At 64.0% G+C, this 56,474-nt stretch carries 53 protein-coding genes, 1 tRNA gene and 1 riboswitch (2 of these 55 only partly in view); of the genes, 30 read left to right on the top strand and 24 right to left on the bottom strand.

Annotated elements, in window-relative coordinates; genetic code table 11:
• From nuoN to NKI15_RS04750, 9 genes are all read left to right on the top strand, one after another.
• Window positions 1-405, top strand: the 3' portion of a protein-coding gene (nuoN, locus tag NKI15_RS04790; protein WP_023706136.1) for an NADH-quinone oxidoreductase subunit NuoN. Its footprint begins 1,032 nt before the window's first position; 405 of the gene's 1,437 nt are visible here — the last part of the coding sequence; its start codon lies beyond the left edge, outside the window; it ends in the stop codon at window positions 403-405.
• Between the two features lie 4 nt (window positions 406-409).
• The gene (locus NKI15_RS04785) at window positions 410-1,231 is read left to right on the top strand and encodes a biotin--[acetyl-CoA-carboxylase] ligase (RefSeq protein WP_023709242.1); all 822 of its coding nucleotides are present in this window, start codon (window positions 410-412) and stop codon (window positions 1,229-1,231) included.
• Window positions 1,232-1,264: 33 nt separating this feature from the next.
• Window positions 1,265-2,938: a ribonuclease J gene (locus tag NKI15_RS04780; protein WP_352885794.1), complete on the top strand. Its 1,674-nt coding sequence runs from the start codon at window positions 1,265-1,267 to the stop codon at window positions 2,936-2,938.
• Window positions 2,939-3,035: 97 nt separating this feature from the next.
• A complete protein-coding gene (gene mce / locus NKI15_RS04775) occupies window positions 3,036-3,440 on the top strand; it encodes a methylmalonyl-CoA epimerase (protein ID WP_023698333.1) in 405 nt (134 codons plus the stop codon).
• Window positions 3,437-3,721 (top strand): DUF1467 family protein, encoded by a 285-nt coding sequence (locus NKI15_RS04770; RefSeq protein ID WP_023670803.1) that lies wholly within the window; start codon window positions 3,437-3,439, stop codon window positions 3,719-3,721. Before mce ends, NKI15_RS04770 begins: the two co-directional genes overlap by 4 nt.
• Before the next feature lie 729 nt (window positions 3,722-4,450).
• Window positions 4,451-5,779: a proline--tRNA ligase gene (proS, locus tag NKI15_RS04765; protein ID WP_023750163.1), complete on the top strand. Its 1,329-nt coding sequence runs from the start codon at window positions 4,451-4,453 to the stop codon at window positions 5,777-5,779.
• Complete coding sequence (locus NKI15_RS04760) at window positions 5,776-7,107, top strand: lipoprotein-releasing ABC transporter permease subunit (protein WP_023750164.1); 1,332 nt, start codon at window positions 5,776-5,778, stop codon at window positions 7,105-7,107. Before proS ends, NKI15_RS04760 begins: the two co-directional genes overlap by 4 nt.
• Window positions 7,104-7,787 (top strand): ABC transporter ATP-binding protein, encoded by a 684-nt coding sequence (locus NKI15_RS04755; protein WP_023670800.1) that lies wholly within the window; start codon window positions 7,104-7,106, stop codon window positions 7,785-7,787. The genes NKI15_RS04760 and NKI15_RS04755 overlap by 4 nt, the downstream gene beginning before the upstream one ends.
• 463 nt (window positions 7,788-8,250) lie before the next feature.
• Window positions 8,251-9,501 carry a peptidase M50 gene (locus tag NKI15_RS04750; RefSeq protein ID WP_023741629.1) on the top strand — a complete coding sequence of 417 codons (1,251 nt, stop codon included), beginning with the start codon at window positions 8,251-8,253 and terminating at the stop codon, window positions 9,499-9,501.
• 19 nt (window positions 9,502-9,520) lie between these two features.
• Here the strand turns inward: NKI15_RS04750 and lipB are convergent, their stop codons facing one another.
• Complete coding sequence (lipB, locus tag NKI15_RS04745; protein ID WP_023690297.1) at window positions 9,521-10,264, bottom strand: lipoyl(octanoyl) transferase LipB; 744 nt, start codon at window positions 10,262-10,264, stop codon at window positions 9,521-9,523.
• Between the two features lie 338 nt (window positions 10,265-10,602).
• Here lipB and NKI15_RS04740 point away from each other — a divergent pair.
• Window positions 10,603-10,687: transfer RNA gene (locus NKI15_RS04740), tRNA-Leu, on the top strand.
• Between the two features lie 200 nt (window positions 10,688-10,887).
• On the opposite strand, the gene NKI15_RS04735 is transcribed toward NKI15_RS04740, so the two are convergent.
• Both NKI15_RS04735 and NKI15_RS04730 read right to left on the bottom strand, forming a co-directional pair.
• Window positions 10,888-11,121, bottom strand: coding sequence for a GcrA family cell cycle regulator (locus NKI15_RS04735; RefSeq protein WP_081726058.1), 234 nt, complete (start codon window positions 11,119-11,121; stop codon window positions 10,888-10,890).
• Between the two features lie 235 nt (window positions 11,122-11,356).
• On the bottom strand, window positions 11,357-12,436 hold the full coding sequence (locus NKI15_RS04730) for a sensor histidine kinase (RefSeq protein WP_023685214.1): 1,080 nt from the start codon (window positions 12,434-12,436) through the stop codon (window positions 11,357-11,359).
• Between the two features lie 399 nt (window positions 12,437-12,835).
• On the opposite strand from NKI15_RS04730, the gene NKI15_RS04725 reads away from it, so the two are divergent.
• Entirely contained in the window at window positions 12,836-13,768 is a 933-nt protein-coding gene (locus NKI15_RS04725) for a TauD/TfdA dioxygenase family protein (RefSeq protein WP_023739133.1), read from the top strand.
• A gap of 27 nt (window positions 13,769-13,795) precedes the next feature.
• Here the strand turns inward: NKI15_RS04725 and sucD are convergent, their stop codons facing one another.
• From sucD to NKI15_RS04700, 5 genes are all read right to left on the bottom strand, one after another.
• Window positions 13,796-14,695 carry a succinate--CoA ligase subunit alpha gene (gene sucD / locus NKI15_RS04720; protein ID WP_023670795.1) on the bottom strand — a complete coding sequence of 300 codons (900 nt, stop codon included), beginning with the start codon at window positions 14,693-14,695 and terminating at the stop codon, window positions 13,796-13,798.
• 128 nt (window positions 14,696-14,823) lie between these two features.
• Window positions 14,824-16,008, bottom strand: coding sequence for a malate--CoA ligase subunit beta (locus NKI15_RS04715; protein ID WP_023746860.1), 1,185 nt, complete (start codon window positions 16,006-16,008; stop codon window positions 14,824-14,826).
• Window positions 16,009-16,026: 18 nt separating this feature from the next.
• Window positions 16,027-17,001, bottom strand: a complete 975-nt coding sequence (locus tag NKI15_RS04710; protein WP_023746859.1) for an HpcH/HpaI aldolase/citrate lyase family protein — start codon at window positions 16,999-17,001, stop codon at window positions 16,027-16,029.
• A gap of 11 nt (window positions 17,002-17,012) precedes the next feature.
• The gene (locus tag NKI15_RS04705) at window positions 17,013-18,203 is read right to left on the bottom strand and encodes an aminotransferase class V-fold PLP-dependent enzyme (protein ID WP_023746858.1); all 1,191 of its coding nucleotides are present in this window, start codon (window positions 18,201-18,203) and stop codon (window positions 17,013-17,015) included.
• A gap of 145 nt (window positions 18,204-18,348) precedes the next feature.
• The gene (locus NKI15_RS04700; RefSeq protein ID WP_031203282.1) at window positions 18,349-18,969 is read right to left on the bottom strand and encodes a response regulator transcription factor; all 621 of its coding nucleotides are present in this window, start codon (window positions 18,967-18,969) and stop codon (window positions 18,349-18,351) included.
• A gap of 312 nt (window positions 18,970-19,281) precedes the next feature.
• On the opposite strand from NKI15_RS04700, the gene mgtE reads away from it, so the two are divergent.
• A complete protein-coding gene (gene mgtE / locus NKI15_RS04695; protein ID WP_023690975.1) occupies window positions 19,282-20,700 on the top strand; it encodes a magnesium transporter in 1,419 nt (472 codons plus the stop codon).
• A gap of 158 nt (window positions 20,701-20,858) precedes the next feature.
• Complete coding sequence (locus NKI15_RS04690) at window positions 20,859-21,245, top strand: MerR family transcriptional regulator (protein ID WP_023685221.1); 387 nt, start codon at window positions 20,859-20,861, stop codon at window positions 21,243-21,245.
• Between the two features lie 308 nt (window positions 21,246-21,553).
• On the opposite strand, the gene NKI15_RS04685 is transcribed toward NKI15_RS04690, so the two are convergent.
• Both NKI15_RS04685 and NKI15_RS04680 read right to left on the bottom strand, forming a co-directional pair.
• On the bottom strand, window positions 21,554-22,060 hold the full coding sequence (locus tag NKI15_RS04685) for a methyltransferase family protein (RefSeq protein WP_352514984.1): 507 nt from the start codon (window positions 22,058-22,060) through the stop codon (window positions 21,554-21,556).
• A complete protein-coding gene (locus NKI15_RS04680; protein ID WP_352514983.1) occupies window positions 22,057-23,067 on the bottom strand; it encodes an acetyltransferase domain-containing protein in 1,011 nt (336 codons plus the stop codon). The genes NKI15_RS04685 and NKI15_RS04680 overlap by 4 nt, the downstream gene beginning before the upstream one ends.
• A gap of 233 nt (window positions 23,068-23,300) precedes the next feature.
• Between NKI15_RS04680 and NKI15_RS04675 the strand changes: the two genes are divergently transcribed.
• Window positions 23,301-24,500, top strand: coding sequence for an MFS transporter (locus tag NKI15_RS04675; protein ID WP_352514982.1), 1,200 nt, complete (start codon window positions 23,301-23,303; stop codon window positions 24,498-24,500).
• A gap of 7 nt (window positions 24,501-24,507) precedes the next feature.
• Here the strand turns inward: NKI15_RS04675 and NKI15_RS04670 are convergent, their stop codons facing one another.
• Window positions 24,508-25,683 (bottom strand): aromatic ring-hydroxylating oxygenase subunit alpha, encoded by a 1,176-nt coding sequence (locus NKI15_RS04670; protein WP_023685225.1) that lies wholly within the window; start codon window positions 25,681-25,683, stop codon window positions 24,508-24,510.
• A gap of 135 nt (window positions 25,684-25,818) precedes the next feature.
• On the opposite strand from NKI15_RS04670, the gene NKI15_RS04665 reads away from it, so the two are divergent.
• From NKI15_RS04665 to cobO, 5 genes are all read left to right on the top strand, one after another.
• Window positions 25,819-26,511 carry a gamma-glutamylcyclotransferase gene (locus tag NKI15_RS04665; protein WP_352514981.1) on the top strand — a complete coding sequence of 231 codons (693 nt, stop codon included), beginning with the start codon at window positions 25,819-25,821 and terminating at the stop codon, window positions 26,509-26,511.
• A gap of 67 nt (window positions 26,512-26,578) precedes the next feature.
• Window positions 26,579-26,775, top strand: a riboswitch (cobalamin riboswitch).
• Window positions 26,776-26,811: 36 nt separating this feature from the next.
• Entirely contained in the window at window positions 26,812-26,991 is a 180-nt protein-coding gene (locus tag NKI15_RS04660; RefSeq protein ID WP_023670784.1) for a CbtB domain-containing protein, read from the top strand.
• 15 nt (window positions 26,992-27,006) lie between these two features.
• Window positions 27,007-27,810, top strand: coding sequence for a CbtA family protein (locus NKI15_RS04655; protein ID WP_352514980.1), 804 nt, complete (start codon window positions 27,007-27,009; stop codon window positions 27,808-27,810).
• The gene (gene cobU, locus NKI15_RS04650) at window positions 27,803-28,315 is read left to right on the top strand and encodes a bifunctional adenosylcobinamide kinase/adenosylcobinamide-phosphate guanylyltransferase (protein WP_352514979.1); all 513 of its coding nucleotides are present in this window, start codon (window positions 27,803-27,805) and stop codon (window positions 28,313-28,315) included. The genes NKI15_RS04655 and cobU overlap by 8 nt, the downstream gene beginning before the upstream one ends.
• A 1-nt stretch (window position 28,316) precedes the next feature.
• A complete protein-coding gene (gene cobO, locus NKI15_RS04645; protein WP_023741616.1) occupies window positions 28,317-28,931 on the top strand; it encodes a cob(I)yrinic acid a,c-diamide adenosyltransferase in 615 nt (204 codons plus the stop codon).
• 148 nt (window positions 28,932-29,079) lie between these two features.
• Here cobO and cbiB read toward each other — a convergent pair whose 3' ends face one another.
• On the bottom strand, window positions 29,080-30,057 hold the full coding sequence (gene cbiB, locus NKI15_RS04640) for an adenosylcobinamide-phosphate synthase CbiB (RefSeq protein ID WP_352514133.1): 978 nt from the start codon (window positions 30,055-30,057) through the stop codon (window positions 29,080-29,082).
• Between cbiB and cobD the strand changes: the two genes are divergently transcribed.
• Both cobD and NKI15_RS04630 read left to right on the top strand, forming a co-directional pair.
• Window positions 30,056-31,111, top strand: a complete 1,056-nt coding sequence (gene cobD, locus NKI15_RS04635) for a threonine-phosphate decarboxylase CobD (RefSeq protein ID WP_352514138.1) — start codon at window positions 30,056-30,058, stop codon at window positions 31,109-31,111. The two genes, cbiB and cobD, sit on opposite strands and share 2 nt — an antisense overlap.
• Window positions 31,108-31,617: a tyrosine phosphatase family protein gene (locus NKI15_RS04630; RefSeq protein ID WP_023690280.1), complete on the top strand. Its 510-nt coding sequence runs from the start codon at window positions 31,108-31,110 to the stop codon at window positions 31,615-31,617. The genes cobD and NKI15_RS04630 overlap by 4 nt, the downstream gene beginning before the upstream one ends.
• 9 nt (window positions 31,618-31,626) lie before the next feature.
• On the opposite strand, the gene NKI15_RS04625 is transcribed toward NKI15_RS04630, so the two are convergent.
• Together NKI15_RS04625 and NKI15_RS04620 are read right to left on the bottom strand one after the other, a co-directional pair.
• The gene (locus NKI15_RS04625) at window positions 31,627-32,430 is read right to left on the bottom strand and encodes a creatininase family protein (protein ID WP_023670776.1); all 804 of its coding nucleotides are present in this window, start codon (window positions 32,428-32,430) and stop codon (window positions 31,627-31,629) included.
• 53 nt (window positions 32,431-32,483) lie between these two features.
• Entirely contained in the window at window positions 32,484-32,867 is a 384-nt protein-coding gene (locus NKI15_RS04620; RefSeq protein WP_352514132.1) for a RidA family protein, read from the bottom strand.
• 255 nt (window positions 32,868-33,122) lie between these two features.
• On the opposite strand from NKI15_RS04620, the gene NKI15_RS04615 reads away from it, so the two are divergent.
• From NKI15_RS04615 to NKI15_RS04585, 7 genes are all read left to right on the top strand, one after another.
• Complete coding sequence (locus tag NKI15_RS04615; RefSeq protein ID WP_352514131.1) at window positions 33,123-34,127, top strand: ABC transporter substrate-binding protein; 1,005 nt, start codon at window positions 33,123-33,125, stop codon at window positions 34,125-34,127.
• A 2-nt stretch (window positions 34,128-34,129) separates the two neighbouring features.
• Window positions 34,130-34,954, top strand: a complete 825-nt coding sequence (locus tag NKI15_RS04610; RefSeq protein ID WP_352514130.1) for an ABC transporter ATP-binding protein — start codon at window positions 34,130-34,132, stop codon at window positions 34,952-34,954.
• On the top strand, window positions 34,941-35,792 hold the full coding sequence (locus tag NKI15_RS04605; protein WP_023753453.1) for an ABC transporter permease: 852 nt from the start codon (window positions 34,941-34,943) through the stop codon (window positions 35,790-35,792). Before NKI15_RS04610 ends, NKI15_RS04605 begins: the two co-directional genes overlap by 14 nt.
• A gap of 198 nt (window positions 35,793-35,990) precedes the next feature.
• Window positions 35,991-37,292, top strand: coding sequence for a cytosine deaminase (locus tag NKI15_RS04600; RefSeq protein ID WP_023706112.1), 1,302 nt, complete (start codon window positions 35,991-35,993; stop codon window positions 37,290-37,292).
• Window positions 37,292-38,695, top strand: a complete 1,404-nt coding sequence (locus tag NKI15_RS04595; RefSeq protein WP_031196359.1) for an FAD-binding oxidoreductase — start codon at window positions 37,292-37,294, stop codon at window positions 38,693-38,695. Before NKI15_RS04600 ends, NKI15_RS04595 begins: the two co-directional genes overlap by 1 nt.
• Window positions 38,696-38,978: 283 nt before the next feature.
• Window positions 38,979-39,560: an NAD(P)H-dependent oxidoreductase gene (locus tag NKI15_RS04590; protein WP_023700354.1), complete on the top strand. Its 582-nt coding sequence runs from the start codon at window positions 38,979-38,981 to the stop codon at window positions 39,558-39,560.
• On the top strand, window positions 39,560-40,141 hold the full coding sequence (locus tag NKI15_RS04585; protein WP_023690990.1) for an NAD(P)H-dependent oxidoreductase: 582 nt from the start codon (window positions 39,560-39,562) through the stop codon (window positions 40,139-40,141). The genes NKI15_RS04590 and NKI15_RS04585 overlap by 1 nt, the downstream gene beginning before the upstream one ends.
• Window positions 40,142-40,311: 170 nt before the next feature.
• Here the strand turns inward: NKI15_RS04585 and NKI15_RS04580 are convergent, their stop codons facing one another.
• The 5 genes from NKI15_RS04580 to NKI15_RS04560 form a co-directional block, all read right to left on the bottom strand.
• Window positions 40,312-42,759, bottom strand: coding sequence for a GcvT family protein (locus NKI15_RS04580; protein WP_023750166.1), 2,448 nt, complete (start codon window positions 42,757-42,759; stop codon window positions 40,312-40,314).
• Complete coding sequence (locus NKI15_RS04575) at window positions 42,756-43,937, bottom strand: pyridoxal phosphate-dependent aminotransferase (RefSeq protein ID WP_023688085.1); 1,182 nt, start codon at window positions 43,935-43,937, stop codon at window positions 42,756-42,758. The genes NKI15_RS04580 and NKI15_RS04575 overlap by 4 nt, the downstream gene beginning before the upstream one ends.
• Window positions 43,937-44,836, bottom strand: coding sequence for a homocysteine S-methyltransferase family protein (locus NKI15_RS04570; RefSeq protein ID WP_023690993.1), 900 nt, complete (start codon window positions 44,834-44,836; stop codon window positions 43,937-43,939). Before NKI15_RS04570 ends, NKI15_RS04575 begins: the two co-directional genes overlap by 1 nt.
• A complete protein-coding gene (locus tag NKI15_RS04565) occupies window positions 44,833-47,286 on the bottom strand; it encodes a GcvT family protein (protein ID WP_023750167.1) in 2,454 nt (817 codons plus the stop codon). Before NKI15_RS04565 ends, NKI15_RS04570 begins: the two co-directional genes overlap by 4 nt.
• Window positions 47,287-47,380: 94 nt before the next feature.
• Window positions 47,381-47,923: a helix-turn-helix domain-containing protein gene (locus tag NKI15_RS04560; protein ID WP_023746844.1), complete on the bottom strand. Its 543-nt coding sequence runs from the start codon at window positions 47,921-47,923 to the stop codon at window positions 47,381-47,383.
• A 282-nt stretch (window positions 47,924-48,205) separates the two neighbouring features.
• Between NKI15_RS04560 and NKI15_RS04555 the strand changes: the two genes are divergently transcribed.
• On the top strand, window positions 48,206-48,910 hold the full coding sequence (locus NKI15_RS04555) for a nitroreductase (RefSeq protein ID WP_023746843.1): 705 nt from the start codon (window positions 48,206-48,208) through the stop codon (window positions 48,908-48,910).
• Between the two features lie 18 nt (window positions 48,911-48,928).
• Here NKI15_RS04555 and NKI15_RS04550 read toward each other — a convergent pair whose 3' ends face one another.
• From NKI15_RS04550 to NKI15_RS04530, 5 genes are all read right to left on the bottom strand, one after another.
• Window positions 48,929-50,371, bottom strand: a complete 1,443-nt coding sequence (locus NKI15_RS04550; protein WP_023746842.1) for an MFS transporter — start codon at window positions 50,369-50,371, stop codon at window positions 48,929-48,931.
• 153 nt (window positions 50,372-50,524) lie between these two features.
• The gene (gene soxG / locus NKI15_RS04545; protein WP_352514128.1) at window positions 50,525-51,127 is read right to left on the bottom strand and encodes a sarcosine oxidase subunit gamma family protein; all 603 of its coding nucleotides are present in this window, start codon (window positions 51,125-51,127) and stop codon (window positions 50,525-50,527) included.
• Complete coding sequence (locus NKI15_RS04540; protein ID WP_352885793.1) at window positions 51,120-54,131, bottom strand: sarcosine oxidase subunit alpha; 3,012 nt, start codon at window positions 54,129-54,131, stop codon at window positions 51,120-51,122. The genes soxG and NKI15_RS04540 overlap by 8 nt, the downstream gene beginning before the upstream one ends.
• Window positions 54,128-54,424: a sarcosine oxidase subunit delta gene (locus tag NKI15_RS04535; RefSeq protein ID WP_023670367.1), complete on the bottom strand. Its 297-nt coding sequence runs from the start codon at window positions 54,422-54,424 to the stop codon at window positions 54,128-54,130. Before NKI15_RS04535 ends, NKI15_RS04540 begins: the two co-directional genes overlap by 4 nt.
• Before the next feature lie 11 nt (window positions 54,425-54,435).
• Entirely contained in the window at window positions 54,436-55,695 is a 1,260-nt protein-coding gene (locus NKI15_RS04530) for a sarcosine oxidase subunit beta family protein (protein WP_023733777.1), read from the bottom strand.
• A 319-nt stretch (window positions 55,696-56,014) separates the two neighbouring features.
• On the opposite strand from NKI15_RS04530, the gene NKI15_RS04525 reads away from it, so the two are divergent.
• Window positions 56,015-56,474: the start of a mechanosensitive ion channel family protein gene (locus tag NKI15_RS04525; protein WP_023733776.1), read on the top strand. Its footprint extends 2,030 nt past the window's final position; only the first 460 of its 2,490 coding nucleotides appear in the window; it begins with the start codon at window positions 56,015-56,017; its stop codon lies beyond the right edge, outside the window.

Raw genomic sequence — 56,474 nt, 5'->3', positions numbered from 1 at the left:
GCCATGCGGCGCAAGGAAGGCAATGTCGAGCAGATCAGCGATCTCGCCGGTCTGTCGTCGACCAACCCGATCATGGCGACGATCCTGACCATCCTGATGTTCTCGCTGGCCGGCATCCCGCCGCTCGCCGGTTTCTGGGGGAAATGGTACGTGTTCCTCGCCGCCATCAACGCCAATCTCTATGCGCTGGCGATCATCGGCGTGCTGGCCTCTGTGGTGGGCGCTTTCTACTATCTGCGGATCATCAAGATCATGTGGTTCGACGAACCGGCCGGCGGCTTCGTGCCGATGGCGGTTGAGCTGCGCCTCGTGCTTGGTGTCTCCGGCGCTTTCGTGCTGTTCTATGTGCTGATCGGCGGGCCGATCGCGACCTACGCCGAAGCCGCCGCCAAGACATTTTTCTGAACGGATGGCATTTCGGCTGGCTCCGACCTCTGAGACGGAAGGGTTCCGGCTCGAGGCCCATGACAGCGTGGGTTCCACCAACACACTGGCGCTGGACCATGCAAGGGCAGGCGATCCCGGCAAATTGTGGGTCGTTTCCAAGAAGCAGGAAAGCGGCCGTGGCCGCCGCGGCAGGGCCTGGGTATCGCCCGAGGGCAATCTGGCGGCGACATTGCTGGTCATCACCGGCGGTGAGTTGCGTCTGGCGGCGACGCTGGGCTTCGTCGCCGGCCTGTCGCTGGCCGATGCGCTCGACGCCGTGGTGCCGAAGGGCAGGATCGCTATCGGCCTCGACGGCGCCAGCCAGGGGCAGAATCGCTTCGAGCTGAAATGGCCGAACGATGTGCTGGCCTCCGGCGCCAAGCTGGCCGGCATCCTGCTGGAATCGGCCATTCTCGATGGCGGCCGTTTCGCGGTGGCGGTGGGCATCGGCGTCAATGTGGTGGCGCATCCGCCGGATTTGCCGTATCCGGCGACATCGCTTCAGGCGCTGGGCGCGACATGCGACGCCGAAACGCTGTTCTTGGCGCTGTCTGATGCCTGGACCGACAATGCCCGGCTGTGGGATGACGGACGCGGGCTCGACGCCATCCGGCGTCGCTGGCTATCGCGCGCGGCGGGGCTTGGCGGCGAGGTTGCTGTCAGGATTGACGGGAATGTGGTGCGCGGTACCTTCGAAACCATTGACGCGGACTGCCGTTTCGTGATCCGCGATGATGAGGGGTCGGTCGTGACGGTAGCCGCCGGCGACGTGCATTTCGGCGCCGTCGCGTCGGCAAAGATTTAGGGGCTGGCCGCAAGGGCCGGGAAGGGAAAATTGATGGCGAAAGCGCAAAACGCCGAACTCGTCTTCGTGCCGCTCGGCGGCGTCGGCGAGATCGGCATGAACTTCGCCCTTTACGGCTATGGGCCGCCTAGCGCGCGCGAGTGGATCGTCGTCGATGTCGGCGTGACTTTTCCCGATGCGGCGCATCCTGGCGTCGACCTGATCCTGCCCGATACGCGCTTCATCGAGGAGAACCTCGCCGGCCTGCGCGGCATCATCATCACCCACGCGCATGAAGACCATTACGGGGCGCTGCTCGACATCTGGCCGAAGCTGAAGGCGCCGGTGTGGATGACACCGTTCAGCGCCGGACTGCTGGACGCCAAGCGCCAGGGCGAGCAGGGCGCGCCGAAGAAAATTCCGGTGACGATCTACCGGGCAGGCGAAACATTCACTGTCGGCCCGTTCTCGATCGAGGCCATTCCGGTGGCGCACTCGATCCCCGAGCCGATGTCGCTGGCGATCACCTCGCCGGCCGGCACCGTCATCCATACCGGCGACTGGAAGATCGATCCGGAACCGACGATCGGTCCGAAAACCGACGAGGCGCGGTTTCGCGCCTATGGCGACAAGGGCGTTCTGGCGCTGGTCTGCGATTCCACCAATGCGCTGCGCGAAGGCGAATCGCCGTCGGAAGTGGCGGTGGGCGAAGGCCTCAGGGGCGTCATCCAGAGCGCTGTCGGCCGTGTCGCCGTCACCACCTTCTCTTCCAATGTCGGGCGCATCGTCTCGATCGCCAAGGCGGCGCGCGATGCCGGCCGCCAGTGCCTGGTGCTGGGCCGCTCGCTGAAGCGGGTCATCGATGTCGCCGGCGAGCTCGGCTACATGGACGGGCTGCCGGAGTTCATCGCCGAAGAGGATTTCGGCTTCATCCCGCGCGAGAACCTCGTCATCATCTGCACCGGCAGCCAGGGCGAGGCGCTGGCGGCACTGGCAAAACTTTCGCGCGACGAGATGAAATCGGTGTCGCTGACGGCCGGCGACACGGTGGTGTTTTCCTCACGCACCATTCCCGGCAACGAGAAGGCGATCCTCGAGATCAAGAACCGCCTCATCGACCTCGGCATCAAGATCATCGAGGATGGCGACGCGCTTGTGCATGTCTCCGGCCATCCCCGCCGCAGCGAATTGCGCAGGATGTATGAATGGGTGCGGCCGCAGATCGGCGTTCCCGTGCACGGCGAAGCCGCGCATCTGGTGGCGCAGGGGTCGCTGATGTCGACGTCGGGCATCGGCCAGGTGGCGCAAGTGCGCGACGGCGACATGCTGCGGCTGGCGCCGGGTCCGGCCACGATCATCGACCAGGTGCCGTTCGGCCGCATCTACAAGGACGGCAGGCTGATCGGCACCGACCAGGCGATGGGCATACGCGACCGGCGCAAGCTATCCTTTGCCGGCCATGTCGCGGTCAATGTCGTGCTCGACGACAAATATGAGCTCGCCGGCGATCCCGATCTGGTCGCCATCGGCGTCGCCGAGGCCGATGCCCGTGGCGAAAACATGGAAGATCTGATGCTCGACGCGGCCGTCGGCGCGGTCGACTCGATCCCTCGCCAGCGCCGCAAGGACCTCGATCTGGTGCAGGAAGCGGTGCGCCGGGCGGGGCGGGCCCCCGCCAACGAGGCCTGGGGCAAGAAGCCGCTGGTGACGGTGTTTGTGACGAGGTGAGGGAATAGGCAGTAGGCGGTAGGCAGTGGAGAAAAATGCAGATGTATCACTACTGCCTACTGCCCATTCCCTACTCTCTTAACTTGTGGAGCACTTCATGCTCGGACGCCTGAACCATATAGCGCTTGCCGTGCCGGACCTGGCCGCGGCGATTGCGGCCTATCGCGATACGCTTGGCGCGAAGGTCACCGCGCCGCAAGCGCTGCCCGAGCATGGCGTTACCGTGGTGTTCGTCGATGTCGGCAACACCAAGATCGAACTCCTGGAGCCGCTGGGCGAGGGGTCGCCGATCGCGGCCTTTCTGGACAAGAACCCCTCGGGTGGCATGCATCATGTCTGCTACGAGGTCGACGACATCCTTGCCGCGCGCGATCACCTCAAAGCGAGCGGCGCCCGCGTGCTGGGCGACGGCAATCCCAAAACCGGCGCCCACGGCAAGCCGGTGCTGTTCCTGCATCCCAAGGATTTCTTCGGCACGCTGGTCGAACTGGAGCAGGCATGAGCTGGATTTCGTTTGCCGCGCTGTTCTTCATCACCTGGTGGCTGATGCTGTTCATCGTGCTGCCGTTCAGCGTCAAGACGCAGGATGACGACCAGGACGTGACGCTGGGCACGGTTGCGAGTGCGCCGCGCGGGCCGCATATGCTGCGCGCCGTGATCCGCACCACCATCGTCACGGCTGTCGTCATGGGGGTTTTCTATAGCCTGACGCACGGGCTGGGCTACAGCCTCGACGAAGTCCCGCACATCATCCCCGAAGCCAGCCAGGCACCGGCTAACTAACCACTTTCCCGCCGGCAGATCGGCTGGGATGTTTGTGTCTGTTTCGGAGCGCCAAACTCAGATTTTGTCTCGCCAGCCTGCGATGCGCAATAGGCGGCCAGGCATGGCCCACCCGCATTAGAATCACGCCTTGGTGTCAGGCTGACGCAAGCTCACGTGATTTGGGAACAGGTTGATCTAACCAGATGATCGGGCAAAAAAAATGCAAGGCACAAGGCCTTGCAATTTAAACGCGTTCCGATCTGTTTTCCGGTTTCCGGCGGCAGCGGGTAACCGCGCCTAGATCGCATCCTCCCAAGACTTTGACCGCGTAGGAGAGCAGATTTTTCTCCACCCTCTCGGTTATCGGGGCACACTAGCCTAACCCTGATGAAATTGTCACGCAGAATTTTGCCCGCAATCGGGCAATCTGTGCTGCAGTGCACAATAGTGCGGCAGGCTTTGCTTGCGAAACGAACAACACCGGGGCTGCCGCCTTAATCTGGTCAGGTGTGCCGCGTCGCCCGGACGCGCAAAGCGTGTGTGAGGACTTTGCAGTCAGGCGATCACTTTGCGTCAGAAGCATTATCGTTTTCGGTGCGAAGGTCTTTGGAAGAAGAATCGATTTTTGCGATTTCGGGCCGATACGGCCGGTCGGGTTTCCATTCCGTCACGAAATAGCTATGAAGCCGGGGCAAGCAAGCCAGCCGCGCCGATTCCGGCGCAGCCTCCTCTCTCACGGACCTGTCCATGCGTTTGTCGCAGTTTTTCCTGCCCATTCTGAAAGAAAATCCGCGCGAGGCCGAGATCGTCTCGCACCGGCTGATGCTGCGTGCCGGCATGATCCGCCAGCAGGGGCAGGGCAGCTTTTCCTGGCTGCCGCTGGGCAAGCTGGTGCTGGACAAGGTCTGCCGCATCATCCGCGAGGAGCAGAACCGCGCCGGCGCTCTGGAAATCCTGATGCCGACCATCCAGTCGGCCGATCTGTGGCGCGAAAGCGGCCGCTATGACGATTACGGCAAGGAGATGTTGCGCATCAAGGACCGGCAGGACCGCGACATGCTCTACGGTCCGACCAATGAGGAAGTGGTCACCGAAATCGTGCGCGCCTACGTCAAGTCCTACAAGGATTTGCCGCTCAACCTCTACCACATCCAGTGGAAGTTCCGCGACGAGGTGCGGCCGCGGTTCGGCGTCATGCGTTCACGCGAATTCCTGATGAAGGACGCCTATTCCTTCGACCTCGATTTCGAGGGAGCCAAAGCCGCCTATAACCGCATGTTCGTATCCTATCTCCGAACGTTCACGCGCATGGGGCTGCAGGCCATTCCGATGCGAGCCGACACCGGGCCGATCGGCGGCGATCTCAGCCATGAATTCATCATCCTGGCCGACACCGGCGAGAGCCAGGTCTATTGCGACCGCGAATATCTGTCGCTCCAGGTGCCCGGCGAGAAAACCGACTTCGGCAATGACGTTGAGATCGCCGACATCGTCAAGACGTGGACGACGCCTTACGCCGCCACCGACGAGATGCATGACGAGGCGGCCTGGGACAAGCTTGGCGAAGCCGACCGGGTCTCGGCACGCGGCATCGAGGTCGGCCACATCTTCCATTTCGGCGACAAATATTCCAAGCCCATGGGCGCCAAGGTGACCGGGCCCGACGGCAAGGATCATTTCGTTTCCGGCGGCTCCTACGGTATCGGTCCGTCGCGGCTGGTGGCGGCGATCATCGAGGCCAGCCATGACGACAACGGCATCATCTGGCCGGAAGCGGTGACGCCGTTCGACATCGGCCTGATCAACATGAAGGCCGGCGACGCCGAGTGCGACCGCGTTTGCGGCGAGCTCTACGCCGCCTTCACCAGCGCCGGCAAGGATGTGCTTTACGACGACACCGACCAGCGGCCGGGCGGCAAGTTCGCCACCGCCGACCTGATCGGCCTGCCCTGGCAGGTGATCGTCGGGCCGCGCGGCGTGGCCGCCGGAGAGATCGAGATCAAGAACCGCCGGACCGGCGAGCGCGAGACGCTGCCGGTCGCGGAGGCCAGGAAACGCTTCGGTGCAACCGCATGAGCGAAGCCGCGGCAGCGAAGTCTTCGGTAGCCCAGTCTCCGGTTGGCAAGTCTCCGGTCGCCAAATCTCCGGTCGCCGGCCCGTTCTCCATGTTCGAACGCATGGTCGCCTGGCGTTATTTGCGGTCGCGCCGCAAGGAGACGGTGATCTCGGTCATCGCCTCGATCTCCTTCCTCGGCATCATGCTGGGCGTCGCCACGCTGATCGTCGTCATGGCTGTCATGAACGGGTTTCGAGCCGAACTTCTGACCCGCATCCTCGGCGTCAACGGCCATCTGATCGTGCAGCCGCTGGATTCGCCGCTTGAGGATTATGCGCAGGTCGCAGCCCGCATCAACGGCGTGGCCGGCGTCAAATACGCGATCCCGCTGATCGACGGCCAGGTGCTGGCGCAAGGCAATGTCGGCGGCGGCATGGGCGCGCTGGTGCGCGGTATCAGGGCCGAAGACCTCGGCAAGATCGCCATCGTCGCCCAAAACGTCAAGCAAGGCACGCTTGACGGCTTCGACTCCGGCGAGGGCGTCGCCATCGGCAAGCGCATGGCGGAGAATCTCGGCCTTGTGCTCGGCGACACCATCACGCTGATCTCGCCGGAGGGCGACGTCACGCCGATGGGCACGACGCCGCGGCTGAAGGGCTACAAGGTGGCGGCGATCTTCGAGGTCGGCATGTCGGAATATGACAGCTCCATCGTCTACATGCCGTTTTCCGAAGCGCAGCTCTATTTCAACATGGACGGCAGGGCGCAGACGATCGAGATCTATGTCGACAATCCCGATAATGTCGACGCGCTGAAACCGCTGGTCGATGCGGCGGCGCAACGGCCGATCGACATGGTCGACTGGCGCCAGCGCAACGAGACGTTCTTTTCAGCACTGCAGGTCGAGCGCAACGTCATGTTCATGATCCTGACGCTGATCGTGCTGGTGGCGGCGCTCAACATCATCTCCGGCCTGATCATGCTGGTGAAGGACAAGGGCCACGATATCGCCATCCTGCGCACAATGGGCGCCTCGCGCGGCGCCATCCTGCGCATCTTCCTGATGACGGGTGCTGCGATCGGCGTCACCGGCACGCTGGCCGGCGTGCTGCTCGGGGTGCTCATCTGCACCAACATCGAATCCATCCGCCAGTTCTTCTCCTGGATGACCGGCAAGGTGCTGTTCAACCCGGAGCTCTATTTCCTCAGCCAGCTGCCGGCAAAGATGGACCCGCGCGAGACCACCTATGTCATCCTGATGGCGCTCGGCCTGTCCTTCCTAGCAACGGTGTTTCCGGCATGGCGCGCCGCACGGCTCGATCCGGTCGAGGCCTTGAGATACGAATGAAGTCCGAGATCATTATCGAGCTGAAGAGCGTCGAGCGGCACTATGTCCAGGGGCCGCGCAAGCTCACCATTTTGAACGGCGCCGACTTTTCGCTGAAGCGCGGCGAGATGGTGGCGCTGGTGGCGCCGTCGGGCACCGGCAAGTCGACGCTGCTCCATACGGCGGGCCTGCTCGAGCGCCCCGACGCCGGTGACGTCATTCTGGCCGGCCGCGCCTGCGGACGGCTCTCCGACGACGAACGCACGGCGATCCGCCGCAACGATGTCGGCTTCGTCTATCAGTTCCATCATCTGCTGCCGGAGTTTTCGGCGCTCGAAAACATCATGATGCCGCAGCTGATCAAAGGGCTTTCGCGCAAGGAGTCGTCGGAGCGCGCAGCACAGCTGCTCGACTATATGCAGATCGGCAAGCGCGCGTCGCACCGTCCGTCGGAGCTGTCCGGCGGCGAACAGCAGCGCGTCGCCATCGCCCGTGCCGTCGCCAATGCGCCCTTGCTGCTTTTGGCAGACGAGCCGACCGGCAATCTCGACCCGGTCACCGCGTCCTATGTCTTCGACGCGCTTGGCGCGCTGGTCAAGCAGTCCGGCCTTGCCGCGCTGATCGCCACCCACAATCACGAGCTCGCCTCGCGCATGGACCGCCGGGTGACGCTGGCGGACGGCAAGGTCGTTCCGTTGTAGGCCCCAACTTCGTCATCCTAGCGTCTGCGCCGCGTCGCTGCGCTCCTTGCTCCGCCCTAGGATGACGAAGTGATTGGTGCGTCTCGGCCGATCGCAAAGGCATGCGATGCGCCCTGCGTCAGCACTGCCGTCACCCCGTCAACCTTTCGTTAACCCTGCCCAAACCGGCTGTCAGGATTCGTCGGCATGCCGCTTTCCGCTCATTGACTTTCGAACAAAGTTAGAACAAAATACGAACATAGCAACAACAGGAGAGAGTTATGAGCGATCTTGTTCAGGACGTCGTTTCGTTGGTGTGCATGAGTGCGTTTCTGGTTTCCATGGCCGTCTGGATCGGCGCCATGTGATGCAACTGCTGTTCGCCGCAGTGTTTTAGGCGGGCAGGAGGGGCGTTGTGCCGTTAAGCCTTTCTTGCCGCCGTGCCGCTAGGGTGCCCTGCCAAATACAGGGAGCAAAACCTCAGGTGTCGCCGATCGTGACGGCCCTTCTCGTGGCCGGTAATCTCGGATTGATTTTCCTTTTGATGACCGCGCCGCTCGGTTTGCGCACGGTGAGGCTCAGCCGCGTGGTCGCAATGGACCGGCAGCGCCTCTGGCAGGCGCTGTGGCCGCTCGGCAGCGATGCCGGCTGGTCCGGCGAGATACTCTCGGCCCAGCCGCTGGACGGGCAGGGCACGGCCCGCATCCTGCTGTCGTGGGAAGGCCGGGACGGCCAGCCGATCGAGCGCAGGTCGCGCTTCGAGGACGTCGTCGAAGGCAGTCGTTTTTCGATGCGGGTCATCGAGGATACCGCGCTCGACGCGTCGTTCTGGAAGGATTTTTATGAGACCACCGAACTCACCTCGGAAGGTGCCGGCACGCGGGTGACGCTCAGTCAGACCGATCGCTATCGCGGCGTCGCCTTCCTGGTGTTCCGCTACTTCGCCATGCGCCGCGAGCTCGGCAAGCTGGAGATCTGGGCGAGGACCGGACAGTATCGCAAGGGCGGCTGGTTCGAGCATCCGCTGAGCCAGGTCGGTTTCGCCGTTCTGTCGGCTTTCATCCTTTGGCCGTTCTTCGGGCTCAATCTTGGCGGCCTGGCGCTGGCCGCGATCCTGACCTCGGTGGTCGCCCTGCATGAGCTCGGCCACATGGCGGCCTTCCGGCTGACCGGTCATCGCAAGGCGCGGATGATCTTTATCCCGCTGCTCGGCGGCATCGCCATTGGTGGCCGGCCTTATGACAGCCGCTTCGAGGTCGCCTTCGTGGCGCTGATGGGCGCCGGCTTTTCCGCGTTCCTGGTTCCGCTGCTGATCGTCGCCAGCGGGCTCGCGTCCGGCGAGGGACATCGGCTCGCCGCGGCCCTTCTGGCGACGCTTGCCGGCTTTGCCGCGCTGTTCAACATCGCCAATCTGGTGCCGGTGTGGAAATTCGACGGCGGCCAGGTGCTGCGCCAGATCTGCCCGGGGCCGGTCGCCCTGGCGCTCGCCTCGTTTTCCCTGCTCTCGGCCTTGCTGTGGCTTGGCTGGCTGGCCGGCTTTTCCCAAAGCTTTCTGCTGGTGGCGGGCGCCGTCTTTGCCATCCTCAGCCTGATGACAGTGGGTAGCGGGGTAAAACCGCGCCACGAATTGAAGCCGATCCGCATCTTCGATCGTTTCGCCATGGCCGGCGCGCTGCTGGCCGTCTTCGCCATTCACGGTTTCGGGCTGTTGTGGGCCTCGGCGCGGTTGCTTTGAGCGTTGGTCGAGGCGAGACTCAGCCGGCCTTGCGAGCCGGTTCTGCAGAAGTTGACTTCGCTGCCCCGAAAACATCCTCGAAGGCGGATTTCAGCGCCAGGTCGAAATCGCCCATGGTCACGGGCAGGCCGAGGTCGACGAGGCTGGTGACGCCGTGATCCGGCACGCCGCATGGCACGATGCCGCTGAAATGGCTGAGATCCGGCTCGACATTGACGGCAATGCCATGAAAGCTCACCCAGCGCCGCAGCCGGATGCCGATGGCCGCGATCTTGTCTTCAGCCGGCGAGCCGTCGGGCAGGGACGGGCGCTCGGGCCGCACCACCCAGACTCCGACGCGGTCCTCGCGGCGTTCGCCGCGCACATTGAAGGCGGCAAGCGTGCCGATGATCCACTGCTCGAGCGCGGCGACGAAGGCGCGCACATCCTCGCGCCGGCGCTTCAGGTCAAGCATGACATAGGCAACCCGCTGCCCCGGCCCGTGATAGGTGTATTCGCCGCCGCGCCCCGCGGCAAAGACCGGGAAACGGTCGGGGTCGATCAGGTCCTCGATGCGGGCGCTGGTCCCGGCGGTGTAAAGCGGCGGATGCTCGACCAGCCAGACCATCTCGGCGGCTGCACCCGCGCGGATCGCCTCGGCGCGCGCTTCCATCAGGGCCAGCGCATCGGTGTAGCCGGTCAGGCCGGGCTCGATGCGCCATTCGACCGGCGCCGAACCCGGCAAGGGCAGGAACGACGTGGCGATCTGGCTGCGTTCGGTCATGGCTTTTTCGTTTTTCGCGTGATGCACGCCGGCTTGGCGAAACCGCCTTGCGCTCTGGGGCCAAATGCATTTGCCCTTCATATGGCGGTATCCGGCTGAAACGTCCAGTTCGCCACGCATTTCGGCCTTCGCGCACGACCCCGAAGATAGGAACGATCTTCGGAAAGGATCATGCGCCAAATCAAAGTGCTGCAGCGTCCTTTGCGCGTCCCACAGGACGCGCGGCGCTGTAGAGGCCGATATGCCAATTCGCGGCGATTATTGCGCGCCGCGCCCTTGTTTCGCAGGAAACGATTTGCTACACGCCGCGAGCCGGTTCGTTCCGGCTCCTACCACGGGCGGTCGTGGCGGAATTGGTAGACGCGCAGCGTTGAGGTCGCTGTGGGGCAACCCGTGGAAGTTCGAGTCTTCTCGACCGCACCATAATTTTTCGGCCATTGAAATCATTGCGGCTTCTCAGGCCGTCGACGCCAAATCATCGCCTTTGGCGCTTGAACCGGCCGCAGCAGAGTTGCAACAAGAGGTCGCAGAGCCGCACGCGAACGCCGCTTGGCTCGCACCGGCCAGCCTCCTGCACCTGAGTCCCCGGCTTTGCCGGTGGCGGGGCAGGGGATGTGGTTGACCTAAGCGGCGCGTCGTTGCGGGAAATGGAGACCCGGACGGGCTCGACGAGGGTCAACGGCCGTCACGACGGTGTGGTGGTGATCGCAGTAGACGCGATCCGGCGACGTCGGCCCGGCACAAAACCGGTAACCACCGGGTACCGACCGGTCTTCGCTCACCGGGAAGCGGCACTGGTGCAGGCCTAGCTGAATGAGGGGGACGTCTCTCGACGCTGGTCTGATATTTTCACGCATGATGGTTTTCAGTTTCCTGGTTCATAGCCATTGCCGGCTGACGGCCGCGATGCGACCGGTCGGAGCGAGCTTCTCTCGTTTTGGAGGGCTGTGGACCACATATGGTGCTGATAGCACCGTCAAAGAAGCCCGGCGCCCCGCTTCTGCAGCCAAATCGTTTGCGACTTAAGGCCACACCCGCGAGCGCCCGAAGCACCTGTCCGGCCGGGATTTGCCGGCGCGCCGTTGCATAGCCTCAGTCCGTCGCCGCCGATCGCTTGAAGACGATGGTGACCCTGGTTCCCTCGCCGGCACTCGACTTGACGTCGAATTGCGCCTTGGCATTTTCGGTCAGCGACCGCGCGATCAAGGAGCCGAGCTTGCCGGGCCTGGGCCAGGTCTCACCCGTCGGCAGACCGATCCCATCATCGGCGACAGTCACCCGGCAACCATCGCCGCTGACGACGCTGTGCAGCGTGATCGTGCCGCCATCGCGCCCGACGAATGCATGTTTGAGAGCGTTGGTCAGCAACTCATTGACGACCAGGCCTGTCGGCATGGCAACGTTGATGGATACCGGATAGGTATCCACCTTAAGGTCGAGGCGGATACCTTCGACTGCGTGCGACGCCATGACGGCGGACGCGATCTGGCTAAGGTACACGCCAAGATCCACCTCATCCTTCTGCTGGTCAGCCGACAATGTCTGGTAGAGGATTGCCAATGCGTCTACCCGGCCGGCAAGCCTTTCGAAACGCTTCTGGTCCGGTTCGGTGGCGTTGCGGGTTTCCATCCGGATCAAAGCGGTGATCATCTGCAGATTGTTTTTCACCCGATGCTGCAGTTCGCGCAACAGGGTGTCCTTCTCCCGGATGAGCTCCTCCGCGGGTCGCGCGTCCTCGGTCTCACCGTGTGCCGTGACGTCGACAAGCGCCACCAGCCGGAAGCAGAGCTTGCCGTTGTCGTCCTCGATAACGTTGGAATAAACGTCGACGATTGCCGGCTTGTCCTCGCCGCGCTCGAGGCGAAACGTGCCGACGAAATCGGTGTCTTCAACGACAGCCTCGGCGAGCGGCCTGTCCTTCTGCCGATGAAGCCCCCTGCCGGAAAGGGCCGCCCAGTTTTCCCGCGCAAGCTTCGGCGCCTTGAGGTCCGAGAGCTTCTCGAATTCGGGATTGGCGTAGACGACACGTTCCTTCGCGATCAATTCCGAGACGGCGATCGCGATCGGCATCTGGTCGAGAAATTTCTTGAACTGGTCGCTTTCCAGCGCGGTGGCGAGGTCAGGCGTATCGAGCAATTGCTCGACAGCGTCAGCCTTATCGGAGTCTGTCATCTCGGCGCCTGCGTGATGCGTGGAAGCCATCAATATCAGGCATGCAATTCACCCGCCATCTCCAATATCGAAGGGGATACGACAGCGTCACTACTGGTGCGGGCCGCGTCGCGCAGCGCTCCACCGCCTGCCGCTCACGAACGAATTGGACAGAAGGCATTTTTCTCAGGGCCGCCGAACTTTGAAAAGAAATGTCTATGGAATTTGTAGAATTACGCTTTGAATGGGATCTCGGTACTGCTCGCAAGCCTTGGCGGCCTTCGCCTCCTGAGTTGAGATCAGTGCTCTCGTTGCCAAGCAAGTCGGCTCCCGATGAGGGAGTTGCTCCGCCGATCGCTATGCGGCCGGCAGACGGCGGAGCATTGCCACCAGCCCGCGGCTTTAGAGGAAGAGGTTCCCATGACCAGACTTACCCCCGTAGAGCAGATCATCCCGGATGCCGATATTGTCCCGCTTACCGGACGCGTCGGCGCAGAGATCAGGAACATTCGGCTCTCCGGCGACCTGCCGCAGCAGACGGTCGCGGCGATCAACCAGATCCTGTTGCGGCACAAGGTGGTGTTCTTCCGCGACCAGGCGCATCTCGACGATGCCGAGCAGGAGCGCTTTGCCCAGCGTCTCGGCGACCTCGTCCCGCATCCGACCCAAGGTCCCGTCAAGGGAACGGCGTCCATTCTCGAACTCGATTCCAGCCGTGGCGGCGGTCGCGCCGACCAATGGCATACCGATGTCACCTTCGTCGACGCCTATCCGAAATTCTCCGTTCTTCGCGGCGTCGTCATACCGCCGGCCGGCGGCGACACCATCTGGTCGAACACCGCGGCCGCCTATCAGGACCTGCCCGAGCCGTTGAAGCTGCTGGCCGACAATCTCTGGGCGGTGCACAGCAACGCCTACGATTACGCCGCGGTGCGGCCGCGTGCGAGCGCCGCGGAAAAGAAGCACTTCGAGGAAATCTTCACCTCGACGATCTACGAGACCGAGCATCCCGTTGTCCGCGTCCATCCCGAAACAGGCGAGCGCTCGCTGCTGCTCGGCAATTTCGTGCAACGGCTGATCGGTCTTTCCAAAAGCGATTCGGCGAAGCTCTACGAGGTGTTCCAGTCCTATGTCACGGCGCCGGAGAACACCGTGCGCTGGCGCTGGAAGGCCGGCGATGTGGCGATCTGGGATAACCGCGCGACGCAGCACTACGCCGTCAACGATTACGGCGACCAGCACCGGGTGGTGCGTCGCGCCACGGTCGACGGCGACGTTCCGGTCAGCGTCGACGGCCGCCGCAGCGCCACCCGCACCAAGGTCGCGAAGCCGGCAGCCGACAAGGCTGCCTGAGGCGCGGTCGAACGCGAAGGCCGCTGTTCAGGCGGCCTTCTTCATACGTGACAGCGTATCGGCGACCACCTCACCAAACGAGGACGGCGTCGGCACGATGATCACACCGGCCTCCTTCAGGATTTCGACCTTTTCCTGCGCCGACTCGCCGAAGGCCGAGATGATGGCGCCGGCGTGGCCCATGCGGCGGCCTTTGGGGGCGGAGAGGCCGGCGATGTAGGCGATCAGGGGCTTGCGCATATTATCGCGCGCCCAGATCGCGGCTTCGGCTTCCTGCGGTCCGCCGATCTCGCCGATCATCACCACCGCGTCGGTGTCGTCATCCTGTTCGAACAGTTTCAGCATGTCCTTGAAGGACGAGCCGTTGATCGGGTCGCCGCCAATGCCGACGCTGGTCGAGACGCCGATGCCGAGCGACTTCATCTGCGACGCCGCCTCGTAGCCCAGGGTTCCCGAGCGGCCGACAATGCCGACGCGGCCAGGCAGATAGATGCTGCCGGGCATGATGCCCATCAGCGCCTGTCCGGGCGTGATGACGCCGGCGCAGTTCGGCCCGATCAGCCGCATGCGGTCCTCGTAGCGGTAGCGCAGCATGTAGCGCTTGACCTGCATCATGTCCTGCGACGGGATGCCGTCGGTGATGCAGACGCAGAGTTTTATGCCGGCGTCGGCCGCTTCCATGATCGAATCGGCGGCAAAAGGCGGCGGCACGAAGACGATGCTGGCCTCCGCGCGGGTCTCGCGCACCGCGCCCTTGACCGTGTTGAAGACGGGCAGGCCAAGATGCTTCTGGCCGCCTTTGCCGGGCGTAACGCCGCCGACCAGCTTGGTGCCGTAGCGCTTCATGTCCTCGGCATGGAAGCTGCCGATCTTGCCGGTGAACCCCTGGACGATGACGCGGGTGCTGCGGTTGAGCAGGATTGCCATTTTCTCGACCTCCCTAGAGCATGATGCCGAAAAGTGTGAAGCGGTTTTCGGACGACATCATGCTCCATCTGTTTGATTTTAGAGACGGATTCAGATTTCAGGTCGATTCGACCTGAAATCATCCGGCTCTAGGCTGCTTTTTTCTTGGTGGCCGCGCGCCAGGCAGCGACGGCTTTTTCGGCGGCTTCGGCCAGCGTGTCGGCAACGATTACCGCCTCGCCGGAATCGGCCAGGATGCGGCGGCCTTCCTCGGCCTTGGTGCCGGAGAGACGGACCACCAGCGGCACGTTGACGCCGACCTCGCGTATCGCCTTGATGATGCCTTCGGCGACCCAGTCGCAGCGGTTGATGCCGGCGAAGATGTTGACCAGGATGGTCTCGACATTCTTGTCGCCGAGCACGGCGCGGAAGGATTTCGCCACCCGCTCGGGCGAGGCGCCGCCACCGATATCGAGGAAGTTGGCCGGTTCGCCGCCGGCGATCTTGATCATGTCCATGGTCGCCATGGCGAGGCCGGCGCCATTGATGATGCAGCCGATATTGCCGTCGAGGCCGACATAGGAGAGGCCACGGTCGCTGGCGAAGGTTTCGCGCGGATCTTCCTGGCTCTTGTCGCGCAGCTCGGAGATTTCCGGCCGTCGGAACAGCGCGTTCTCGTCGAACGACATTTTGGCGTCGAGCGCGATCAGATTGCCGTCGCGGGTCACCACCAGCGGATTGATCTCCAGCATCGAGGCGTCGTAGTCGCGGAACACCCGGTAGCAGCTGAAGATGGTCTCGGTCGCCTTGCCGATCAGATTGTGGTCGAGGCCGAGCCCGAAGGCGATCTCGCGCGCCTGGAAACGCTGCATGCCGACGCCGGGATCGACCGATGTGCGCAGGATGGAGTTCGGCGCCTTTTCGACGATGTCCTCGATCTCCATGCCGCCGGCAGCCGAAGCCACGATCATGACGCGCTCTTCCTTGCGGTCGAGGACGAAGCCGACATAGAGCTCCTGCGCTATGTCGACGGCTTCCTCGAGATAGAGGCGCGAAATCAGCTTGCCGCGCGGGCCGGTCTGCTGTGTCACCAGCTTGCGGCCGAGCATGGCTTCGGCGGCGTCGGAGATCTCCTCGTCATTGGCGCAGAGCTTGATGCCGCCGGCCTTGCCGCGGGCGCCGGAATGCACCTGCGCCTTCAAGACCCATTTGGCGCCGCCGATCTCGCGCGCCCTGTAGGTCGCCTGCTCGGGGCTGTAGGCCAGCCCGCCGCGCGGCACATGCACGCCGTGGCGTGCCAGCAGTTCCTTGGCCTGATATTCGTGGATGTCCATTTTGTCCTCCCTGAACGGTCAATGCGCGGCGACGCGCGGCTCACTCGAGAATTGACCGGCGCGTTCGATTGCCTCGTTGACCACCAGAACATTGCGCGCCATGCGTTCCGACGCGGCGTCGATCATCTTGCCGTCGAGGGCGGCTGCTCCCTTGCCCTGCGCCTCCGCCTCCTTCAGCACTTCGAGGATGCGCCGGGCGCGGGTGACCTCTTTTTCCGGTGGAGAGAAGACGTCGTTGGCGAGCGCGATCTGCGAGGGATGGATTGCCCATTTGCCTTCGATACCCAGCGCCGCCGCGCGTCTGGCGCCGGCGACGTAGCCCTCCGGATCGGAGAAGTCGCCGAAAGGCCCGTCAATCGCGCGCAGGCCATAGGCCCGGCAGGCGACGGTCATCCGCGACAGAGCGAAATGCCACTGATCGCCGGGATAGTCGGGGTTGAGGCCGCCGATGTTGACCGTGCGCGCCTTGCAGCTTGCCGCATAATCGGCGACGCCGAAATGCATGGCTTCCAGCCGGCCGGGTGTCGCGGCAATCGCCTCGACATTGGCCATGCCGAGCGCGGTCTCGATCAGCGCTTCGAGGCCGACGCGGGTCCTGAAACCCTTTGCCATCTCGATCTGGTTGACCATGGCCTCGACCATGTAGAGGTCGGCCGGCACGCCGACCTTCGGCACCAAAATGGTGTCCAGCCGGTCGCCGGCCTGCTCCATGACGTCGACCACGTCGCGGTACATGTAATGGGTGTCGAGCCCGTTGATGCGCACCGAGACGGTCTTGCCCTTGGCGCGCCAGTCGATGTCGTTGAGCGCCTGGATGATGTTCTTGCGGGCGCGCTCCTTGTCGGGCGGGGCGACGGCGTCCTCGATGTCGAGGAAGATGAAGTCGGCGGCGCTGTTGGCCGCCTTGTCGATCATTTCCGGACTGGAGCCGGGAACCGCCAGTTCGCTGCGCTGCAGGCGGAGTTTCTTCAGATGGTTGATGGTGTGGCTCATCGTTGGCTCCCTCAGGCGGCTTCGGCGACCGGCACGGCGGCCGAGGCGCGGAAGTGCTGGATGGCGGCGCCGACGCCGGAGCCGGGCGCCAGCCGTACGCCGCAGTCGAGCAGCGCCATTTCGGCGGCCGAGAGCGAGGCCAGCACCATCACCTCGTTCACCCAGCCGAGATGGCCGATGCGGAAGACCTTGCCGATCACCTTGTTGAGGCCGCCGCCGAGCGAGGTCTGGTATTTCTGGTAGGCGCGCTTGACCACATCGCCGCTGTCGACGCCGTCCGGCACCAGGATGGCGCTGACGGTGTCGGAGTGCCATTTAGGCGTCTTGGCGCAGAGCTTCAGGCCCCAGGCGTCGACCGCCTTGCGCACGCCTTCGGCGAGGCGATGGTGGCGGGCGAAGATGTTTTCCAGCCCTTCCTCGGCGATCAGGTCGAGCGAGGCGCGCAGGCCGCGCAGCAGCTGCGTAGCCGGCGTATAGGGGAAATAGCCGGCGTCGTTGGCGCGGATCATATCTTCGAAGGAGAAGAAACAGCGGCGGTGGGTGGCGCTCCGCGAGGCCACCAGCGCCTTCTTGCTGACGGAGAGGAAACCGAGGCCGGCGGGCAGCATGAAACCCTTCTGCGAGCCGCTGACCGCGCAATCGACGCCCCATTCCTCCTGGCGAAAGTCGATCGAGCCGATCGACGAGACGCCGTCGACGAAGAGCAAAGCAGGGTGGTTGGCGTCATCGAGCGCGGCGCGGCAGCCGGCGACGTCGCTGGTCACGCCGGTCGCGGTCTCGTTCTGCGTGCAGAAGACTGCCTTGATGCGGTGCGCCTTGTCGGCCCTGAGCCGCTCCGCATAGAGCTCGAGCGGCACGCCGGTTCCCCATTCGCAGTCGATGACATCGACCTCGAAGCCGAGGCGCTCGGCCATGTCGACCCACAGATGCGAGAACTGGCCGAAGCGCGACATCAGCACGCGGTCACCGGGGCTGAGCACATTGGTCATCGCCGCTTCCCACGCGCCGGTGCCGGAGGAGGGGTAGATGAAGACGCGGCCGGTCTCGTTCTTGAACACCGTCTTGATGTCTTCGAACAGCGGCAGCGTGAGATCGGGGAAGGATGCTGCACGCATGTCTTCCATCGGCAGGTTCATCGCCTGCCGGACCTGTTCGGGGATGTTGGTCGGTCCGGGAATGAAAAGATGGATGAAACCGGCCATGTCGCGAACTCCTCCTGATCCAGCAAAGCGGTGAGGGGAGTTTCGTCTCGACGGCTAATGGCAACAACACCTCAAGGGGTAACATCTTGCCGCGCGCGGGTGGGGGTTGCCTACCCGGGTGACCTACCCGCGGCCAGTCGCTCGCCTACCCCAACGGCTGCTTCTGGGTACGCCTCTCCCGCGCGTAGAGCGCGACTGCCATCGCCCGGTTGCGGACGTCGAGCTTGTCGTAGAGATTCTTGAGGTGGTATTTCACCGTGTTCTCCGAAATCCCGGTGCGCGTCGCGATCTGCAGATTGGTCCAGCCGTCGGACAGCACGGCCAGCAGCTCGCGCTCGCGCACGGTGAGCAGCGACAAGGGTGTGTCGTTGACCTTGTTGATGTCGATGTAGGGGATGCAGATGCGGCCATGCGCGACGGCCAGGATGGTCTCGAAGATGATCGCCGGATCGTCGAACTGGAAGCAGTAGCCCTGGGCGCCGAGCCGCACGCACTGCTTCAGGATGCCGATGTCGTGGTCGTTGGAAAACACCGCGATGCGCACGCCCAGCTTGCGGCTGTGAACCTCGGCCAGCACATCGGCGCCGTCCATGTCGGAGAGCTTCCAGCCGATAACGGCGACGTCGAATTCCGCTTCGGCTGCCAATTCCAGAAAATGCCTGCCGCTTTGCACGCAGGCCCTGAGATCGAAGCGCCCGTCGCAGTCCAGCATGTCGCGCAGCGCCGATATGACGAGCGGATTGCGTTCGGCGACGACCACGCGCACGCGCCGTTCCTCGATTGCCTTCTGCGTCTGTGACCTGATCTTCAAGGGCTTCCGGCTGTTCTGGTTCCTGGCCTGGGCGGGTCCGGCAGATGGCAGGACCTGCATCATGACAATTCTGCCCCAACCGTGCTCGGGTGCTCTTTCCCCAGCGACATGTGCTGTCGCGCCGCCTGAATCCTGGGCGGCGTCATATCCTGATGAAATCACTCTCGCCCATATGCAGGGCGGGGCGCATTTCGTTTGATATTCCCGTGCGTTGCGCGCTAGACCTGACAGGCACCTTTTCCGAAATTCCCATGGCGGGAGCCGCTGGTGGAACGCCAGGACGACCACACGACCGGCGCCAAAGCCGCTGACGATGCCCACGCCGACATCTATGGCGAGGACGGCGCCGTCCTGTCATCATTCCTAGCCCAGATCGGGGCGGCGATCGCCGATCGCGATACGCTGACGCTGAAGCGCGAAGTCGACGACCTGCACCAGTCGGAACTTGGCGATCTGCTCGAGGCACTGCACCCCGAACAGCGTCGCGCCCTTGTCGAACTGCTCGGCGCCGACTTCGACTTCTCGTCGCTGACTGAGGTCGACGAGGCGATCCGCCGCGATATCGTCGACAATATGCCCAATGAGCAAATTGCCCAGGGCATGCAGGACCTCGATTCCGACGACGCGGTCTACATTCTCGAAGACCTTGAAAAGGAAGACCAGGACGAGATCCTGTCGCAGCTGCCGTTCACCGAGCGGATCAGGCTGCGCCGCTCGCTCGACTACCCGGAAGAGACCGCCGGTCGCCGCATGCAGACCGAATTTGTCGCCGTGCCGCCGTTCTGGACCATAGGCCAGACCATCGACTACATGCGCGAAGACAAGAACCTGCCCGAGCGCTTCAGCCAGATCTTCGTCATCGATCCAAGCTTCAAGTTGCTCGGCGCCATCGACCTCGACCAGATCCTGCGCACCAAGCGCACGACCAAGGTCGGAGACGTGATGCACGAGACGAGGCACGCCATTCCGGCCACCATGGACCAGGAAGAGGCGGCGCGGGACTTCGAGCAATATGATCTTCTGTCCGCCGCCGTCGTCGACGAGAACGAGCGGCTGGTCGGCGTGCTGACCATCGACGACGTCGTCGACGTCATCCAGCAGGAGGCCGAGGAAGATCTGCTGCGCATGGGCGGCGTCGGCGACGAAGAGTTGTCCGACAGCATTCTTTCGACCTCGCGCTCGCGCGTTCCCTGGCTGCTGGTCAACCTGTTGACGGCGTTCCTGGCGGCATCGGTGATCGGCTTGTTCGACCGCACCATCGAGCATATCGTGGCACTGGCCGTGCTGATGCCGATCGTGGCCGGCATGGGCGGCAATGCCGGTTCGCAGACCATGACCGTCACCGTGCGCGCGCTGGCGACCAGGGATCTCGACATCTACAATGCCGGCCGCATCATCCGCCGCGAAATGGGCGTGGGTTCCATCAACGGCATCATCTTCGCCGTGCTGATCGGCATCGTCGCGGCCGTCTGGTTCCGCGATCCCAATCTGGGCGGCATCATAGCGGCGGCGATGATCATCAACATGTTCGTGGCAGCCCTTGCCGGTATCCTGATCCCGCTATTACTCGACCGGTTCAAGATCGACCCGGCGGTGGCGTCGGCGGTTTTCGTCACTACGGTCACCGACGTCGTTGGCTTCTTTGCCTTCCTGGGGCTGGCCACCTGGTGGTTCGCTATCCCTTGAGAAAGAGGCGTTGCGGGCTCAATTGACTTTTACGTAAATGTGGTGCGAGGCTTGCGCGGGGTTCCATGCCGAGTCCGGCTTGGAACGGGGTTGATCGGAATGCGTTGGAAATCCCGGGCGACCGGGAGTTTTCCGATGTTCCGACATTTGGAGCAAAGATGCGGGAATATTATTCGATCACCGAACTGACCCGCGAATTCGACGTGTCGACGCGGACGCTGCGCTTCTATGAGGACGAGGGGCTGGTGCAACCGGTCCGGCGGGGCCGCACAAGGCTGTTTCGCCCATCTGACCGGCATCTGATCCGTCAGATCATGCGCGGAAAACGGCTCGGCTTCTCGATCAACGAGATCCGCGAAATCATCCAGATGTACAAGGAACCGCCCGGCGAGGTCGGTCAACTCAACCTGATGATCAAGCGCATCGAGGAAAAGCGCGAGGATTTGCGCCAGAAGCGCCGCGATCTCGAGGAGACGCTGGCGGAGCTCGACCAGGCGGAGGAGTCTTGCGTCGAGCGGCTGGTGGAGTTGGGGGTAAATACCTGAGCGGATCGTCGAGCGTTTGCGCGCCCGTCGCAAACGTTCGCGATTAGCGGAGCCCTTCCACACTTCGTCATTCTAGGGCGAAGCAGGAGCGAGGCTCCGTCGCGGAGACCCTAGAATCCATTCCGTGACATTGGCCGTGGAGTGCAGCGGTGCAGAATTCTGGACGTGGCAACGCCTGTACGTCGCGGCATGGATCCTCGGGTCTGCGCTGCGCCGCTACGCTCCTTGCTTCGCCCGTGGATGACGAAGAGATGGGCGTTTCGGCTAGTCGCCAAGGCATGCGAACCCTGCCAGCGATCACACCCGCCTCAGATCCAGCGCCTGACCCGCTTCGCATAGTCGCGGTACTTCTTGCCGAATTTGGCGAACAGCACCTTCTCCTCGCTCTCGATGGCGACCTTCTGCGTTGCAAAAGCCGCGATCAGGGCCAGCGGCAGGAACCATACGATCCCCGAGACGAAGGCGACGCCGATCAAAAGCAGCGTGTTGGCCAGATACATCGGGTTGCGCGTGATGCCGAACGGGCCAGACGTCACCAGATGCTCCGGCACGCCATTGGGGTTCATCGTCGTTTTGGCCCGGATCATGGTGCGGATAGCGGTGAACCAGAGGGCTGCGACGGCAAACAGCACCACAAAGCCGGCGGCAAACAAAAGGTCGCCCAAGAGGTCGCCGATCCAGGGCAGGGGATAGAACAGGCCGAGCACGATGCTGATGGCGATGGCGGCGATGTAGATCAGTGGCGGCCACGGGATCAGCCGTGGTCTCGATAGATCGGGTTTTGCCAGCCCGGGTTTTGTGAGCTTGTCGGTCATTGTTGCCCTCCCTGCGTCATCGGGCTCTCCTCCGTCCTGGCGGTGCAGATGCCGGCGAGTTCACCGAGATGCGCTTTGAACTCCGGGGTCTGGTCGCCATTGTAGAGCCGGTCGAATGCCGCTTCGCTTTGCAGCGTGTCCAGCATGCACACACAATAGCTGGTGCAGAACTCCGTGTCGCGCTGCTGTTCGCAAGATACCTGGCATTCCTTGAGGAAGATCACTTCCCTTGTTTCGACGGGCGCCGGCGCAATCTGCGAGAACAGCCAGACGCAGCCGAACAGCAGCGGCTGGTGGATCAGGTAGAAAGCCAGGCTGTGGCGGCCGATGAAGGTGAGCGGCCTGGTCCAGCTTCCTGATCCCAGCGTGGCCAGCCGCGCCAGCAGGCCGGTGGTGGACGCAAACTTTGCCGCGGCGATGCCGAGAAGCACGGCGCCGAACCAGGGAAACAGCGGCACGTAATCGTTGGAGCGCGGGTTGATCGCCGACAGGCCGACCCACCACAGCGCCGGATGATCGAAGGCTTCGGATCGGAGATACAGGGGGACTGCGATCACCAAAGCTGCCACGAAAAGCGTCAGCAAGGACGGCAGCCGCAAGAACAAAAGGCCGAGCAGGCTGGCCAGCGCGATCTGATGCAGGATGCCGAAGAAGATGAAGCTGTCCGGCGTGATGAAGTACGTGACCGCCGATATAGCGGCGGCCGCGACGGCGACCATGGCAAAGCGTTTCCAGAAGCCGGTCCAGCGGATCTGCCTGCCATGAGCGAGAAACAGGCTGACGCCGACCAGGAACAGGAAGGTCGAGGCGATGCAGCGCGCATAGATCTTCCACCAGCCGACGGCGGTGAGGCCGGGATCGGTGTAGTGGAAATTTTCGAGATCCCAGGTGAAGTGGTAGCTCGCCATGGCGATCAGCGCGATGCCGCGTACGACATCGATGGCGACGATGCGCTTCGGTTGATCTCGCTTCAGTTGATCTCCAGGGGGTGCGGTATGGATGCTCATGGTCTCGCGATCTGATTCAGCCCCAAAGACGACTATCACGGTTGCACCGGACAAAAGAAGGCCGCCCTCTACGCTCCGGGTCGCGCCGTGCGGCTGCATCGGGCGGCGCTTTAGGCCAGAGCCGGAAAGCCTTTGGCCGAATTCGCTTTTTGCCGGGAAGGGGTCGGTTTCCTGTTACCGGCGGAGGAAGCGCCAGCGCAGATTTGACGCCGCGAGTCTGATTTGGGGATCAAATGTCCACCCATGTGCGCCATCCGATCTGGCTTCCGGCCCTGCGTCCGGCGGATGCCCGCACCTTTGCCTCGCTCTATGCGGTCGAATCCTTCGCCCGCGCCACGGTATCGAGCGTCATCCCGATCCAGGCCTATGAGATTCTGCACAACGAGCAGATCGTCTCGATCCTATACACCATCGTGGCGCTGCTCGGCCTGTCGGTGACCTTGTTCATGCCGATGCTGATCCGCAGGTTTGCCCGGCGCTGGGTCTATACCGCCGGCGCCTGCCTGCTGGCGATGGGCTCGCTGTTCTTCGTCACCCACACGCTTGCCGGGCAACTGGCAGGCATGCTGTGCCGCGTCATGGGGGCGAGCGCCCTGTCGATCACGCTCAACCTCTACATCATGGATCACATCCGCAAGACCGATTTCATGCAGGCCGAATCGCTGCGCATGGCGTGGTCGATGCTTGCCTGGACCGGCGGGCCGACACTCGGCATCTTCCTCTACACACGCTACGGCATCTATGCCGCGCATGGCGCGGTGGCGGTGTTTGCGTTGGCCTTGCTGGCGCTGTTCTGGACCTACAGGCTGGGCGACAACCGGTCGATCCGGCCTGGCAAGACGCGGCCGGCCAATCCGCTGGCCAATATCGGCCGCTTCGTAGCACAACCCAGGCTCAGGCTGGCTTGGCTGATCGCCTTCGGCCGCTCCTGCTTCTGGACGACGTTCTTCGTCTATGGGCCGCTGTTCATGGTGATTACCGGCGAGGGCGAGCTTGCCGGCGGCCTGCTGGTTTCGGCCGGCAATGCGCTGTTGTTCATGGCGATCTTCTGGGGCAAGGCTGGAAAACGCTTCGGCGGCCGGCGCACCATGACCTTTGCCTATTTCGCGATGTCGGCGACGCTGCTTGCGGCGGGCGCGGTCGGCACTACCGCGCCGCTGCTTACGGGCTTTTTCCTGCTCTGCGGCGCCTTCTTCACCATCGCGCTCGATGCACTGGGCTCGACCGCCTTCATGCGCTCGGTGCGGTCCTATGAGCGGGCGCAGATGGCCGCGGTCTACCGCACCTATCTCGACTTTTCCGAGCTGACGCCGCCGCTGGTCTATTCGGTGGTGCTGGCGTTTTTCGGCCTCGGCTCGGTGTTCGTGACGCTGGGCATTCTGGCCGCTGTTTGCGGCTTTATCACCTGGCGCTATCTGCCGAAGTCGCTTTAGTCGCCGATCAGGCGGTTGCCTCAAGCGCTGCATGCCGCTCGCGCACCCAGTTGTGGAAGCGGTGCAGATCGTACTCCTCCGGCATCAGCACGCCGGCCGCGTGACGCATGGAGCGCAGGCCTTTCTGATTGATCTCGCAGATCGCGGCATCCTCCTCCAGCACCTGGGTGCCGAAGGCGACGACATTGTCGATGTCCGTCTCAGCCAGCGCCTCGGGCGCGAACAGCCATTCGGCGGTGAGTTCGGTCTGTTCGGGACCGAGCGGCATCAGTCGCACCGTCCTGACATAATCGACATGGCCGACGATGAACATCGAGGGCAGGCTGGTGGCATAGGTCTGTCCGGCCGCACGCTCGGCTGGCGTCAGGCCCGGGAAGACCGGGCCATGGGCATGTCCGTCGCGCGACCAGGTCTCGGCGCCGGCGCGCAGGCCACCCGAAAACTCCGGCGCGTCATTGTCGGCATGGCGGACCCAGTCGGGGTCGTCGTGCCGGCTCATCAGGCCGCGGCCGTATATCGGCACCAGCCGAGACAGGTCCTTGTGGACGCCTGGGCAATGCAGGCACTCGTTGAAGTTCTCCCAGAAGATCTTCCAGTTGCAGTTCATCACCTTGCGCAGGACATGGCCTGATACCAGCGTTTCCAGCGGCCAGTTGGCGAGGTCGCCGGATGCGGGATCGAAGGAGGTCCCGGCGGAGCCGGCCGCAGCCTGCTGAAGGTTCACAAAGACAAAACCGCGCCACACCGACAGCGCCACCCGGTAGAGCGGATGATCGGCCTTGTCGAAACCATCTGGCAGCGATTTCGAGGGAACGCGCACGAGATCGCCGCGCAGCGAGTAGGACCAGGCGTGGTAGGGGCAAGTGATGAGCCGCGCTTTCAGCCGGCCCTCGCTTTCCTGGCAAAGCTGCGAGCCGCGATGCCGGCAGGTGTTGTGGAAGGCGCGCAACTCGCCGGTCTCGTCCCGCAGAATGACGATTTCCTGCGTGCCGACGCGGAATGTCCTGAACGCCAGCGGCTGGGCGAGGTCGGCCTCGCGGCAGACGAGCAGCCAGCTTTTGTGCCAGATGGCGTCGAGATCGCGCTGGTAAGCCTCGCTATCCCAATAGGCCGATGACGGTAGCGTCGGTTCGGCCCGGCTCAGGCCGTTATAGGGGTCGCGCTCGCTCGGGCTGGGATGCATGGCTGGCTTCCTATGAAGCGTCAGCCGACACCCCGGCAAATCGTTTGTCAATCAGAGTGCCGCATTGCCGGTTGCAGGCGCGGCGCATAATCATGTCGTGGACACGGGACATTCGGAAATTGGGGGCATTCGGAAGTGGCCGCACGACAGATGTCGCTTACGCCGGAGCTGGTCGCGCGCTGCTGGCGCGAGATCAGAGACCCCGGGCCGGATCCGGACGCGATGCATCTCGATGACGCCGACTATGACGCGCTGCTGGATGAATTGCAGGTCGAACTCCCGGACAGCGAACCGCTATGGCTGTTCGGCTATGGATCGCTGATCTGGAAACCGGAAATAGATTATGTCGAGGACCGCGTTGCGCTGGCGCGCGGCTGGCATCGGTCCTTTTGCATGAACATCACGCGCTGGCGCGGCACCAAGGACAGCCCCGGCCTGATGATGGCGCTGGACCGTGGCGGACAATGCAAGGGCGTCGCCTTTCGGCTGACCGGCAATAACCGGCGCGAGCAGTTGGGCCGGCTTTTCCGGCGCGAAGTCACGCTGAAGCCGACAAGCTACCGGCCGCGCATGCTCAAGCTTGCAAGCGAGGCCGGACCGCTCAGGGCATTGGCCTTCGTCATCAACCGCAACGGCCTGACCTATTCAGGACCGCTCGACGAGGGCAAGGTCGTCGAAAGGCTGGCAACGTCCTGCGGGCACTGGGGGTCGGGCGCCGACTATCTCTACAACACGGTGAAAAACCTTGAAGAGCGCGGCATTCACGATCGCCATCTGTGGCGGCTGCAGCGGCTGGTTGCCGAGCGGATCACCGCGTTGAACCCGTAACGCCGCATGGCGCATTCGCGCTGTTGGCCGGCGGAATTTGGTTTGCCGGATGCGGCCGTTTCAGCCTATAGTCATGCATGTCGTCGGTTCCGTTAGGGACCAAGAGGGAATGCGGTGAGGGCTGACTTGTTGGCCCAATGCCGTGGCTGCCCCCGCAACTGTGTGCGGTAGTCCTCTCCAAGCCACTGAGGATTTTTTCTTCGGGAAGGTGGGGAAGGGCGCTGATCCGCGAGCCAGGAGACCTGCCGGCGACAGGGAACTGACTTCGATGCCCTCGGGTGGAGGGCGAAAGGACAAGATATGAATACCGCTTCCGTCTCCCTCGGCGCTTCCGTCTCCTCGCAGTCGCGCTTCATGCAGCTCGTGCTTAGCGCGTTTCTGGGGATTTTCGTCGTCGGCGTTGTCGGTTTCTCGCACATCGATGCGGTCCACAATGCGGCGCACGACTATCGCCATTCGATGGCGTTTCCCTGCCACTGACGAGGATCTGACATCATGAACCTGTTTCGCAACGTCGTGTTCATCGCGGCGATCGCAGGGCTCGTGGCCGGTGTCGCTCTCGCCTGCATGCAGGCCTACGCCACCGTGCCGCTGATCCTCAAGGCGGAGGTCTACGAAAAGGCTGGTGGCGGCCATGAGCATGAGCATGCCGCGGCGCCCGCCGCCAACGCTGCGGACACCAATGCCATGAGCACCGCCGCGCCGGCGGAAAATGCCGTGAGCAGCGCAGCCCCGGCTGAAGCAGCCGCGCCGGCGGAGGACGAAGGCTGGGCGCCGGCCGACGGCTTCGAGCGTTTCGCCTTCAGTGTCGTCGCCAATATCGTCACCGGCATCGGCTTCGCGCTGGTCCTGGTGGCGGTTTCCGAGTTCGCCGGCGGCATCGGCAGCTGGCGCCAGGGCGTGTTCTGGGGTCTGGCGGGCTTTGCCGTGTTCACGCTGGCGCCGGGACTCGGCCTGCCGCCGGAACTGCCGGCAATGCCGGCGGCCGATCTCATACAGCGCCAGATCTGGTGGTGGGCAACGGTGATGGCAACCGCGATCGGCCTTGCCCTTATCACCTTCCGCACGTCGGCGCCCCTGACCGTGCTCGCCGTCGTCCTGATCGTCGCCCCGCATATTGTCGGCGCGCCGCAGCCTGACAGTTTCGTAACGCCGATCCCGGAGGGCCTGCATCATCAGTTCGTGGTGGCGGTGACGCTGACCAATCTGGTGTTCTGGCTGGTGCTCGGCGCAGTTGTCGGCATAGTGCACTCGCGCTTCACCGGCACCGCGACCAGCCTGCGCGACAGCTTTGCCTGATCGCAGTTTGACCTTCATCATCGGCGGTGCGCGCTCCGGCAAGAGCGCGCATGCCGAAACTTTGGCGACGGCGTTGCCGCCGCCATGGGCCTATATCGCCACAGCGCAAGCCTATGACGGCGAAATGCGCGAGCGCATCGCGCAACACCGCTCGCGCCGCGGCGAGGGATGGGCGACCATCGATGCTCCGCTTGATCTTGCAGGTGCGCTCGAGGCATTGCCGGACAACCAGCCGGTGCTTGTCGACTGCCTGACGCTTTGGCTGACCAATCATATGCTGGCCGATCATGATCTAGAGGGGGAGTGCCGACGGCTGGCCGATGTGCTTTCGTGGCCGCGCGGGCCGTGGTTCGTGGTCTCCAACGAAGTCGGACAAGGCATCGTGCCCGACAATGCGCTGGCACGCCGGTTCCGCGATGCCGCCGGCAGGCTCAACCAGCAGATCGCGGTGGTAGCTGATATGGTGCTTCTGATGGTGGCGGGGCTGCCGCTCAAGGTGAAATGAGATGACCGATATCGACGCAAAAGACGAAGAGCGCCATCGCGCCAAGATGGCCAAGCGCAAGGCGGTGCAGGACGCCGAGGTCGCGGAAAAGACGGTCGAGAAGGGGCTGCTGATCGTCAACACCGGACCCGGCAAGGGCAAGACCACGGCTGCCTTCGGGCTGGCGCTACGCATGCTCGGCTATGGCAAGCGCGTCGGAATCGTCCAGTTCATCAAGGGCAAATGGCACACCGGCGAGAAGGATGCCTTCGCGGCGTTTGGCGGCCGCGTCGTCTGGCACACGATGGGCGAGGGTTTCACCTGGGAGACGCAGGATCTGAAGCGCGACATTAAGGCGGCCGAAGCCGCCTGGGCCAAGGCGCTGGAGCTGATCGCCGATCCCTCGATCAGCCTCGTCGTGCTGGACGAACTGAACATCGCGCTGCGCTACGACTATCTCGATCTCGACCGAGTGGTGGCGGCGCTGAAAGCGCGGCGCGAAGGTCTGCATGTCGTCGTCACCGGCCGCAACGCCAAGCCGGCGCTGGTCGAGGCGGCGGATCTGGTGACGGAGATGGGCGTGACGAAGCATCATTTTTCGGCCGGCGTGAAGGCACAGCAGGGGATCGAGTTTTGAGGGGTTTCGTACCCTCCCCCTTGTGGGGAGGGTCGATCCGCGAAGCGGATCGGGGTGGGGGTCCTCGTAGGTCGCAGTCCCCCACCCCGGCGCTTCGCGCCGACCCTCCCCACAAGGGAGAGGGTAAAGGAAGGGCGACGGTACGCTCTCAGAACGTCACCGCGATAAGCACCGCCGACAGCAACCCGAACAGCCCAATCAGCAGATAGTCCGCCACCTGGTACAATTTCAGCGCCTGCCTGATGTCCTGGCTTTCCGCCGCGCGCCTACCGCCTTCGCCCATATAGGCGTCCTCGACGATGACGCCGCCATAGCTGCGCGGGCCGGCGAGCGCCAGGCCGAGTGCGCCGGCCATTGCCGCTTCCGGCCAGCCGGCATTGGGCGAGCGGTGCTTTTTGGCGTCGCGCCGCATTGCCTGCCATGCATTGCGGGGGTCGGCATCCTTGACGCCGAAGGCCGCCAGCACGATCAGCAGGCCGGTCAGGCGCGAAGCCGGCAAATTGATCCAGTCGTCGAAAAGTGCCGCCGCCCGGCCGAAGGCTTCGTGGTGTGGCGAGCGGTGGCCGATCATCGAATCGGCGGTGTTGGCGGCCTTGTAGGCGACGCCGCCGGCCAGACCGCAGACACCTGTCCAGAAGGCGGGCGCAACGATGCCGTCGGAGAAATTCTCGGCCAGGCTTTCGATGGCGGCGCGGCTGACGCCGGCGTGGTCGAGCTTCTCGGGATCGCGGCCGACGATGCGCGCAACCGCAATGCGGCCGAGCGGCAGCCCGCCGGTATCCAGCGAATCGGCCACCGCCTCGACATGTTCGGTAAGGCTCTTTTGCGACAGCAGCGACGAGGCCAGGATTGCCGTGATGATCATGCCGGCAGGAAAGAGCTGCCAGAGCAGGATTTGCACGATGAAGGCGATTGCCGCCGGCACCAGCACGATCACCAGCAGCGCCTGCACGCCGCGGCGGCGACGCAGCGCGTCGGAATCAGTGTCGCGGTTGAGCCTGTGGTCGAGAAAGGCTATCAGCCTGCCGAACCAGGTGACGGGATGGCCGACGGCACGGAACAGCCAGTCCGGGTAACCCAGGATGCGTTCGATGGCCAGCGACAGGAAAGCGATCAGGATCGACATGAAGCTTTCTGATGGAGCGATTACTGTGGTGGATCACGGTGGATCCCTTGGCCGGGCGAAGGCGCTCTTCCCTCACGCGCCACAACCTTTCGTCGATCTCTCGACAGGTATCAATCCGCACTCCTACCCGCTTTTCGAGCTGCCCGCCACCGCCCTGTCACGATTGCCGGAGGCCGCGCGCCTGCGTGAGCTGGCCAGGGTCGCGGCCGGCACCTATGGCGCGCCTTCGGCCGAGAATGTGGCGGTCGCCCCGGGCACGCAGATCCTGCTGCCGCGCGTCGCCTCGCTGGTCAGCCCCGGCAAGGCGCTGGTGCTCGGGCCGACCTATGCCGAGCATGCCAGGGCCGCCGCGATTGCCGGCCATGCGGTGGCGGAGGTCGACGATTTCGAGGCGCTTGCGGGAGCCGAAATTGCCATCGTCGTCAATCCCAACAATCCCGACGGGCGCGTCGTGTCGCGGGAGAGGCTGCTTCGGCTTGCCGAGACATTGCGCGCCATAGGCGGTCTGCTGGTCGTCGACGAAGCCTTCATGGATGTCGGCCCGCACGCGGAAAGCCTGGCCGGCGATGTCGGGCGGGGCGGCATCGTCGTGCTGCGCTCGTTTGGCAAGTTCTTCGGTCTCGCCGGCCTGCGGCTCGGCTTCGCACTTTCCGATGCGGTGACGGTCGAAAGGCTTGAAACGCAATTCGGCCCTTGGGCGGTCGCCGGCCCAGCGCTCGAATACGGCATCCGCGCGCTTGCCGACAGCGGCTGGCAGGCCGACATGCGGCGGCGGCTGGCGCAGGATGCGGCGCGGCTCGATGCGCTGCTTTCGCGCTTTGGCGTTGCTGTCGCCGGCGGCACGACGCTGTTTCGCTATCTCCGGCTTGCCGATGCACCGGGGCTGTTTTCGACGCTCGGTGAGCGCGGCATATTGCTCAGGCATTTTTCCGAGCGTCCCCAGGTGCTCCGCGCGGGGCTGCCTGGAAGTCAGGAGGAATGGCAGCGGCTCGAATCGGCGCTTGCCGACTGGCACGCACGGCGCGACGATGGGTCGAAGGAGATCGCGCCATGATCCATATCTGTTCGCTGGCAAAGCTTGAGGAGACGGTGGCCAAAAGCGGCGCCGAGCGCGTGCTGTCGCTGCTCGCTGCCGGCACCGAGGTGACGCGGCCGGCCTCAATCGCGAGGGAAAACCACCTGCATCTGGTCATGCACGACATCGCGGTGGCGCAGGACGGCATGACCATGCCCGGCGAAGGCCATGTGCGCAATCTGCTCGATTTCGCCCGGAAATGGGACCGCGCCAAACCCATGGTCGTCCATTGCTATGCCGGCATCAGCCGCTCGACCGCCTCGGCCTATATCATTGCGGCGGCGCTCGCCCCGAAGCGCGACGAAGTCGAACTTGCGCAGACATTGCGGAAGCTTTCGCCCTCGGCGACACCCAATCCACGGTTGATCGCCGTCGCGGATGCTCTGCTCTCACGACAAGGCCGCATGATCGAAGCGATCGAGGCGATCGGACGCGGCGCCGATGCTTTTGAGGGTACGCCTTTCGTGTTGAAGATCGACGGCTAAGGCGGCCCGCTATGCCAGCCAGTCGGCAAGCTTCGCCTTGCGCACATCCTTCAACAGGGTGATGAAGCCGTCGGCCTGATGCTCCGCCGTCAGTCGGCCTTTCTCGGCCGTGGCAATGCTGGCATCGCCGACCACGCCGTTGGGGTTGAGATCCCCAGCGATCCAGGCGAAAGCGTGCGTTCCGGTGTGGCGCAGCAGCGCAAATTCGGTTTCGGCGCGGGCGACCTTGGAGGCGAAATTGTCGGCCTTGGCCATGTCGACTAACTCCGGGCGAAAATGCAGCATCAACGAGGTCTCGACGTCGCCGCCATGGATGCCATGGCGGTCTTCCAGCTCGGTGTACATGCCGGCGGGGCGGCCGAAGCGCTGCCAGCTGGTCTTCACCGCCAGCATCCTCTCACGCACGCGCAGCTCGCGCGTGACGATGCCCATGATCTCTTCATTGCCGCCATGCGAGTTGACGACGATCAGTTTCCTTACGCCTGCGCGGGCAACGGACAGGCCAAGCTCGGTCCAGGCATCGACCAGGGTGGCCGCCGGCAGGGTGAGCGTGCCCGGCGCCTGCAGATGCTCGTTCGACTTGCCGACCGTTTGGACCGGCAGGATGCGGATGTCGAGATCGCCGGGCAGGCGGGCGATGACCGTCTCCAGCATGCCGTTCATGATCGAGGTGTCGGTTGATACAGGCAGATGCGGGCCGTGCTGCTCGATCGCCGCCACCGGCAGCACGGCAATCGTCGCCTCCGGATCGATCGCGGCGTATTCGGTGGTCCGGTAGTCGCCCCACCAAACGCGTCTGTTTGCAACGGTCATGTCATGCCTCTTGACTGTGAGGGAGACCTAGCGCGCCAAACGTCGCCTGTCGATCACCCGGCAGCAATCGCCTCGACCTCGACCTTGAATTCCGGCCGCGCAAAGCCTGACACGATCATCAGCGTCGAGGCGGGCGCGGGGCTGGCAAACAAGCGGTCGCGGACGTCCATATAGGGCCGCAGAAAGGAGCGGTCGGTGACGTAGGCGTTTATGCGCGCGATGTCGCCTAGCCCCAGCCCGGCTTCAGCCAGAATCGCCGCTATGTTTTGAAAGCAGAGCTCGGCCTGCGCGCCGGCATCCTCGGGGATCTGGTCGTCCGCCGTGATGGCGACCTGGCCGGAGCACAGAACCAGCCGCTTGCCTGGCGGCACCTCGACGCCGTGGCTGTAGCGGGCGAAAGGCGGCTTGATCGACTTCGGCGCGAGGTATCTGAACATGGCAATCTCCTGTCTGCGAGACCAGCCTAAGACGTGACCGATAGTACGTTCAAGATGTGGTGCATGGCACAAGGGCGATTGTGGACAGGCGTCCAAAAAATAGGCACGATGCCTCCCGCACAGCATGACCCGTCCGGTGTTGGCAGTGACTGCCGCGCAAGCAGGCGGCCCGGGCGGTGGCATGTGTCTTGCTTCTTGGGTCAATGGTGTCGAGCCCGGCGCGTGACGCTCCGGAGCCAACAAAGGGTGGTGTCGATGTACGGAAAACAGAAGATTTCAGCGCTTGCGGTCGCGCTGCTTGGAGCCGGCACGTTCGGCGCGGCAGCAAACGAGAAGGTCACCTTCGGCACCAACTGGCTGGCCGAGCCCGAGCATGGCGGCTACTACCAGGCCGTCGCCGACGGCACCTACGCTGCATGTGGCCTCGACGTGACGATTTCGCAGGGAGGTCCGCAGGTCAGCGGGCGGCCGCTGCTGCTGGCCGGCAAGCTCGATTTCTACATGGGCGGCAATCTGCTGTCGGCCTTCGACGCCGTCCAGCAGGGCATCCCGATGCGCGTCGTCGCCGCCGATTTCCAGAAGGACCCTCAAGTCATCATGTCCCACCCGGGGCAGGGGCTGGACAAGTGGGAGGATTTGAAGAACGCCGACCAGTACATTCTCGGCGACGAGGGCGTCCAGACCTTCTTCCAGTGGATGGTCATCGAACTCGGTTTCGATGCCGGCAAGCGCGTGCCCTACACCTACAACACCGCTCCATTCCTGGCCAACAAGAAGTCGATCCAGCAGGGTTACGTCACCTCGGAGCCTTTTGCGGTCAAGAAGGAAGGCGGCTTCGTGCCCAACCAGTTCCTGCTCGCCGACTATGGCTGGGACACCTATTCGACGACGATCGAGGTGATGCAGGACACGATCGACAAGCGGCCGGAGGTGGTCCAGTGCTTCGTCGATGGCTCGGCCAAGGGCTGGTACAACTACCTCTACGGCGACAACAAGGCTGCCAACGAGATGATCAAGAAAGACAATCCCGACATGAGCGACGAACAGATTGCCTTCTCGATCGAGCAGATGAAGAAGTTCGGCCTGGCCGATTCCGGCGACACCGAAAAGCTCGGCATCGGCGCCATGAACGAAGACCGGATCAAGAGCTTCTATGACAAGATGGTCAAGGCCAAGGTCACGCCCGAGGGCATCGACATCAAGAAGGCCTATACGCTGGCCTTCATCAACAAGGGTGTCGGGCTCGAACTGAAGAAGTAGTCGTGAAGCTGGAAAAGATGGCGCAGGCGCCCATGACGGCATCGAGTGAAGGCCCGATGCTGCTGACGCTGCGCCATGTCGGCAAGGTGTTTTCCAATGGCGTGACTGCATTGAGCGACGTCGATCTCGCCATCCGCGAGGGCGATTTTGTCAGCCTGCTCGGGCCGTCCGGCTGCGGCAAGTCGACGGCGTTGAGGCTGATCGCGGGCCTGTCGACGCCGACATCCGGTCAACTCGACTGGGGCGGTTCGATCGACCGCGCCAAGATCGGCTTCGTCTTCCAGGAACCGACGCTGCTGCCCTGGGCCGATGTCTTCGACAATGTCTGGTTGCCGCTCAGGCTGAAAGGCGTGTCGCGCGCCAAGGCTGCGCCGGCGGTGACGGAGATGCTGGAGCGGGTGCACCTGACCGGTTTCGAAAACGCCGTGCCGCGCGAGCTTTCCGGCGGCATGAAGATGCGCGTCTCGATCGCACGCGCGATGGTGACGAAGCCGCGCATTCTGTTGATGGACGAGCCGTTCGCCGCCCTCGACGAGATCACCCGCTTCAAGCTCAACAACGACCTTCTGGAGCTGTGGCAGGACGAGCGCTTCACCGTCGTCTTCGTCACCCACAGCGTCTTCGAAAGCGTGTTCCTGTCAAACCGCGTCGTCGTCATGGCGGCGCGGCCGGGCCGCGTCCATGCCGAGTTGGCAATCGATGCCGCCTATCCACGCGACGAGGTGTTCCGCACTTCGCCCGACTATGCCGCGCTCTGCCGCCAGGCCTCGGACATCCTGGTCAACGCCATCAACACATCAGCCGGACCGCACCATGACGGCCATTGACCAGAATGCCGCAACGCTCGACGCGGAAGAGGCCGGCCGCGTACGCCAGGAGCGGCTGGAGCGGATCGGCCGGTGGGTCTTGCCTTTGGCGATCATGATCCTGGCGATCTGGCTGTGGGACCGCATCTGCGTGTGGAACGCGATCCCGCAATATATTCTGCCGCGCCCCGGCGTGGTGCTGTGGACGCTCTATAGCGATGCCGGGCTCCTGTTCTCCGCGCTGCTGGTCACGTTGCGCATAACCTTTCTCAGCCTGCTGCTCGCGGTCGTCGGCGGCGTCGGACTGGCGGTGCTGTTTGCGCAATCGAAATGGGTGGAGATGTCGTTCTTTCCCTTCGCCATCGTGCTGCAGGTAACGCCGATCGTGGCGGTCTTCCCGCTCATCAACATCTATGTGGACAACCAGACGGTGAAGCTTTTGCTTTGCGCCTGGATCGTTGCGTTCTTCCCGATCCTGTCCAACACCACGCTCGGCCTCAATTCGGTCGACCGCAATCTGCGCGACATGTTCAAGCTCAACGGCGCGACGCGCTGGCAGCAATTGCGCTATCTCAGACTGCCGGCGGCCATGCCGTATTTTCTAGGAGGCTTGAAGATAGCCGGCGGCCTGTCGCTGATCGGCGCCGTGGTGGCCGAGTTCGTCGCGGGCGCGCAGGGGCAGTCGTCGGGGCTGGCGTCGCGCATCATCGAGGCCGGCTACCGCCTCAACGCGCCAAGGCTGTTCGCGGCGCTGATCCTGATCTCGCTCACCGGCATATTGATCTTCCTGGTGCTGTCGCTGATATCGCATCTCATCCTGCGCCGCTGGCACGAGAGCGCGCTGAAGCAGGAGCGGTAGGGGGTTGGGTGACGTGATTGAGATGCTGGCGCGAAACACCCCCCTCTGGCCTGCCGGCCATCTCCCCCTCAAGGGGGGAGATTGGACGTCATCCGGGATTTCGCCAATTATCGACGTTGGAAGACGGGTGCTGTCGGAAAAGCTGCCAATCTCCCCCCTTGAGGGGGAGATGCCCGGCAGGGCAGAGGGGGGCGGTCCTTGATACCGACCTCTGGCTCGTACCATCTCACAAACGTCCGCCTTCACCGGTCGCTGACATCAGGCCTTGCCGCCACTTACGACAGCGACGGCTTCGCCCTGGCCGACATAACGGTCGCCGATGGCAAGACCTCAGCCATCGCCGCGCACAAGAAATCAAAAGCGCCAGCCACCGCCATCGACCTTGCCGGCCGCATCGTGCTGCCGTGCTTCGTCGACTGCCACACCCACATCGACAAGGGCCATATCTGGCCGCGCAAACCCAATCCCGACGGCAGTTTCATGGGCGCGCTCAATGCCACCGGCGCCGACCGTGCAGCGCGCTGGAGCGCCGAGGACGTGGCGCGGCGCATGGATTTCTCGCTGCGCTCGGCCTACGCGCACGGCACCAAGGCGCTGCGCACGCATCTCGACAGCGTGCCGCCACAGGAGGAAATCTCCTGGCCGGTGTTCGAGGCGATGCGGGAGAAATGGCGCGGCCGCATCGAATTGCAGGCAGCCTGCCTGCTCGGCATCGAAGGCGTGCGCGACAGAAAGTGGTTCGAGAGGCTGGCCAAGCGCGTGGCTGCGGCCAAGGGCGTGCTCGGCGTCGTCACCTATATGGTGCCGGATCTCGAAGAGCTTCTCGACAAGGTGTTCGCCGAGGCGAACAGGCACGGGCTCGATCTCGATTTCCACGCCGACGAGACCGACGACATCGCGGCGATATCGCTGAAGAAGATCGCCGAGGCGGCACTGTGGAACGGTTTTGAGGGCAACATGCTGGTGGGACATTGCTGCTCGCTGGCGCGCCAGCCGGATCTCGACGTGCTGGATACACTCGACAAGGTGGCCAAGGCGCGGCTGGCGGTGGTGTCGCTGCCAATGTGCAATCTCTATCTGCAGGACCGGCGTGCCGACCAGACCACGCCACGCTGGCGCGGCGTGACGCTGCTGCACGAGATGAAGGCGAGGGGCATCCCGGTCGCGGTCGCCTCCGACAACACCCGCGATCCGTTCTATGCCTATGGCGATCTCGACATGCTGGAGGTCTACCGCATGGCGACGCGCATCCTGCATTTCGATCATCCGGTCGGCGACTGGCCGCAGACGGTGGCGGCGACGCCGGCCAAGGTGATGCGGCTCGACGGTGTCGGGACACTGGCAGCAGGTGGCAGCGCCGATTTCATCGTCTTCAAAGGGCGGAGCTGGACGGAATTGCTGTCGCGGCCCGAATCGGATCGCATCGTCGTGCGCAACGGCCGAGCGATCGACAGGCAATTGCCCGACTATGCCGAGCTCGACGAACTGATGGTGGAATGATGGATGTTTCGGCGCTCAAACGCGATCTCGACGGGATAAAGCTCGACGACAATCCGGCCATCGTCCAGCAGAAGAGCCGCGACTTCTACTGGTACAGCCCGGTGCTGAAGCAGCAGCTCGACCACGTCACCGGCGACCTGATCGTGACGCCCAGGAACGAGGCCGAACTGATCCGCGTGCTTGCCGCTTGCCACCGTCATGGCGTTCCGGTGACGCCGCGCGGCAGCGGCACCGGCAATTACGGCCAGGCGATGCCGCTGTCGGGCGGCGTGGTTTTGAACCTCGCCGAGATGAACGAGATCAAGGCCATAGCGCCGGGCCGCGTCGTCACCGGGCCGGGCGCGATCCTCGCCGACATCGACAGAGCGACGCGCGCGCATTCCGGGCAGGAACTGCGGCTGTCGCCGTCGACCTACAACACCGCCTCGATCGGCGGCTTCATCGCCGGCGGCTCGGGCGGCGTTGGCTCGATCAATTTCGGCGGTCTGCGTGATTTCGGCAATGTGCTGCGCCTGCGCGTCGTCACTATGGAGGCGGAGCCGAAGGCGCTCGAACTCGCCGGCGAGGACCTGCACAAGGTCACCCACGCCTATGGCACCAACGGCATCATCACCGAGGTCGAGATGCCGCTGACTGCAGCCTATGAATGGACCGACGTGATCGTCGGCTTCGACGCTTTCATGCCGGCAGCCCGCTACGGCAACGCGCTGGCACGCCAGGACGGCATCCTGACCAAGCTGATCACGCCGATCGCCGCGCCCGTGCCGCAGCTCTATTTCAAGCGCCACCAGAAGTTCTTCCGGGACGGGCAAAGCATCTGCGTCGTCATGGTTGCCCGGCATGGGCTAGACGCGTTCCTCGCCTTCACCCGCCGCGCCGGCGGCGAAGTCATCTTCAATGCGGCGACGGCAACGGACGAAGAGAAAAAGGGCCTGCCGCCGGGCTTCGAACTGGCGTGGAACCACACCACGCTCAGGGCACTGCGGGTCGATCCCGCGATCACCTATCTGCAATCGCTCTATCCGTTTCCCAACCAGCTGGCGCTGGTGGAGAAGATGGACGCGATGTTTCCGAACGAGGTCTTTTCGCATCTCGAATTCGTGCGCCTCGACGGCAACATCACCTGCTTCGGCCTGCCGCTGGTGAAATTCACCACCGAGGCGCGGCTCAACGAAATCATCCGGCTGCATGAGGAGAATGGCTGCCCGATCTTCAACCCGCACCGCTACACGCTGGAAGAGGGCGGCATGAAGCAGACGGATGAAATCCAGCTCGCCTTCAAGCGCGAGACCGATCCGCAAGGCCTGCTCAATCCCGGCAAGATGATCGCCTGGGAAAATCCGGATTACGACTATCGCTCGGGCCGGACTTTTTTGTTCAAGGGGTTGCAGAAAGCAGAATGAGCAGAGGTTTGAGCTTGAGCACCCCCCTCTGTCCTGCCGGCGCAGGCCCTACGCTGCCGCTTCGGGCGTTCGTCGTTTGGAAAGCCAAGCAATTGGCTTCCCATCGGCTTCGCCGACCACTTCTCACCCCCCTCAAGGGGGGAGATTATTCGCTCCGCCGCTTTAGCCTATCTACAACGTCGAAAGGAAAGGCGCGGCGCAGAAGCTGCCAATCTCCCCCCTTGAGGGGGAGATGCCCGGCAGGGCAGAGGGGGGTGCCTCGCGCCGACCCCAGCAATTTCCCATGAAAGTCCTCGTCCTCTACGCACACCCGGTGGAGACCAGCTTCAATGCAGGTCTGCACCGCACGATCGTCGAGCGGCTGACGGCCGCCGGCCATGAGGTCGACGATTGCGATCTCTATGCAGAGGATTTCGACCCCAGGCTGACGCGCGGGGAGAGGCTGGATTATCATAACCAACGCAGCCCTGCGGACCCGGCCGCGCCCTATGTCGAGCGGCTGCTCAAGGCCGAGGCGCTGGTGCTGTCATATCCCGTCTGGAACTACGGCTTCCCGGCCATCCTGAAAGGCTTTTTCGACCGCGTGTTTCTGCCCGGCGTGTCGTTCAAATTGGTCGACGGCAAGGCGCAGCCTTCGCTCCACAACATCCGCAAGCTGACCGCCGTCACCACCTATGGCGGCAGCCGCTTCCGCGCCATGCTGATGGGCGATCCGCCACGCAGATTGGTCAAGCGGATGCTGCGCGCGACGATCAGGCCCGGCGCCTCGGTGTCCTACCTCGCGCATTATTCGATGAACCTGTCGACCGACGAGACGCGGGCAGCCTTCATGGCCAAGGTCGCGGCCGGGATGGATGAATTCTGATGCGCGTGCTGGTGGTCTATTGCCATCCGGTGCCCGAAAGCTTTTGCGCCGCCATCAGAGATGCCGCAGTCGATGTGCTGAAGGCACGCGGCTGGGAGGTGCGGCTGCTCGACCTCTATGCGGAGAAATTCGATCCGGTGATGGGCTGCGAAGAGCGACGCGCCTACAATGAGCGGGCGCCGGAGGATCCGGCCCTAAAACCGCATTTCGAGCATCTCGCCTGGGCTGAGGCGATCCTGTTCATCTATCCGACCTGGTGGTACGGGCTGCCGGCCATGCTGAAGGGCTGGCTCGACCGGGTCTGGGCGACCGATGTCGCCTTCAAGCTGGGCAAGGGGCGCATCACGTCGCTGATGACACATGTCACCAGGGTCGGCGTCATTACCACCTGCGGCGCGCCGACCTGGTGGAGCGTCGTCGTCGGCCAGCCCGGCCGCAAGACCTTGCTGCGCGGTATGCGCGCGCTGTGCGCCCGCCGCTGTCGGACGTTTTTCCTGGCGCACTACCTGATGGACGCCTCCACGCCAAGGACGAGGGCGGCGTTTCTGGTGAAGGTGCGGGCGAAGCTGGAGCGGTTTTGAGCTTCTTTACCCTCCCCTTGTGGGGAGGGTCGCGCAGCAAATGCCGCAAGGCGGCTTTTCCGAAGCGGGGTGGGGGGTCTCGTAGGGCGCACCCCCCCACCCCGTCTCGCAATCGCCGCTTCGCTCCGACTGCGAGCCGACCCTCCCCACAAGGGGAGGGTAAAAAGGTGCTACATCCTCGTCCGTTCCGCCTTGGGATCGTACATCGGCTTCAGCGATGCTTCCGCCGCAAAACGCTCGCCGGCGATCTCGATCTCATAGGACGAGGCCAGCACATCCGCCTCGCTCTCGCCCTGGCAGGGCACATAGCCCAGCCCGATCGCGCCGCCGAGATGGTGGCCGTAATTCCCCGATGTGATCGGGCCGACGATCTTGCCGTCGCGAAGGATCGCCTCGTTGTGGAAGAGCAGAGGCTGCGGGTCCTTCAGCCGGAACTGCACCAGCCGGCGCGACAGGCCGGCTTCTTTTTTCTTCAGCACCGCATCGCGGCCGATGAACTCGCCATTGGCGGTTTTGACCGCAAAGCCGAGGCCGGCCTCCAGCACATTGTCCTCGTCGGTGATGTCGTGGCCGAAATGCCGAAACGCCTTTTCGATGCGACAGGAATCGAGCGTATGCAGGCCGCAAAGTTTCAGGCCGACATCCGCCCCCGCCTCATCGATCGCCTCGAAAACATGGGCAGCCTGGTCGGTAGAGACATAAAGCTCCCAGCCGAGTTCGCCGACATAGGTGACGCGGTGGGCGCGGGCGAGGCCCATGCCGATCTCGATCTGCTGGAAGGTGCCGAACGGATTGTTCTCGTTGGAGAAATCGTTAGGGCTGACTTTCTGGATCAGCTTTCGCGCATCCGGACCCATCAGGCAGAGCACGCTTTCTGCCGCCGTCACATCGGTGATGACAACGAATTCCTCGCCGACATGCCGCCGCAGCCAGGCGAGATCGCGTTGCAACGTCGCGCCCGGTACGACGAGGAAATAGGCCGTGTCCGACAGCCGCGACACGGTAAGATCGCTCTCGATGCCGCCGCGCTGGTTGAGCATCTGGGTGTAGACGATCTTGCCCGGCGCCACGTCCATGTCGTTGGCGCAGAGCCTTTGCAGGAACGCGCAGGCATCGCGGCCCTCGACACGGATCTTGCCGAACGAGGTCATGTCGAACAGGCCGACCTTGTTGCGGACCGCCAGGTGCTCCTCGCGCTGATTGTCGAACCAGTTCTGCCGCTTCCAGGAATAGCGGTATTCGCGCTCCTGTCCCTCTCGCGCAAACCAGTTGGCGCGCTCCCAGCCGGCGACTTCGCCGAACACGGCGCCGCGCGCCTTCAGCTGTTCGTGCAGGGGCGAGCGCCTGACATTTCTGGACGTCGCCATCTGCCGGTAGGGGAAGTGATCCGCATAGAGCAGGCCGAGTGTTTCGGAGACACGCTCCTTGAGATACCTACGGTTCTTCTGGAACGGCTGGGCGCGGCGGATGTCGACTTCCCAGAGGTCGAAGGGCGCTTCGCCGTCATTGATCCACTGCGCCAGCGCCATGCCGGCGCCGCCGGACGAGACGATGCCGATGGAATTGTAGCCGGTCGCCATCCAGTAGCCCGACAGCTCCGGGGCCTCGCCGAGATAGTAGCGGTCGTCGGGGGTAAAGCTTTCGGGGCCGTTGAAGAAGGTGTGAATGCCGGCGGTTGCCAGCATCGGCATGCGGTTGACGCCCATTTCGAGGATCGGCTCGAAATGCTCCATGTCCTCCGGCAACTGGTCGAAGCAGAAATCCTCGCTTATGCCGTCCATGCCCCAGGGCTTGGCCACCGGCTCGAAGGCGCCGAGCATCATCTTGCCGGCGTCTTCCTTGTAGTAGGCGCATTCATCGGGAACGCGCAGCACCGGTAGACGACCGAGTCCGGAGATCGGCTCGGTGACGAGATAAAAATGTTCGCAGGCATGCAGCGGGATGGTGACGCCGTTCTGGGCGCCGAGCTCGCGCGCCCACATGCCGGCGCAGTTGACGACGATGTCGGCCTCGATCGTTCCCTGATCCTCGCCTTGCGCCCACGACACACCGGTGACGCGACCGGCCTTGGTATGGACCTTGGTGACCTTCACATTCTCGACGATGGCGGCGCCACGCTGGCGGGCGCCCTTGGCCAGCGCCATGGCGATGTTGGCGGGATCGCACTGGCCGTCGAGCGGCAGATGCACGGCGCCGACCACATCGGACACGTTGAGATGCGGGTACATCTCCTTGACTTCACCAGGCGAAATCTCGCGCACATCGACATCGAAGGCGCGGGCGAGCGAGGCCTGACGGTAAATCTCGTGCTTGCGCTCCTCGGTCAGCGCCACGGTGATCGAGCCGACCTGGCGCATGCCGGTGCCGACTTCGGTCTCGGCCTCCAGCTTGACGTAGAGGTCGGCCGAATATTTCGCCAGCCGCGTCATGTTCTGCGAGCCGCGCAGCTGGCCGATCAGGCCGGCGGCGTGCCAGGTCGTTCCCGAGGTCAGCTGCTTGCGTTCCAGCAGCACGATGTCGGTCCAGCCGAGCTTGGCCAGGTGGTAGGCGACCGAACAGCCGGAGACACCGCCGCCGATAATAACCGCGCGGGCCTTGATGGGAATGCTTCTGGTCATGCGGCCTCGCGGCGATAGCCGGATGCGAAGCGGCGCAGGCGTTTTGCGGCTTCCTGAAGCACCGGTTCCGGTTGGCAGAGGCTGATGCGGATGTGGCCGGCAGCGGCCTTGCCGAAGCTGGAACCCGGCATGACGCCGACACTCTCCTGGTCGAGAAAGGCCCAGGCGAATTTCTCGTCGTCGGGCTCGACGGCGGAGATGTCGAGCATGACATACATGCCGCCCTCGGAGCCGTGCACGCTGACATTGTTCATGCCGCGCACGGCGTCGAGCAGGACGGTGCGGCGCGCCGCATAGCGTTCGGCGATCTCCTTGACGCCAAAGCAGTTCTCCAGCGCCTCGGCGCAGGCGATCGAGATGAAGGCCGGCAGGCCGTAGGTCGTCACCAGATTGAGATTGGTCAACAGCGTGATCATCTGCGTCGGGCCGGTCAGCCAGCCCATGCGCCAGCCGGTCATGCCGTGGCTCTTGGACATCGAATTGATGACCAGCGTGCGCTCGGCCATGCCGGGCAGGCCGCGCGGCGAGATGTGCTCGCCGCCGCCGAGCGTCCAGTAGACCTCGTCCGACAGCAGCCAGAGATCGTGCTCGCGGCAGATCTCGGCCAGCTCTTCCAGACGCTCACGCGAATAGACGGCGCCGGTCGGGTTGTTCGGCGTGTTGATCAAAATGGCGCGCGTGTTGGGCTTGAGCGCCGCGCGGATCATCTCGGCGTGCGGCTGGAAACCGTCCTCGGCCGGCGTCTCGACGACGGTGAAGCTGGCGCCGGCGGCGCTGAACGTGTTGGGATAAGTCGCGTAGTAGGGCGCCACCACGATAGCGTGGTCGCCCTGGTCGAGAACGGCCTGCACGGCCGCGTAAAGGGCAGCCTGGCCGCCCGGCGTGGCGATGACTTGGTCAGGTGCCGTCTCGACCCCGGTGCAAGCGGTCGAGGCCGCCGCCATCGCCCTGCGCAGGCGCGGAACGCCGGGAAGCGGGGTGTAGTGGTGGTTGCTGCCGCGAACCGCCGTCACGCAGGCTTCGATCGTCTGGCTCGGCGTATCGAAATCATGGTCGCCGACCGACAGCATGATGATGTCCTGGCCGGCCTCCTTGCGGGCCCATGCCTCGGTGTGGACCTCCCAGCCATCCTTGCCCGAAGGCACGATGCCGGAAATGCGCGATGAGGGTCTGGGCATCAGGATACTCCCGAGATTTCGTGGCCGGCCTGTTCGAGCTGATCGCGCAACGCGGCGATGTGGGCAGGGCCGACTTCGCAGCAGCCGCCGACGATGGTGGCGCCAGCGGCGACCCAGCCGAGCGCCTGGTCGGCATAGGCATCCGGATCAAGGTCGTGGCGTGCGTGCAGCACTTCGACCGTTCCGCCATGCTTGAGCGCTTCGACAGAGGTGAAGCCATTGGCATAGGCGCCGACCGGGCCGCCGAGAGCAATCAATTCGGGCAGTGCCGCGGCGATCGCTTCTGGCCGGCAGCAATTCACCAGGCGCGCTGCAACCGTCAGGCCGTCGAGGGCGTCCGCCGCTGCCGCTATTGTTTCGCCGCTGCGCAGCCGCGGCGCGCCGTGATCGGCGAGCGTCCAAGACACCCAGACAGGTTTGCCGCTTTCCGACGCAGCGGTAACGGCCGCACGGCCTTCGTCGGCTGAGGCCATGGTCTCGCACAGGAACAGGTCGACGCCGTCGGTCTGCTCGGCGACGATGCGGCGATAGATGTCCAGCGTCTCCTCGAACGATATGGTCAGCGCCGGCGCATAGCTGCCGAACAGCGGTGACAGGCAGCCGGCGATCGCTGCATCGCCTGCCTCCTCGCGTGCCTGTCTTGCCAATTCGATGCCGCGCTTCTGCAAGGGCCTGAAGAGGTCTTCTGCTCCTTCCCGCGCGAGCCGCTCCGGCGTCGCCGAATAGGTGTTGATGGTGATGACGCGAGCGCCGGCCCGGATGAATTCGGCATGCAGGCCACGCACCAGATCCGGCTCGTCGATCAGCACCCTGGCCGACCAGAGCGGCGTCGGCTCGGAGCTGCTGCGGCGGACCAGTTCCTGGCCCATGCCGCCATCGGTGAGAATGACTTTCTTCATGCTCTCAATCTTTCGTTTTTCGGATCCCACAGCGGCTCGTCTTTCTGCACGACCGCCCGAAAGCGATCGCCGAAGATTTCGATCTCGATCGCGGTATCGGGTTCAGCCAGGTCGGCGCGCAGTATGCCGAGCGCGATCGATTTGTCGATGCGATGCCCCCAGCCGCCGGACGTCGTCTCGCCGACGATCTTGCCGTCATGCCAGAGCGTCGACACCGACGGCGCGTCGCAATCGCCGGGGTTTTCGACCACCAGCGTGACGAAGCGCTTCTTTACGCCTTGCTGCTTTTCGTTCTGCAGGGCTGCCTTGCCGCGGAAGTCGGGCTTGTCCCATTTTACGAAGCGCTCGAGCCCGCCCTGCAGGACCGTATAGTCGGTCGACAGGTCGCCCTTCCAGGTCCGGTAGCCCTTTTCGAGGCGCAGCGAATCCAGCGCATACATGCCGAACGGTTTCAGACCGTGTTTTTGTCCCGCCGTCCAGACGGCGTCGAAGATGGCGGCGGTGTCTCCCACCTTGGTGTGGATTTCCCAGCCGAGTTCGCCGGCGAAGGATACCCGCACCAGCTTCGCCCAGCGGCCGGCGATGGTGGTTTCCTGATGCGTCAGCCAGGGCAGCGAGAGATCCGCGCCACAGACCTCGGCCAGGATCTTGCGCGAATTGGGGCCGGCGAGGATTTGCGTCGAATAGTCTTCGGTCCTGTCGGTGAGGGTGAAAGCTGCGTCCTTCGGCAGGCGCGACTTCAGCCATTCGAAATCGTGCCACTGCGCTACCGCCGCGGTGATCAGCGTCATCTGCTCTTCGCCATGGCGCACCACCGACATCTCGGTGACGATGCGGCCCTTGTCGTCGGCGAAATAGGCGAGGCCGATGCGGCCCGGCTTGGGCACCAGGCCGGTGACCTGCAGCGCCAGCCATTCGGCTGCGCCAGGACCTTCGAGGTTGAAGCGCGAGAAGCCGGGCAGGTCCAGAATGCCGGCGGCGTCGCGCACCGCCAGGCATTCTTCGCGCACGCGGTGCTGCCACGGCCCGTCGCGGCGGAAGGTGAGTGTTGCTTCTTCCGACGTGTCGTCACCGGGTTGCGCATACCAGGTGGCACGCTCCCAGCCATTATAGGCGTCGAACTGGGCGCCGAGCGCCTTGATGCGATCGTGGATCGGCGACAGCTTGCGGTCGCGCCCGGCCGGCCAGGCATGGCGCGGGAACTGGATGGCGTATTCGTTGCCGTAGATCTCCATGCCCTTGGCGACGCTATAGTCGGGGGCGGCCGCAAAGCTGGTGAAACGGCGCGGATCGCAAGACCACATGTCCCATTCGGTCTGGCCCTGCGTAACCCATTCGGCCAGCACCTTGCCGGCGCCGCCGCCCTGGGCGATGCCGAAGGTGAAGACACAGGCCTCGAACGCGTTGGGAACGCCGGGCATCGGACCGATCAGCGGATTGCCGTCCGGCGCGTAAGGGATCGGCCCGTTGATCACCTTGGACAGGCCGGCAGTGCCGAGAATCGGCACGCGGGCTACGGCATCGGCAAGGTAGTGCTCGAGACGGTCGAGATCGTCGGGGAAGAGCTGGAAGGAAAAGTCCTCCGGCATCGGGTCGTTGTGGGTTGCCCAATGCGCGCGGCAATTGCGCTCATAGGGACCGAGATTCATGCCGTTCTTTTCCTGGCGCAGATAGTAGGAGGTGTCGACGTCGCGCAGCAGCGGCAGCTTCTTGCCCTGCTCCTTCGACCACGCCACCAGTTCGGGGATTTCCTCGAACAAGATGTACTGATGGCTCATCACCATCATCGGGACGTCGCGGCCCAACATTCTGCCGACTTCCGCGGCTCGGTAGCCGGCGGCGTTGACGACGATTTCGCAACGGATCTCGCCTTGCGGCGTCTCGACAACCCATTCGTCGTTCTCGCGGCGCACACCTGACACCGGACAGAAGCGGACGATCCTGGCGCCCATGTCGCGCGCACCCTTGGCCAGTGCCTGCGTCAGCTGCGCGGGGTCGATGTCGCCGTCGTTTGGATCGTAGAGCGCACCTTTGAGGTCATGCGTCTCGATGAAGGGATAGCGGCGCTTGATCTCGTCGGGGCCGACGATGTCGATGTCCATGCCCTGGTAGCGGCCCATGCCCTTGGCGCGCTGGAACTCCTGCATGCGCTCCTTGGTGTGGGCGAGGCGGAGCGAGCCGGTAACGTGGTAGTTCATGGGATAGTCGACGGCATCAGCCAAGCCGCGATAGACCTCGGTCGAATAGCGCTGCATGTTCATCAGCGACCAGGACGACGAGAAGGTCGGCACATTACCGGCGGCATGCCAGGTCGAGCCCGATGTCAGCTCGTTCTTTTCAAGCAGCACGCAGTCGGTCCAGCCCGCCTTGCACAGATGGTAGAGCGAGGAGGCGCCGACGATACCGCCCCCGATGATTACCACGCGCGCCGTGGTCGGCAAACCGGCCATATTCTTCTCCCAAACCTGAAGCGCGCTGCGCTTCTATCTTTTTGCTTGATGCATGTCGTTTCCCAAACCGCTGCACACTTTGGGCGACATGCATTCAATAAACAGGCGGTGAAACCACCCAGATGACCACGGCCGGCTCGCTGCCGGGATTGCGCCAGCGGTACGGCTTGCGCTCGAAGCGGAAGGAATCGCCTTCGCCGAGCCGGTGCCAGACGCCGGCTATCTCGATCTCGAAAATGCCAGAGGCGATGTAGCCGGCTTCCTCGGTCGGCCGCAGCTGCTCGCTCTTCATCTCGGCGCCCGGCGCGAAGATCGAACGCACCATCTCGAAACTTCCGCCGAGATCGGGCGACAGAAGCTCCTCCACCAGGCCGGATTCGCTTGTGCCAAGCGTGCGCCGGCTGCCGGCGCGCACGACAACGCCGCGCTCCTTCTCGATCGGCACGTCGTGGCTGAAGAACAGGCTGAGCGGCACGCCGAACAGGTCTGCGAAGGCCCTGAGGTCGCCGAGCGAAGGAATCGACAGGCCGCGCTCGACCTGGCTGACCCAGCCGACAGAGCGGCCAAGCTTCAGCGCGATCTCAGCCAGCGTCAGCCCACGCGCCTTGCGCAGCGCACGGATGTCGCTTGCCAACAGGCGCTCGTCAGGTCCCTGCAATGTTTTGGGGATAGCTGGGGGCAAAATGCTCACTTGATGAAAAACTAGAAATGAATTTCATGAGAGCTCATGTCCGTGAAAAAATCAAGCGAATTTTCATGGGCACACAAGATTTGCTTGCGCGATTTTGGAGGTTCATGCAAAGGCTCTGGCACGAGCGGCGGGTGTGGGAATGCGGGTCGGCGACCAAGGATTGAAATCTGCGCAAGGTCTTCTCCGATAGCCGGTTCGGCTTTCGAAGTGTGCGCAAAGGGACGGCCCATGCTGGAAAAAAATGGCCTGGCAGCGCAAAACGCGGCTGTTGTCGACGAGGCGATCATCTCGCGCCGTTCAGTGCGCGCCTTCCTGCCCGACATGGTCGATGACGAGACGATCCGAGCCATTCTTGGCGTCGCCGCGCGCGCGCCTTCGGGCACCAATATGCAGCCTTGGCGGGTCTATGTCGTCAAGGGCGAGGTCAAGCAGCAGATCACCGATGCCATCCTGAATTCCGGTATCCGCGCCGAAAAGGCCGATTGGGACGAGTATCGCTATTACCCCACCCAGTTCTTCGAGCCGTATCTCACCCGCCGCCGCGCCAACGGTTTCGGGCTCTATGGGGCACTCGGCATCGGCCGCCGCGAGGTCGACAAGATGCGCGCCCAGCACGACCGCAACTTCGTCTTCTTCGACGCGCCGGTCGGCATGATCTTCACCATAGACCGGCGGCTGAACCAAGGCTCGTGGATCGACTACGGAATGTTCCTGCAGAACATCATGGTGGCGGCGCGAGGCAGGGGCCTGCACACCTGCCCGCAGGCCGCCTTCGCGCCCTATCACCGGCAGATCCGGCCGGTGCTCAACATTCCCGACGAGGAGATCGTCGTCTGCGGCATGGCGCTAGGCCTCGAGGACACCTCCAAGCCCGAAAACGACTTCCGCACCGACCGCGTGCCGCTGGAAGAGTGGGTGACGTTCAGCGAATAGGGCTCGGCTAACGGCGCCTTATTCCACGTTCATCTGCGCGCCATGGCCGCTGACATGGGCGCCGTCCTGCGGTGTCAGTCTGAGATAGGCGATCAGCGCGCACAACGTGATGACGCCCTCGACCACGAACAGGATGCGGAAATCGTTGGTCACCGCCGGCCTGCCGCCAGCCAGGAACGACAACAGCGCCGCCGCCAGGCCGACGCTGATCGCTACCCCCAACTGCCACAGTATGTAGTAGAGCGCGCTGAAGCGGGCGAGCTGGTCGGGCGCGATGTCGGAATAGGCGAGGTTGCCGGTCGAAGCCCACTGCGCCGAGCGCAGAACGCCGAAGGCAAAGATATAGACGAGCACGATCCAGACCGGCGTTGTCGCCTCAATCAAGGCGAAGCCCGCTACCATGGCAGCAACGATCGGCGTGTTGACGACCAGCACGCGGCGAAAGCCGAAACGGTTGAGCAGGCGCGGCATGAAGACACGCATGATCAGCGAGCCGATTGCGGCGACGAAAGTCAGCGATCCCGCCTGCACCGCGCTCATGCCGAAGCCGAGCTGGAACATCAACGGCAAAAGGAAAACGACCGAGCTCAGGCCGATCGTGTCCAGCCCACCACCGGTGAGGAAGGAGATGCGAAAGGTGCGGATGCGCAGGAGTTTCAGGTTAAGCAAGGGGTTGCGGGCGCGCAGGCAGTAGAAGGAGGCAAGCGTCAGGATGACGATCGCCAGCGCCAGCTCGGCCGCGATCATGCTGCCGGCGGCGTCTTTGGCCGCAAGCGAATCCATGCCGAAGACCAGCAGGACCATGCCGCCGCCGACCAGCAGGAAGCCCGGAAAATCGAACGGCGTGCGCACCGGCTTGGTGACCGTCGGAAACAGCGAGGCGGCAAGGACGGCGGCCGCCAGCGCGAACGGCACGTTGATGAAGAAGATCCAGCGCCATGAAATGTAAGTCGTCAGCGCGCCGCCGACGAGCGGGCCGACCAGCGGTCCGGACTGGCCGGCCAGTGAGATATACATGTTGATCTTCAGCGTGCGGCTGCGCGGGAAGGTCGACAGGATGACGACCTGGCCGAGCGTCCCGATCAAGGCGCCGCCGAAGCCTTGCAGCGCGCGGGCGCCGACCAGCGTCCAGATGTCGTTGGACAATCCGCACAGCGCCGATGACGCGGCGAACACCAGCAAGGCGAAGCAGTAAACGTTGCGCAAGCCGAAGCGGTCGGCCGCCCAGCCGCCGAGCGGCATCGAGATGATCAGGCTGGCGACATAGACGGTGATCAACAGGCCGAACTGGCTCGGCGGCCGGCCGAGGCTGTCGCTGATGCCGGGCAGGGCGGTGACCACGACATTCTGGTCGAGGCTGGTCATGAACACGCCGCAGGCGACCGTGAGCGGCAGCAGGAGCAAGGCTCTGGCCGACACATCGGCGCGATCCGTGGCGCCGGCGGATAGATCTGCGGTCATGGGGATGTTCGAACCAAACGACGATGCCGACTCTGAGACGGGATCTTTTTAATCCCCTGGGCCGGTTGGGCCACGTTCCCCACCATGGGCTTCCATTGGAGCATTCTCTAGCGGCAGAACCGGCTGGCCTTGAGGCCAGAACGGCTGTCGGCCCTACTGAACCTCGTAGCCGACCTCCTCGCTGGCAAGGCAGAGCGCCTTCCAGAACGAGCGGGCGAAGGAGCGGAAGACATAGATGTCGAACTGGTCGGCGCCGGTGCGCTGGATCTGCGCAAAGACGTCGTGATGGGTGGTCGAACGGCCGGAGCCTATGGGGAAGGCGGGCAGCGCAAAGTCGATGGCGAAGAATTTCGCCAGCACCCATTCGGCCTTAGGGCCGGCGATGCGGATTGCGGTGCGGCCATGCGACAGGTCGGTGATCGTGCCGATTGCCGGGGTTACGTCCCCGGCAAAACGCGCCGCCAGGCCCTCGGCATCGTCGACGACCGTGAATTTTCCAGGCGCGAAACCGAACACGGCCTTGCCGAACTTGGCGAGACCGCCGCCGGCACCGTCGGGCAAAGCGAGCCCGGTGACCTTGCCGATCGCCTCGATCAGCTGCTTTTCCGCGCCCGGCCATGCGGCCAGTTGCAGGATCGAGCCTGGCCTGATTTCGGTTAGGATGACATCGACGCCATGCTCGAAATTGCCGTGCGAACCCGGATGGAACACCGGCTCGAGCGGCGAGAGGCGCTCGGGTGATTGGCGCTCAGCCATGCATGCGGCTCCCGTCCGGGTCGTAGAAATGGTTGGAGACGATTTCGACCGGCCCGAACCGGTTGCGCAGCGGATCGGAGACAAACGCGCGGGTGCCATGGCGCGCCTTGCCGCCTTCGACCAGGGCCAGCGCGATGTGCTTGCCCAGCGCCGGCGAATAGCAGCAGGCGGTGATGTGGCCGATGGAATCGTGCGGATTGGCTTCGTCCAGTTGCTCGACGAGGTGGGCGCCGCCATTGAACGGCCGGTTGTCGAGCGAGACGATGCCGACCAGCTGCAGCCGCTCGGGCGCGATCAGGCCTTCGCGGTCCATCATCGCCGAGCCGATGAACGGCTTCTTCTTCGACAGCATCCAGTCGAGATGCAGGTCGCGCGCCGTGGCGCGCCCGTCGATCTCCGCGCCGGTGACATGGCCCTTTTCGATGCGCATCGTGCCCAACGCCTCCAGCCCGTAGGTGACCAGGCCGAACGGCTTGCCGGCTTCGACAAGGGCTTGCCAGACATGGGTGCCGTAGCCGGCGCCGCAATAGACCTCGAAGGCCATTTCTCCGGAGAAGGACAGCCGGCAAATCATCACCGGCACGCCTGATATCTCGCCGCGCACGATGCCCATGAAGGGCAGGGCTGTGTTGTCGACCGCGGTGCCGGTGACACAGGCGGCGAGGATGGCCCGCGCCTTCGGCCCGCCGATGGCCGCGCCCGCCCATTCGTCGGTTACCGAGGTGACATGCACTTTGAGTTCCGGCCAGATGACGTCGAGGAAATATTCCAGATGCTGCATCACCTTGCCGGCGTTGGCCGTGGTGGTCGTCATCAGGAAATCCTGTTCGCCAAGCCGCCATGTGGTGCCGTCGTCGAAGGCCAGCCCATCCTCGCGCAGCATCAGGCCGTAGCGGGCCTTGCCGACGGGGAGGGTAGAAAACATGTTGGTGTAGACGCGGTCGAGGAATTCGCCCGCATCCGGCCCCTGAACGGCGATCTTGCCCAGCGTCGAGACGTCGACGATGCCGGCGCTTTCGCGCGTCGCCCTGGCTTCACGGACATAAGCCTGCTCGACCGTCTCGCCGGCAAGGCCGTAGATCATTGGTCGATACCAGAGGCCAGCGGAATACATCGTTGCGCCATTGGCGAGGTGCCAGTCATGCATGGGCGTCAGGCGCTCGGGTTTCAGATCGCCGAAGCGTTCGGCGGCAAGCGAGCCGATCGACACCGCGGAATAGGGCGGGCGGAAGCGCGTCGTTCCGACTTCGGGGATCGGTTTGCCCAACGCCTCGGCCATGATGGCGAGGCCCGGAACGTTGGAGTTCTTGCCCTGGTCGGTCGCCATGCCGAGCGTGGTGTAGCGCTTCAGGTGCTCGACCGAGACGAAGCCTTCGCGATGCGCCAGCCGCACGTCCTCGGCGGTGACATCATGCTGGAAGTCGACGAAGCTTTTGCCTTTCGCCTTGATCTCGAACACCGGGGCCGGATCTGGGTTTCCCGGGGCTGCTTCGACATCCGGCAAGGCTGCCGGCGCAGCCGCTCCGCCCGCTGCGGACAGGCCGGCTGCGCGGCCCTCAGTGATCGCTTCGATGGTCGAGAAGCTGCCGTTGAAAGCACCCGCACCAATCCATTGCTGATTTGGCCAGCGCTGTTGCGTTTGCTTTGGCGGCAGGAAGGCCTGGCGGGCAGGATTCCACTCGGCTCTCGCGCCAGCCTGGCTGGCGAGGTGGATGGTCGGCGACCAGCCGCCCGACATCAGCAGGCTATCGGCGTGGATGCTGCGGGCGTCACCGCTGAGCGCGCCCGAATTCATGTCGAAGCGCTGCACCTTGAGGCCGGAGAGCGCCTTGCCGCCTTCGGTGGCGACCACGGCATGGCCGGAGAGGATTTCGGCTTCGGCCTCGGTGGCGAGGCTGCGCATTTCGGCCGAAAGCTCGGGGCGCACATCGACGATTGCGACAATAGCCGCCCCGGCCTTCCTCAGCGCCAGCGCCGAGCGATAGGCGCTGTCATTGTTGGTGAACAGCGCGATCCTGTCGCCGGGCAGCACGCCATAATCGTTAGCATAGCGCTCGGCGGCATGCGCCAGCATGACGCCCGGCCGGTCATTGCCGGGGAACACAAGCGGCCGCTCGAAAGAGCCGGTGGCCAGCACCACCGTCTTGGCGCGGATCGCCCAGTAGCGATGGCGCGGCTCGCCCTTGCCGGGCGTTTCCTTGTGGTCGGTGACGCGCTCGAGCGCGGCTAGCGTGTTGCCGTCGTAATAGCCCCACACCGTGGTGCGCGGCAGCAGGCGGACCGTGTCATGTCCTTCGAGCTGGCTGACGGCGCGCGCCGCCCAGTCGGCGGCCGGCGCGCCGTCGATGGCCTCGCCGGACCAGTTGGCCGAGCCGCCGAAACGCGGCTCGAGTTCGGCCAGGATGACGCGCGCGCCCTGGTCGGCAGCGGCCTTGGCGGCTGACAGGCCGGCCGGGCCGGAGCCGACCACCAGCACGTCGCAAAACGCGTTCATGCGCTCGTAGCGCGAGGTGTCGGCGGCAATACCGGCGCGGCCCAGGCCGGCGGCGCGGCGGATGAAATGCTCGCAGAACATCCAGAAGCGGGTGCCTTTCAGGGGGCCGAAGACAGGGCCCATGAAGGTCTTGTAGTAGAAGCCGGCGGCCAGGATCTTGCCGCCGAGCTGGTTGACGGCGTTGATGTCCCAGGCGAGCGAGGGAAAGCGGTTCTGGCTGACGGCCACCAGCCCGTCATAGATCTCGACCATGGTTGCGGCGATGTTGGGCTCGCGCACTTCGCCGCGCAGCACCGTCACCAGCGCGTTCGGTTCCTCGACGCCGGCCGAGAGCAGGCCGCGCGGGCGGTGGTATTTGAATGAGCGGCCGAAAAGCGTGACGCCGTTAGCAAGCAGCGCCGAGGCCAGCGTGTCGCCGGCATGGCCGGTGTAGGGCGTGCCGTCGAAGGTGAAGCGGATGGTGCGCAGCCGGTCGACGCGGCCGCCGGTCTCGGTGCGGCGCGGGCTCACGACTTGCCTCCGGCTTTGTGCCGGGCGGCGGCATTGTGGTCGCCGCGGGCGAAACCGGTGCTGGAAATCTCATGCGTGACCGTGTTGCGCACCATCCTCAGATGGGTGCGGCAGCCGCCCGAATGCTGCCAGATCTCATTGTGGTCGCCGGCCGGGTTCAGCCGATCGTAGACATAGGCGTTCCAGGCGTCGAGGTCCTGCGAGTTGGGCTGCGGGCGCTCGCGGTTGCCGTCGCCCTGATAGGTGAACTCGATGACGTCGCGCGGGCCGCAATAGGGACAAGTGATAAGCATTTGTTTGAACCCTAATGCAGCCGGGGCGTTGCGCCCTGGCCCTTGTCGTCAATCACTAGGCCGCGATAAAAACGGTCGAGCGTGAACGGCGCGTTGAACGCGTGCGGCTCGTCCTTGGCGATGGTGTATGCAAAGCACCAGCCCGAGGCCGGCGTCGCCTTGAAGCCGCCATAGCACCAGCCGCAATTGAGATACATGCCCGGCAGCGGGCCGGTGGTGATGATCGGCGAACCGTCCATCGACATGTCGCAGACGCCGCCCCAGGAGCGCAGCATGCGTACACGCGCAAGGCCGGGAAACAGCGCCAGCATCTCGCTCATCACCTCGTCGACGATGGGCAGATTACCGCGCTGGGCGTAGCTGTTGTAGCCGTCGATATCGCCGCCATAGACGAGGCCGCCCTTGTCGGACTGCGACATATAGAAATGGCCCATGCCGAAGGTCAGGACCGTGTTGCAGAACGGTTTCAGCGACTCTGTCACGAAGGCCTGCAGCACATGGCTCTCGATCGGCATCCTGTCGATGCCGGCAAGCTGCATCACCCGTCCGGTGCTGCCGGCAACGGCCACGGCAACTTTCTTGCCGCGGATCTCTCCGCGCGTCGTTTGCACGCCGGTGATGCGGTCGCCGTCGCGCAGGAAGCCGGTGACCTCGCAATTCTCGACGATGTCGACGCCGCGGCGGTCGGCGCCGCGGGCATAGCCCCAGGCCACCGCATCGTGACGGGCGGTGCCGGCGCGCGGCTGCATCAGGCCGCCGACGATGGGAAAGCGCGCGGAGGCCGACATGTCCAGCGCCGGGACCAGGCGCGCGATCTCGGCGGTGCTCATCAGCTCGGCATCGACGCCGAGATGGCGCATGGCGTTGCCGCGCCTTGCCAAGTCGTCGAACTGGGCCGGCGTGTGAGCCAGATTCAGGCAGCCGCGCTGCGAGAACATGACGTTGTAGTTGAGGTCGTGCGAAAGGTTCTCCCACATCTTCATCGAATGTTCGTAGAAGCGGGTGTTGGACGGCAAAAGGTAGTTGGAGCGCACCGCCGTGGTGTTACGGCCGACATTGCCGGAACCCAGCCAGCCCTTTTCCAGCACCGCGACATTGGTGATGCCGTGCTCCTTGGCCAGATAATACGCCGTCGACAGGCCGTGGCCGCCGCCACCGATGATGATGACGTCATAGGAAGCCTTGGGGTCGGGCTTGCGCCAGGCCGGCTTCCAGTCCTTGTTTCCCTTGAGCGCGTTCGTGAGAAGCGAAAGGGCTGAATATTCCGCCATTCTTCATGTCATCCCTAGAGCATGATGCCGAAAAGTGTGAAGCGGTTTTCGGACGACATCATGCTCTATATCTTTGATTTCTAGAGCCGGATGATTTCAGGTCCAACAGACCTGAAGCCATCCGGCTCGGGTGCGATGCGGCAGACTATAGAGTAGGCGGCGTGCGCAAAGCCAAGATTGCGCCATGGCTTTTCGACTGGCCGACTCCCGCAAGGCGCCCAACTGTCATGACTTCGCCACGACTTGCCCCACGGGATGAGCGTCTCTATCAAGGACCGCTTTAGAGGCGGCCTTTGCCGCCCTTTGAGTCGCCACCATTATGTTTTTTCGCTTCTTTCGCCTGATCCTGGTCCTCGCGCTCGTTGCCTTGGCGCCGCATTCGTTCGGCGCGATGGCGCAGGGGCTGGGCCAGGCGCCTGCCGGGCTGGTCGCCGACCAGCAGAAAATCCTGCAGGGTTTGACGACGAAAACCGACGCTCTGGAGAAGAAAGTCCAGGAGGACGGCGTCGACGACACCACCCTCGTCGAGATCCGCCTGCAGCTGGAAGAGCTGTCGCGCGCTGCGCTGAACAGCGCGCTGGCGTTTCGTTCGCGGCTGGGAGAGATCAATTCGAGGCTCGAGCAGCTTGGCGCACCGCCGGCTGCCGGACAGCCCCCTGAACCGGACATCGTGACCGGCGAGCGCCAGGCGCTGGCGTCGGAAAAGGCGGAGATCAACGCCGTCATCGCCGGCGCGCAGAACCTGTCGATCCGCATCAATGCGCTGATCGAGAAGATCG

This window comes from Mesorhizobium sp. M0862 (assembly GCF_040319795.1).
Classification (GTDB): domain Bacteria; phylum Pseudomonadota; class Alphaproteobacteria; order Rhizobiales; family Rhizobiaceae; genus Mesorhizobium.
The sequence above is the reverse complement of the archived record's forward strand: the minus strand, read 5'-3'. Positions and strand labels throughout refer to the sequence as shown.

Excerpts from the sequence above, each read along its gene's own strand:
- NKI15_RS04590 (WP_023700354.1), top strand. The coding sequence starts at position 38,979 with ATGAAAGTCCTCGTCCTCTACGCACACCCGGTGGAGACCAGCTTCAAT.
- NKI15_RS04770 (WP_023670803.1), top strand. The coding sequence starts at position 3,437 with ATGAGCTGGATTTCGTTTGCCGCGCTGTTCTTCATCACCTGGTGGCTG.
- cbiB (WP_352514133.1), bottom strand. The coding sequence starts at position 30,057 with ATGTCGATCCTGATCGCTTTCCTGTCGCTGGCCATCGAACGCATCCTG.
- NKI15_RS04605 (WP_023753453.1), top strand. The coding sequence starts at position 34,941 with ATGACGGCCATTGACCAGAATGCCGCAACGCTCGACGCGGAAGAGGCC.
- cobO (WP_023741616.1), top strand. The coding sequence starts at position 28,317 with ATGACCGATATCGACGCAAAAGACGAAGAGCGCCATCGCGCCAAGATG.
- lipB (WP_023690297.1), bottom strand. The coding sequence starts at position 10,264 with ATGACCGAACGCAGCCAGATCGCCACGTCGTTCCTGCCCTTGCCGGGT.
- NKI15_RS04570 (WP_023690993.1), bottom strand. The coding sequence starts at position 44,836 with ATGAAGAAAGTCATTCTCACCGATGGCGGCATGGGCCAGGAACTGGTC.
- NKI15_RS04670 (WP_023685225.1), bottom strand. The coding sequence starts at position 25,683 with ATGCATCCCAGCCCGAGCGAGCGCGACCCCTATAACGGCCTGAGCCGG.
- NKI15_RS04690 (WP_023685221.1), top strand. The coding sequence starts at position 20,859 with ATGCGGGAATATTATTCGATCACCGAACTGACCCGCGAATTCGACGTG.
- mce (WP_023698333.1), top strand. The coding sequence starts at position 3,036 with ATGCTCGGACGCCTGAACCATATAGCGCTTGCCGTGCCGGACCTGGCC.
- NKI15_RS04530 (WP_023733777.1), bottom strand. The coding sequence starts at position 55,695 with ATGGCGGAATATTCAGCCCTTTCGCTTCTCACGAACGCGCTCAAGGGA.
- NKI15_RS04655 (WP_352514980.1), top strand. The coding sequence starts at position 27,007 with ATGAACCTGTTTCGCAACGTCGTGTTCATCGCGGCGATCGCAGGGCTC.
- NKI15_RS04705 (WP_023746858.1), bottom strand. The coding sequence starts at position 18,203 with ATGGCCGGTTTCATCCATCTTTTCATTCCCGGACCGACCAACATCCCC.
- NKI15_RS04620 (WP_352514132.1), bottom strand. The coding sequence starts at position 32,867 with ATGTTCAGATACCTCGCGCCGAAGTCGATCAAGCCGCCTTTCGCCCGC.
- NKI15_RS04780 (WP_352885794.1), top strand. The coding sequence starts at position 1,265 with ATGGCGAAAGCGCAAAACGCCGAACTCGTCTTCGTGCCGCTCGGCGGC.
- NKI15_RS04580 (WP_023750166.1), bottom strand. The coding sequence starts at position 42,759 with ATGACCAGAAGCATTCCCATCAAGGCCCGCGCGGTTATTATCGGCGGC.
- NKI15_RS04555 (WP_023746843.1), top strand. The coding sequence starts at position 48,206 with ATGCTGGAAAAAAATGGCCTGGCAGCGCAAAACGCGGCTGTTGTCGAC.
- sucD (WP_023670795.1), bottom strand. The coding sequence starts at position 14,695 with ATGGCAATCCTGCTCAACCGCAGCACCCGCGTCATCGTCCAGGGGTTC.
- NKI15_RS04710 (WP_023746859.1), bottom strand. The coding sequence starts at position 17,001 with ATGAGCCACACCATCAACCATCTGAAGAAACTCCGCCTGCAGCGCAGC.
- NKI15_RS04625 (WP_023670776.1), bottom strand. The coding sequence starts at position 32,430 with ATGACCGTTGCAAACAGACGCGTTTGGTGGGGCGACTACCGGACCACC.
- NKI15_RS04630 (WP_023690280.1), top strand. The coding sequence starts at position 31,108 with ATGATCCATATCTGTTCGCTGGCAAAGCTTGAGGAGACGGTGGCCAAA.
- NKI15_RS04565 (WP_023750167.1), bottom strand. The coding sequence starts at position 47,286 with ATGGCCGGTTTGCCGACCACGGCGCGCGTGGTAATCATCGGGGGCGGT.
- NKI15_RS04550 (WP_023746842.1), bottom strand. The coding sequence starts at position 50,371 with ATGACCGCAGATCTATCCGCCGGCGCCACGGATCGCGCCGATGTGTCG.
- NKI15_RS04660 (WP_023670784.1), top strand. The coding sequence starts at position 26,812 with ATGAATACCGCTTCCGTCTCCCTCGGCGCTTCCGTCTCCTCGCAGTCG.
- NKI15_RS04575 (WP_023688085.1), bottom strand. The coding sequence starts at position 43,937 with ATGCCCAGACCCTCATCGCGCATTTCCGGCATCGTGCCTTCGGGCAAG.
- NKI15_RS04615 (WP_352514131.1), top strand. The coding sequence starts at position 33,123 with ATGTACGGAAAACAGAAGATTTCAGCGCTTGCGGTCGCGCTGCTTGGA.
- NKI15_RS04755 (WP_023670800.1), top strand. The coding sequence starts at position 7,104 with ATGAAGTCCGAGATCATTATCGAGCTGAAGAGCGTCGAGCGGCACTAT.
- NKI15_RS04715 (WP_023746860.1), bottom strand. The coding sequence starts at position 16,008 with ATGGACATCCACGAATATCAGGCCAAGGAACTGCTGGCACGCCACGGC.
- NKI15_RS04725 (WP_023739133.1), top strand. The coding sequence starts at position 12,836 with ATGACCAGACTTACCCCCGTAGAGCAGATCATCCCGGATGCCGATATT.
- NKI15_RS04730 (WP_023685214.1), bottom strand. The coding sequence starts at position 12,436 with ATGACAGACTCCGATAAGGCTGACGCTGTCGAGCAATTGCTCGATACG.
- soxG (WP_352514128.1), bottom strand. The coding sequence starts at position 51,127 with ATGGCTGAGCGCCAATCACCCGAGCGCCTCTCGCCGCTCGAGCCGGTG.
- NKI15_RS04785 (WP_023709242.1), top strand. The coding sequence starts at position 410 with ATGGCATTTCGGCTGGCTCCGACCTCTGAGACGGAAGGGTTCCGGCTC.
- NKI15_RS04535 (WP_023670367.1), bottom strand. The coding sequence starts at position 54,424 with ATGCTTATCACTTGTCCCTATTGCGGCCCGCGCGACGTCATCGAGTTC.
- NKI15_RS04595 (WP_031196359.1), top strand. The coding sequence starts at position 37,292 with ATGGATGTTTCGGCGCTCAAACGCGATCTCGACGGGATAAAGCTCGAC.
- proS (WP_023750163.1), top strand. The coding sequence starts at position 4,451 with ATGCGTTTGTCGCAGTTTTTCCTGCCCATTCTGAAAGAAAATCCGCGC.
- NKI15_RS04680 (WP_352514983.1), bottom strand. The coding sequence starts at position 23,067 with ATGAGCATCCATACCGCACCCCCTGGAGATCAACTGAAGCGAGATCAA.
- NKI15_RS04685 (WP_352514984.1), bottom strand. The coding sequence starts at position 22,060 with ATGACCGACAAGCTCACAAAACCCGGGCTGGCAAAACCCGATCTATCG.
- NKI15_RS04675 (WP_352514982.1), top strand. The coding sequence starts at position 23,301 with ATGTCCACCCATGTGCGCCATCCGATCTGGCTTCCGGCCCTGCGTCCG.
- NKI15_RS04735 (WP_081726058.1), bottom strand. The coding sequence starts at position 11,121 with ATGCGTGAAAATATCAGACCAGCGTCGAGAGACGTCCCCCTCATTCAG.
- cobD (WP_352514138.1), top strand. The coding sequence starts at position 30,056 with ATGAAGCTTTCTGATGGAGCGATTACTGTGGTGGATCACGGTGGATCC.
- NKI15_RS04585 (WP_023690990.1), top strand. The coding sequence starts at position 39,560 with ATGCGCGTGCTGGTGGTCTATTGCCATCCGGTGCCCGAAAGCTTTTGC.
- NKI15_RS04760 (WP_023750164.1), top strand. The coding sequence starts at position 5,776 with ATGAGCGAAGCCGCGGCAGCGAAGTCTTCGGTAGCCCAGTCTCCGGTT.